The sequence below is a fragment of the Streptomyces sp. NPDC006384 genome, from assembly GCF_042870695.1.
GTDB lineage: Bacteria > Actinomycetota > Actinomycetes > Streptomycetales > Streptomycetaceae > Streptomyces.
Genome location: NZ_JBIAHR010000002.1, coordinates 56,344 through 112,367, shown reverse-complemented (window position 1 = coordinate 112,367; position 56,024 = coordinate 56,344). Strand labels below are relative to the sequence as shown.

Below are 56,024 nucleotides of genomic sequence, written 5' to 3'. Positions count from 1 at the left end.
CGGCCACGTCCTGCTCGTCGAGACGTTCGTCGGCGCCACCGCAGGCTCCGCCGTGCTCGAAGCCGCCGAGGAGCGCAGGGAGCTGACCGGGGGCGGCCTCACCTCCCGCGTGGTGCCGGAGGCGCGGGACATCGTCGGACTGTGCCGCCGCATACGTACGGTGGCCGAGATCGCCGCGCTGCTGAGGATGCCGCTCGGCGTGGTCCGCGTCCTGATCAGCGACCTGGCGGACCAGGGGAAGATCCGTGTGTACGGCACCGGGACCGGCCATGGCACGGGCCGCCCGGACCGCGCTCTGCTCGAAAGGGTGCTCAGTGGACTCCGTCGTCTCTGACGCCGCCGCCCGCGGCGTCTTTCCGCTCGTCGAGACCGACGAGCCCCTGCGGCCCTGGCAGACGGACCCCACCCGCGCGCCCGTGGCCACGAAGATCGTGGTGGCCGGCGGCTTCGGCGTCGGCAAGACCACGCTGGTCACCACCGTCTCGGAGATCACGCCCCTGCGGACCGAGGCGCTGATGACCGAGGCGAGCGCGGAGACCGACGACCTCACCGCCACCCCGGACAAGCTCACCACCACCGTGGCCATGGACTTCGGCCGGCTCACGCTCGACGACGACCTGGTGCTCCACCTGTTCGGCACGCCGGGCCAGGACCGTTTCTGGTTCATGTGGGACGACCTGGTGCGCGGCGCGATCGGCGCTGTCGTCATGGCCGACACCCGCCGCCTGGAGGACTGCTTCCCGGCCCTGGACTACTTCGAGAGCTGCGGACTGCCGTACGTCGTCGCGGTGAACCACTTCGACGGCAGCGAGCTGTTCGAGGCGGAGGACGTGCGGGAGGCGCTGACGGTCCCCGCGCACATACCTGTCATGATCATGGACGCGCGCCGCCGGATCTCGGTCATCGAGACCCTCTTGTCCCTCGTGGGCCACGCGCTCGACGAAACCCCCGAGTAGGAGTAGAAGCCCCGCATGCGGAAGATACTCGTCGTCGGAGCCGGCCAGTCCGGTCTCCAGCTCGCCCTCGGCCTCCAGTCGCACGGGTACGAGGTCACCCTGATGTCCAACCGGACCGCGGACGAGATCCGCACCGGCCGGGTCATGTCGACGCAGTGCATGTTCCACACGGCACTCCAGCACGAGCGCGATCTCCAGCTGAACTTCTGGGAGTCCCAGGCCCCGAAGATCCAGGGACTCGGCGTCTCGGTGGCGGCCCCCGGCTCCTTCGACCCGGGCCCCTCGCAGCGCGCGGTCGACTGGCTGGGCCGGTTCAAGGACGGCTTCGCGCAGTCCGTCGACCAGCGGGTGAAGATGGCAGGCTGGATGGAGACCTTCGCGCAGCGCGGCGGCCAGCTCGTCATCCACGGCGCGGCCGTCGGCGACCTGGACTACTTCTCCCGCGCCTACGACCTCGTCCTCGTCGCGGCCGGCAAGGGCGAACTGGTCCGGATGTTCGGCCGGGACGCCTCCCGCTCCCCGTACAGCACACCGCAGCGCGCCCTCGCCGTCGCCTACGTCCACGGGCTGGACCCGCGCCCGGAGCACCCGGACACGGAGGCTGTCCGCTGCAACCTGGTGCCCGGCGTCGGCGAGATGTTCATCATGCCGACCGTCACCACCTCCGGCCGTGCCGACATCCTGTTCTGGGAGGGCGTGCCCGGCGGCCCGCTGGACGTCTTCAAGGACGTGAAGGACCCCTCGGAGCACCTCTCCCTGACCCTGGAACTCATGGAGAGGTTCCTCCCCTGGGAGTACGCGCGGGCCACCAAGGTCGAACTGACCGACGCCGGCGGCACCCTGGCCGGACGCTACGCCCCCACCGTGCGCAACCCGGTCGGGCGTCTCCCCGGCGGCGGCGCGGTCCTCGGCGTGGCCGACGTGGTCGTCGCCAACGACCCGATCACCGGCCAGGGCTCCAACTCGGCGTCCAAGTGCGCCGCCTCCTACCTCGCCTCGATCCTCGAGCACGGCGACAAGGAGTTCGACGAGGCCTGGATGCGGCAGACCTTCGACCGCTACTGGGAGACGGCCCGGCACGTCACCAAGTGGACGAACACCATGCTCGCCCCGCCGCCGGAGCACGTCCTGAAGCTGATCGGCGCGGGCGGCGCGTTCCAGCCGGTCGCCGACCGTTTCGCCAACGGCTTCGACGACCCGGCCGACTTCGAGAACTTCTTCTACGACCCGGAGAAGACCGAGGCCTACCTGGCGGAGGTCTCCGGCGCGTCCGGCGCCTGAACCGCGCCGTATCCCTCGTCGGACCCGTCCGCCGCCCCGGGGGGGGGGGGGGGGGGGGGGGGGGGGGGGGGGGGGGGGGGCGCCCCGCGCGGGGGGGGGGGGGGGGGGGGGGGGGGGGGGGGGGGGGGGGGGGGGGGGGGGGGGGGGGGCGGGGGGGGGGGGGGGGCGGGGGGGGGGGGGGGGGGGGGGGGGGGGGGGTCCCGCCCCCCCCCCCGCCCCCCCCCCCGGCGCCCCCCCCCCCCCCCCCCCCCGCCGGGGTCGGGCCGTACGGCGCCCAGTACCGGGTTGGCGGCGATCGGCGACACCTTGACCTCGGCGCCCGGCCGCGGTGCCTGCACGACCAGGCCGTCGCCGAGGTACATCGCCACATGGGTGGCCTCGGGGAAGTAGACCACCAGGTCACCGGGGCGCAGCTCGTCCAGCGGGATCCGCTCCAGCCGCGCCCACTGCTCCTGGCTGGTCCGCGGGATCGGCGTCCCGGCCCGCTGCCAGGCCACGGAGGTCAGCCCCGAGCAGTCGTACGCGGCCGGGCCCTCGGCGCCCCACTGGTACGGCTTGCCGAGCTGCTCCACCGCGAAGCGCACCGCCCGGTCGCCCTGCGCGGACGGCTTGCCGTCGTCGTCCAGCGCCCCGGTCCTGAGGAACCGTTCCTGCGCCTCGGCGACGCCCGTCCGCTCCAGGGCGGCCAGCTCGGCCAGCTGCTCGGCGCTGAGCGAGGCGAGCAACTCCTCCACCGCCCGCAGTCGTTCGCGCACCTCGTCCCGCTGCTTCCTCTGCCGCTCGGCGAGGGCGGTCTGCGCGTCGAGGGCCGCGCGCGCCCGGCGGGCCAGGGCGTCGGCCCGCTCCGCGTCACCGGCCAGCCGCCCCACCGTCTCGGCCCGCTCCCGGGCCAGCCGCCCGATCACCCGCCCCTGGTCCAGCGCGTGCTGCGGATCACGGGCCAGCAGCAGCCGCAGATAGGGGGAGAGGTCGCTGGTGCCGCGGTACTGCTGCCGGGCCAGCCGGCCGGCCTCGCCGCGTCCGTCGCGCAGGGACAGCCGGGCCCGCGCCAGTTCGGTCTCCAGCCGCTGCACCTCGGCGCGCTGCCTGGTCAGCTTCTCCTCGGTGCCGTTGTACGCCTCGGTGGCCTTCCCGGCCTCCCGGTACAGCCTCTGAAGGTCCGTCAGCAGCTCGGCCACGGGCCGCTCCCCGGGCGCCGCCGGACCGGGTTCGGCCGTGGCGGGCACGGGCGCGAGGGCGATCGCCGCCGCCGTCGCGGCCGTACAGGCCATACGGAGAAGCCTCGCTGACATGTCGTCACCTCCGGTGCGGCGGCCCCTTCGTCCGCTCCGCACCGTGAGCATCGGGCGGCCGCCCGGGACGCGCGCGCCGAGTGTGCGCGGTTCGGCGCAACCGGGTCACCCGTCCGCGTCGTCCGGCTTGCCTCCCGGCGTGGCGTCGGGCGTGGCACCGGGCGCGGTGTCCGGCTTGGACCACGGCCAGCGCGGGCGGGACCTGGCACGGCCCTCGGGGTCGTACGCGTACTTCCAGCGGGCGAACCCGAGCCTCCCCTCCGAGCGGGGCACCCGCCGGTAGACGAGCACGGTCGGGGGCCCGCCGTCCGGGGCCGGCACGGGGATGCGGTACGTCTTCGGCGGATGCCCGGTCGGCCCCACCAGGACCGGCAGCACCCGTCCGTCCATGGGGCCGCCCTCGAAGGGAGTGTCTTCGCTCTTCACCGCACCAGTGTCAGACATCCCCTGCCAGCGCCCCGGCCAGCGCCGCGGTCTGGGGGTCGCGCCGCGCGGTGACCGCCAGCGCGGCGGCGAACTGTTCGACGAGCCAGTCCCGCAGCTCGTCCAGGGGCGGCTGCTTGCCCTCGTCCAGCCAGATCAGCGAGGCCGCCTCGACCGCGGTGATCCACATCCGCACGGTCATCCGGAGCGGGGGGCCGGGCTCGGCGACGGCCAGGTGGCTCATGATGTGCTCGGCGGCGGCCCGGCGCACACCGTCCACGATGGCCGACGTACGGGAGGTCGCGGCGACGCTGCCGCCGCGCAGCAGGGCGCTGAAGCCGAAGTCGTGCTCGTCCACGAAGGCCAGGTAGCGGTCCAGGGCGCGGGAGAGGCGGGCGAGCAGCGGGCCCTCGCGGGGCTCGTCGAAGCACAGCCGCAGCTCGTCGGCGGCCGAGCGCAGGGCCGCCTCGTACAGCTGCTGCTTGCCGCCGGGGAAGTACCGGTAGACCAGGGGGCGTGAGACGCCGGCCCGCTCCGCCACGTCGTCCAGGGAGACCTCCTGCGGAGGCCGGTGGGCGAAGAGGGCCAGCGCGGCGCCGAGGAGCTGGCCGCGGCGCTCCTCGACGCTGAGCCGACGGTAGGCGGGGGTGGGGGCCTGCGGGGTCATGGACCGCAGCGTAATCGCTCCGCCGGTGGGGCCGGGGGCGTGTGCCGGGGGTGCGAAGGGCGCGGGCCGGGGCGGGTCGCGCGGTCCGGTGTCCACGGGTGCCTCCCCAGGGGCCCCGGCGCCCACCCCGTGCCGCTCCGGGGGAGGCACCGCTGCCCGCAGCTGCGTGCGTGGGGACGGGGTGGCTACGCCAGCAGACCCGAGGACTTCCACAGGCGGCGGCCCACTCCGCGCAGGACACCGATGTCGTCCAGGAAGTCGGTCAGGCGCTTCGCGCCGGTCTGCATGATCTCCTTGCGGTGGCCGCTGGCCCTGACCTGGGCCACGGCCTCCCGCTTGTCCAGGCCGACGTTCGTGTAGACCTCGGGGTTGACGAAGGCGACGGAGAAGACGCGGGCGAACTCGCCGGAGGTGACCCGGGTGAACTCCTGCGACCACTTCGGCGCGGTCACCATCTGGCGGCGCAGCTCCTCACGGGCATAGCGCACGTGGCGGGCCTCCTCCACGACGTGGATGCGCGTGACGCCGCGGATCAGCGGCTGGACCCGCTCGTCCGGGAAGGTCAGCCGCTGCATCCAGTCCAGGACCTCCTCGCCGAGCAGCGTGGCGGTGAAGGATCCGGGCGTGGTGGAGATCGTCTTGAACAGGCGCCCCAGGTGCTGGTGGAGCGGGCTGACCGGGTACCACGGGGTCTCGCCGCGGGATATCAGCCGGGCGAACATCTTGGAGTGCCGGCACTCGTCCTCGATCTCGGTCAGCGCGTAGCGCACGTGGGCGCTCGTCGCGGCCTTGTCGTAGACGTGCCGGACCAGCAGCTGCATGAGGATCAGCTCGAACCAGATGCCGAGCGAGGCGAGCGCGGCGGACTCGTGCCGGGAGAGCAGGATGCGCTGCTCCTCGCTCATCCGCTTCCACAGCGGGGTGTCGTACAGCGACACCAGCTCCGGCGGCCAGAACCACTTGCCGTCCTCGAAGGGCGCGTCCCAGTCCAGTTCCTTGTCCGGGTCGAACGAGTGCTTGGCGGACGAGTCGAGGAGCCGTTCGGCCACCTGCTCCCGGTCCTTGAGCAGACCGAGCGCGTCGCGCAGACCGTCGAGCGCGTCGGCTTCCGTCAGGGTCGTCATGGCTGTCCCACCTCATCGTGTTACCCGCGGTCACTCACTCGTCTTATGAGACTGCCTGTCAGCAAGCTCGTCAATCCCCCGGACGGGACTTGTCGACCGCGGGTAATGGTGGTTGAGGCGTCAGCGGCTGCGTACGGGATCATCCGATGGAGCGCTCCGCCGGGCGTTCGTCCTGGGTGCGCCGACCGCGTCAGCCGGTCTCCGGCACATGGGAGCGATCATGGGCGCCGCACGCGGCTACGGGCTGGACGACGACTACGAGTGGCCCCGTCCGCCGGAGGGTGGCCGGCTGGCGGACGACCTGGACGAGCTTCCCGGCCTGCCTCCGCACACGGAGCTGACCGACGGGAGCCTCGTCCTCGTGAGTCCGCGGACCGACTTCCCTATGCGTACGGTCCGCCTGTTCGACCGGGCCCTCTGCGAGCAGGCCCCGGACGTCGAGGTCTACCGGGAATTCACGGTGACACCCAACGACCGGAACCGGCCCGAGCCCGACGTCCTGGTGGCCCTCACCGTCCCGCCCCCCTGAGCACCGCCTCCATCACCGCCCGGGCGATCGGAGCCGCCAGCCCGCCCCCGCTGATGTCGTCCCGGTCGGCCGCGGACCCCTCCACCACCACCGCCACCGCCACCTTCGGCTCCAGATCCCGCTCGCCCTGCGCCCACGAGATGAACCAGGCGTACGGCGTGCCCGAGTTGCCGACGCCGTGCTGGGCGGTGCCGGTCTTGCCGCCCACGGTGGCGCCCGGGATCGCGGCGTTCGCACCGGTGCCGTTCTCCACCACACCGGCCATCAGCCGCTTCAGCAGCCGGGCCGTCGAGGGCCGCATCGCCTCCCGGGAGGGCCGCGAGCCCGCCGTCGCCACCAGGCCGCCGCCCGCCCGCAAGGTCCGCTCCACCAGGTACGGCGAGCGCACCTGACCGCCGTTGGCCACCGCCGCCGCCACCATCGCCATCTGCAGCGGCGTGGCCCGCGTGTTGAACTGCCCGATCGACGACAGCCCGAGCTGCGCCCGGTCCACCGAGGTGTCGAAGGTGCTCCGCGCCACCGGGAAGGGCACGCGCAGCCCGTCGTCGTTGAAGCCGAACGCCTCGGCCGTGGCCGTCATGCCCGCCACGCCCACGTCCACCCCGAGCTTGGCGAACACCGTGTTGCAGGACCACTCGAAGGCGTCCCGCAGCGAGGCGTCCCGGCAGCCCTCGCCCTCGTTCGTCAGCCTGGTCCGCGTCCCGGGCAGCGTGTAGGGGTCGGGGGAGCGGGTCGGCTCGTCCAGGCCCCGGACCACGCCCGCGTCCAGCGCCGCCGCCGCGGTGACCACCTTGAACGTCGAACCCGGCGGATAGGTCCGGCTCACCGCCCGGTTGAGCATCGGCTTGTCCGGATCGTCGTTCAGCCGCTTCCAGGTGCGGGTGGCGTCCGCGTCGTTCCCGGACAGACGCTGCGGATCGTACGAGGGGGTGGACACCAGGGCCAGGATCCGGCCGGTCGACGGCTCGATCGCGGCCACCGCCCCCTTGCGCCGGCCCAGCCCCTCGAACGCCGCCCGCTGCGCCGCCCCGTCGATCGTCGTCACGACGTCGCCGCCCGGGTTGAGGGCGCCCGTGACGTCGTTCCACAGCGGCAGCGGCGCGAGCACCGGGTCGGCGCCGGACAGCAGACCGTCCTCGGCGCGCTCCAGCAGGCTCGTCCCGTACTCCTGCGAGGCGAAGCCGGTGACCGGGGCGTACATCGGACCGTTCGCGTACGTCCGTTCGAAGCGCAGGTGCTCGCGGGTGTCGCGGGAACCGGTGACCGGTTCGCCGCCGACCAGGATGTCCCCGCGCGGCTGCTGGTAACGGGCGATGTCCGGGCGGCGGTTGGCGGGGTTGCCGGTGTACTCCGGCGCCTCGACGATCTGCACACGGGCGGCGTTCACCACCAGGGCGACCAGCAGCAGCGCGCAGAAGACGGCCGCCCGCCGGATGTGCCGGGTCACCGCGGCCCCTCCCCGCTCACGGCGCCGCCCGCCCCTCGCCCTGACGGCGGGCCGCGTGGCTGACCCGGATCAGCAGCGCCACGATCGCCCAGTTGGTGACGACCGAGGAACCGCCCTGGGCCAGGAACGGCATCGCCATGCCGGTCAGCGGGATCAGCCCCGTCACCCCGCCCGCGATGACGAACACCTGGAGCGCCACGAGCGAGGACAGGCCGACGGCGAGCAGCCGGCCGAAGGGGTCGCGGGCGGCGAGGCCCGCCCGGAAGCCGCGCTCCACCAGCAGCGCGTACAGCAGGAAGATCGCGGTGAGGCCGAGGAAACCCAGCTCCTCCCCGGCGGTGGCGAGGATGAAGTCGGACTTGACGGCGAAACCGATCAGCACGGAGTGCCCGAGGCCGAGGCCCGTGCCGGTCACCCCGCCCGCCGCGAAGGCGAACAGGGACTGGGCCAGCTGGTTGGGCCCGTGCCCGGCCTCGACGGAGGCGAAGGGGTGCAGCCAGTCCTCCACCCTGCTGTGCACGTGCGGCTCCAGCCACCCCACGGCGACCGCGCCCAGCGAGGCCAGCAGCAGCCCGACCGCGATCCAGCCGGTGCGGCCGGTGGCGACGTACAGCAGGACGACGAACAGGCCGAAGAACAGCAGCGAGGTGCCGAGGTCGCGCTCCAGGACCAGGACGCCGACACTGACCAGCCACACGGCGACGATCGGGCCGAGCACCCGCCCGGTCGGCAGCTGCAGCCGCCACACCCGGCGGCCCGCGTACGCCAGGGCGCTGCGGTTGGCGGCCAGGTACGCGGCGAAGAACACGGCGAGGAGCACCTTGGCGAACTCGCCGGGCTGGATGGAGAAGCCCGCGACCCGGATCCAGATGCGGGCGCCGTTCACCGCCGGGAACAGGATCGGCACCGTGAGCAGGAGCAGAGCGGCGGCGACACTGACGTAGGCGTAGCGCTGCAGGGCGCGGTGGTCGCGCAGCAGCAGGACGACGACGATGAACAGGGCGACGCCCAGCGTCGACCACACCAGCTGCGCTGGGGCCGCCCGGTCGCCCGGCGTCTCCAGGTCGAGCCGGTAGATCAGGACCAGGCCGAGGCCGTTGAGCAGCACGCCGATGGGCAGCAGCAGCGGGTCGGCGCAGGGCGCGCGCAGCCGTACCGCCAGATGCGCGAGCACCGCGAGCACCCCGAGCCCGGCACCGTAACCGGCGGCGCCGGGCGGGAGGGCGCCCTGCTGGGCGAGACCGACGTTGCAGTAGCCGGACACCGACAGCAGGACGGCCATGACGATGAGGGCGAGTTCGATGCCGCGACGCCGCGGAAGGCGGGCGGCGGGAGCGGGGGTGTCCGCCTGGGCCACGGTGATTCCGGTTCCGGTTCCGGCCTTGGTCATGTCCGGAACTTACCCACATGGTGTGATGTGCGCGCTGCCGGCATCAGCGCCGGTGCGGCACGGGGCCGAGGGGGCCGGCGCCAAGGGCGCGGCGGGGACGCGGGGTCGGCGACGGCATGGGATACCTCCCGGGTGGCAAAAACGCCGGCGCGGTCGGAGGCGCCGGCACGGCCGGTGGCGACTCACCGACACATTAGGAGCGCCGGGCGGGTGCCGCCCGTCGCACTGCGCCATCGGGGACGGGCCCGCCGGGGCGGTGCCCCCGGAGAGGTCCGCGCCGGCTCAGGGGACCGGCGGTCCGCTCAGGTAGGTGCCGTCGCGGTCGTAGGGCCAGGCGTTGGCGACGCAGCCCTTGAGGCCCTTGATCTGCTGCATCATCGCGGGGGCGGGCCGGCCGGGGCCGGGGCAGGTCTCGTGGCCGTGGCCGATGCGGTGGCCGACCTCGTGGTTGATGATCAGCGCCCGGTAGTCGCCGAGGGGGCCGTCGAACTGGGGGGAGCCGAGCACCCAGCGCTTGAGGTTCACCACGACGTCCTTGCCGACGCTGCAGTTCACCTCGCCCCGGGTGAGCAGGCCGGCGGCGCCGCAGATCTCGTCGACGGTGCCGGGCGTGGCGATCTTCACCACGAAGTCGTACGGGCCCGAGCTCACCAGGCGGAAGGAGTCGGTGCCGCCGCGGGTCCAGCCGCGAGGGTCGGCGAGCACATCGGAGATCTCGGCCGCCGCGGCGGCCGGCCGGATGTCGATGCCCTCCTCGACGAGCACCTTGTACCGCCGGACGCGGCCGCCGGTGCCCACGGCCGTGCCGTCGGCCCGTGCCGTGACGAAGGTGCCGGGACCGGTCGCGGGGACGGCGATGACGGAGGGCGACGGGGAGGACGAGGCCCCGGCGGACGGGGACGCGGAGGGGCCGCCGCTCGCCGGGGCGGACGACGGCCCGCCCGAGGGCGCCGGGGCGGACGGCGGCCCGATGGCCTCCAGCGCATCGTCGACGTCGGCCGCCTGGTCGTCCGTCACCGGGGACCGTGCCTCGCGCCAGTGGGCGACGGCGGCGCCCGCGCCGAGCAGCACGGCCCCGAAGGCGGCACCGGCCAGGGTCATGCGGACGCGGCGCTGCCGCCGGCGCTGCCGCGCGTGCGCGCGGGACCTGCTGCCGGCCCCGTCCGAGGCGGGTTCCGGACGGGGTCGGCGGGGGGTGGATCGGGCCACGACGTGCGTCCTCTCTCCTGGCGGGCGGGGCACGCGGCGCGCGCCTGCGGCACACCGCACACCGGTGTGCTGCCAAGATCAGGACGGCTGGACACACGGATCCGTCGCAGGATTCCGCGTGGGCCTTCTCACACATGCGTTCGGTTCCCGTGGTGCAACCCTTCGGTGCCTCCGGGAGTCCGCGTGTGCCCGTACGTGCGCCGGGGCCGCCCCGCGGAAGGCGGGTGCGGCCCCGGCGCACGTACGGGCGCTGGTCCGGCGTCAGCCGGCGCTGGTGCGGTCCCAGGTGTAGAAGCAACGCGCCATCGCGTCCTTGGGGCCGCGCCAGGTCGCCGGGTCGTACGCCGACACGTACGGCTCGAGCCGCTCGCTGACCAGGCGGAACTCCGGGTGCCCGGACAGCCGGCCGATGGCCGGGGCCGGGTCCTCGTCGCTCTCGATGAGGTGCAGGTACACACCGTCACCGAACTCGAAGAGGCTGCGCCGGTTGACGCCCACCAGGCGGGGCAGCTCGCCCCGGTCGGACTCGGCGAACACCTTCGCGATGTCCGGTGCCGTGCCCGGTTTCATCCGGGCGACGATCAGGGTGTGGTGCATGGGGAGGTGCCCTTCGTCGGTGCCGGTCGGCTCGTCGGTCTCACTCGGCCAGCGCCGAGGCGGTCCGCCGCTCGCCCGCGGCCTGCTCGATCCGGTCCCGGATCAGCGCCATCTGCGTACGGGAGTTGCGGTTGATGTTGTCCGTCATCCAGGCGTCGTCGACGGGCGCGTCCGGCTTCATCGCGAAGTCCTGGATCCAGCGCATCCGCGTGCCCTCCGCGGTCTCGGCGTACTCCCAGACGATGTTCATGTACTGGAAGGGGCCGGTCTCCACCCGGTGGGCGCGGACGGTGCGGGAGACGGGGTCGGCGACGCGCTCGGAGACCCAGCTCCACACCTTGCCGTCCGCGTCCGGGTGCATGGTGAGCCGGAAGACGACCCGGTCGCCGTCGCGCTCGAGGACGTCCACGGAGGCGTACTCGCTGAACAGCCGGGGCCAGTTCTCGATGTCGTTGGTCATGTCCCAGACCAGCTCCATCGGCGCGGCGATGGTGATCTCGTTGTCGGTGTGCCCTGCCATGTCACACTCCCGTCTTCAGTGCGCTGTTGACCAGCGCGAGGAAATCCGCGGGCGTCTTGCAGCGCTCGGCCTGCTCGGGCAGGCCCAGCCCGTACTGCTTCTCCAGCTCGGCGACGATGCCCAGCAGGCCGAGGGAGTCCAGGCCGAAGGTGTCAAAACCGGCGTCGGCCTGCTGCTGGAGGGTGACCGGGTCGACGTGCACACCGGCGGTGCGCTTCATCAGCGCCGACAGTTCCTCGACGGTCACCTGGTACTCCACTTGGTCGGTCATGCGAGGTGCTCCTTCACTCGGATCGGCGAACGCCGGGGACGGCGCCGCTCGGGATGGTGATGGCCCGGGAGGGGAGGGAGGGGGTGGGGTGGGTGCACACCGGGCTCAGCCGCCGGTCGCGGCGTCCGCGCCCCGCCGCAGGACCAGGGCCGAGTTGCAGCCCATGAGCCCCCGGCCGAGGACCAGGACCGTGCGCGGCTCGGCGGGACGGGCCCGCCCCACCACCAGGTCCAGGTCGTGGCAGACGTCGTACACGTGCGGGGTGGGCGGGATCAGCCCGTGCTCCATGGCGAGCACCGCGGTCGCCACGTCCAGCACCGGCGCCGCGCAGTACGCCCGCCCGGTCCCGGTCTTGGGCGCGGTCACCGGCACCCGCCGCGCGTGCGGCCCGAGGGCGTCGGCGAGCGCGAGGGCCTCGGCCCGGTCGGCCTCCGGCACCCCGAGGGCGTCCGCGAAGACCACGTCCACCTCCTCGGGCCGGCAGCCGGCCTCCGCCAGAGCGCCCTCGATCGCCCGCGCCAGCCCGGCCCGCGACTCCTCCCAGCGGGAGGCCCCGGTGAAGGTCGCCGCGTGCCCGGCCACCGTCGCCCGCACGTCGGCCCCGCGCCCGCGCGCCGCGTTCTCCTCCTCCACCAGCAGGACGGCCCCGCCCTCGGCCGGCGCGAAACCGCACGCCGCCTGCGTGAACGGGCGGTAGGCACGCTCCGCTTCGCCGGCCCGGCTCAGCTCGGGGTAGCCCAGCTGGCAGACGATCGAGTACGGGGCGAGCGGTGCCTCCGTCGCCCCGCACACCACCGTGTCGGTCCCGCCGCGCACGGCCAGCGCCGCGTGCGCCAGGGCGTCCAGACCGCCCGCCTCGTCGGCGGCCACGACCCCGCAGGGGCCCTTGAAGTCGTTGCTGATGGAGATCTGGCCCGTGCTGGCCGCGTAGAACCAGGCGATCGACTGGTACGGGCCGACGTACCGCGAACCCTGGCCCCACAGGTTCTGCAGCTCCCGCTGCCCGAACTCGCCGCCGCCCGAGCCGGCCGCGGTGACCACACCGACCGAGTACGGCGACTCGATGTCGGCCTGCCCGAACCGGGCGTCCCGCAGGGCGAGTTGCGCAGCGGCCATCGCGAAGTGCGTGAACCGGTCGGTCTGGACGAGATACCGCTCCTCGATCAGTTCCGACGGGTCGAAGCCGCGCACCTCGCCCGCGACCTTCAGCGGCAGGTTCCCGCAGCCCTCCCGGGTGACGGGCCCGAGACTGTTCGTGCCGTCCGCGACCGCCTTCCAGTGCGCCTCGGCCCCGATGCCGTGCGGGGACACCACACCGAGACCGGTGACGACCGCACGCCGGGACCGTCGTGGTCCGCTCATCGCGGCCCTCCTTCCTTGCCGGAACCAGAACCGGGACCAGAACCGGCCCCCGAGCCCGCCTCGCTGAGCACGACGGCGGACTGGAAGCCGCCGAAGCCGCTGCCCACCGACAGCACGTGCCGCAGCGAACGCTCCCTGGCCTCGCGCGGCACGTAGTCCAGGTCGCACTCGGGGTCGGGGGTCGTGTAGTTGGCCGTGGGCGGCACCACCTGGTGGTGCATCGCCAGCACGCACGCGGCCAGCTCGATCGAGCCGATCGCGCCGAGCGAGTGCCCCACCATGGACTTGATGGAGCTCATCGGCGTCTCGTACGCGTGCGCGCCCAGCGACCGCTTGACGGCCGCGGTCTCGTGCCGGTCGTTCTGCTGGGTGCCCGAGCCGTGCGCGTTGACGTAGTCGACGGCCGTGGGGTCCAGCCGGGCCATGTCCAGCGCGGTGTCGATCGCCCGCGCCATCTCCAGGCCCTCCTTGGTGAGCCCGGTCATGTGGTAGGCGTTGCCGAAGGTGGCGTAGCCGGATATCTCGCAGTACACGTCCGCGCCGCGGGCCCGGGCGTGCTCCAGGTCCTCCAGGACGAGCACCGCCGCGCCCTCGCCCATGACGAAACCGTTGCGGTCCGCGTCGAAGGGCCGCGAGGCGTGCGCCGGGTCGTCGTTGTTCGGCGAGGTCGCCTTGATGGCGTCGAAGCAGGCCATCGTGATCGGCGATATCGGCGAGTCCGCCGCGCCGGCCAGGCACACGTCGACGCGTCCCTCGGCGACGGCGTGATAGGCGTAGCCGACCGCGTCCAGCCCGGAGGTGCAGCCGGTGGACACGGTCTGCACCGGGCCGTGCACGCCGAACTCCTCGGCCACCGCCGACGCGAGCGTGGCCGGGGTGAAGGCCCGCTCCAGGTGCGGCTCGGCCCGCCGGTCGTCCACGTCCCACCGCGCACCGCGCTCGCTGACCAGGACGTAGTCGTGCTCCAGCCGGGTCGTGCCGCCGACCGCGGTGCCCAGCGTGGCACCGGTCCGCCACGGGTCGGTCCGGCCCAGGTCGAGCTCCGCGTCGCGCACCGCCTCGGCGGCGGCGACCAGCGCGAACTGCACGTACCGGTCGCACCGCTGGACCGTGGCGAGGTCCAGCCCGTGCGCGGACGGGTCGAAGTCGCACTCGGCGGCGATCTGCGAGCGCAGCCCGGCCGGGTCGAACAGCGAGATGCGACGCGTCGCCGTACGGCCCTCGGACAGCAGGCTCCAGAACCGGGGCACACCGATACCGCCCGGGGCGACGACGCCTATGCCCGTGACGGCGACCCGACGCCGGGTCATGACACCGCCTCGGCCGCGGCGGCGGGACGTCCTTGCCCGGCGCACCCCTCGTGGCCCTCGAGCGGCAGGGCGTTGCCCGCCGCGTCCTCCGTGTCGACGTGGCCGAGCTCCGGCCGCGGCGCGAGCGGCCCCAGGTGGAAGACGATCCGCGCCTCGACGTCACCGGTGTTGCGGAACCGGTGCCGCATGTTCGGCGGGATCAGCACTCCCTGCCCGACGGAGAGCGCGTGCGGCGCCCCGTCCAGGTCGACCTCGAGCGTGCCGTCGGTGACGTACACGAACTCCTCGGAGTACGGGTGGTAGTGCTCGGCGATGCGGTCGCCGGGCTGCACGATGGCCACGCCCATGAACCCGCTGGTCGATCCGGCGGTGGTGGGGGTGAGAAGGGCGCGGAGGTCTCCGCCGCGGCGCGTGTTGGGCGCGATGTCGCCGAGGGAGACGATGCGTACCTGCTGGTCTGTCATGTCGGTCACTCCGGGAGACGGAAGGCGTTGGGGAGGCCGGCGGACGCGTCCCGGCCGGGGCCGGTGCGCGTACGCCGGATCAGGAGGGGAGCGAACGCCGGTCGGTCAGCGGCGTCATGCGGGCCCGCGCGAGCAGCCTCGACAGCGTGCCGGTGTCGGACAGGGGACCGTCGATACCGACGGCCTCCAGGTCGAGGAGCTGCTCGGCCACCGCGATCCCCGGCGCGTCGGACGAACCGGCCCGGTCGTGCAGACCCAGGACGAACGCGGGCGCCTCGTCCGGGTCCCCGGCCACGTCGACCAGCCGTACGACGAGGTCGTCGCGGTGGAAGACGGTGGCGGCCAGCACCGGACCGTCGGGGGTGTACACGGCGGACGCGTCCTGACGGGCCAGCAGCCGGGCGAGTTCCGGACCCGCGCCCTCCCGGACCGGGTAGAGCAGCGCACACCGCTGCGGGCGCGCCTCGGCCCCGGTCGCGGACGCCACGTGGTGGACGGCCGGCATCGCGGCCAGCGTGAAGAACCGGCGGGCGGACTGCGGGTCGTCCAGGTCCCGGTCCTCCTCCAGGTGCGGGTTGAGGGCCTCCTCGACGGCCCGCACCCCGGGCTGCCGGGCTACGTGGCGCAGCGCGGTCTGCAGATCGCCCCGCACCTCCACGGCCCGCACGATCCGGTTGCCGTGCATGAACAGCGAGGTGCGCAGCAGCCGGGTCGACTCGTCGGCCTGGGCCTCGGGGGAGGCGTAGTTCGACAGCAGCTCGGCGGCCTTGGCCTCGCTGCCGGGCCGCACGGTGAAGGTCAGGGCGTGCCGGACGACATTGCCCCCCACCCGGGGAGCGGCCTGCGGCTCCTCACCGGCCGCCGCGAAGGCGCCGGACCCGTCGGCGGCGGTCTCCCGCAGCACGCTGTAGCGCAGGGAACGGGTGTCGCGGACACAGTCCTGCAAGGGTGCGACGGTGTCCAGGTGCTCGGTGCTGTTGACCCAGGCCAGGAAGGGCGCCGCGCTCTCCCACTCGCTGGTCAGCAGCCACTGGGTGGGGTTCTCCAGGGACTGGCACAGCTGGTCGCTGACATGCCCCGGCACACCGGCGACCCGGTGGCGGATGCGCTCGTACGCCTGGAGGAACTCCTGCTGCATGCCGTCGTGGATGTCCAGCATCAGCACGACCCGCACGCGGGATCCGTCGAACGCGGATATCGAGACGCCGCCCGCCTCCGCGGACACGGCGGATGCCGCGGCGTCCATGGCTGCGGCGTCCGTCGGTCCGGAATCCGACGACACGACGGGAGAGACCGTCATCCGGCCCACCTCTTTCCCGGGAACTTCCTCGGACTGGGGGAGTACGACCGTCGCGGCGCGCCGTGTGAGGCGGGATGCGCCGGTCGCGTAAGCACGATCGTGGGCCGTGCCCCCGAGGACCGCGAACCAGGCGGGTTAAGCGGGTGAAGCCCGAGACGCCGCAGGCACCACGGGGCATGCATGAAGGCCCCGGCCCCTGCACGCCACGGGACCTGCCGCCCGGCATGTCACGGGACCTGCCACTCGACGACGCCCGACCGGGGCCTGACGCGACGGAGGAACGAGCGATGAACGAAAGAGCCGATCGGCCGCAACCCGGGGCCCACCGCGTCCCGGTGCTGATCGTCGGAGGCTCCCTGGTCGGCCTGTCGACCTCGGTGTTCCTGGGCCGGCTCGGCGTCCGGCACACGCTGGTGGAACGGCACGCGGGTACCTCCGTCCACCCCCGGGGACGCGGCAACAACGTCCGCACGATGGAGCTGTTCCGGGTGTCGGGCACCGAGCCGGACATCCGGCGGGCCGCCGCCACGCTGGCCGGCAACCACGGCATCCTCCAGACCCCGACACTGGCCGGCGACGCGGGGGAGTGGCTGTTCAGGCGGATCGACCCGGGCAACGGACTCGCCCGGTACAGCCCCAGCGGGTGGTGCCTGTGCAGCCAGAACGACCTGGAGCCCGAACTCCTCGCCCACGCCCGCGAACTCGGCGGCGACCTGCGCTTCGGCACGGAACTGCTGTCCTTCGACACCGACGCGGACGGCGTCACCGCGACCATCAGGAACCGGGAGACCGGCGATCGTTCCACGGTCCGCGCGGACTACCTGGTGGCCGCCGACGGTCCCCGCAGCCCCGTCCGTGAGCGGCTCGGCATCGGGCAGAGCGGCCCCGGCGACCTCTTCCACAACATCAGCATCACCTTCCGCTCCCGTCGGCTCGCCGACGTCGTGGGCGACCGCCGCTTCATCGTCTGCTACCTCACGGCCCCGGACGCGGACGGCGCCCTGCTCCCGGTGGACAACCGCCTGAACTGGGTCTTCCACGCCCCCTGGCACCCGGAGACCGGCGAAACGGTGGAGGACTTCACCGACGAGCGCTGCGCCGCCCACATCCGCCGCGCCGTCGGCGCCCCGGACCTCGACGTCGAGATCACCGGCAAGGCCCCCTGGCACGCCGCCCAGCGCGTCGCCCGCAGCTACCGCGCCGGCCGCGTCCTGCTCGCCGGCGACTCGGCCCACGAGATGTCCCCCACCGGCGCGTTCGGTTCCAACACCGGCATCCAGGACGCCCACAACCTCGCCTGGAAACTGGCCGCCGTCCTCGGCGGCTGGGCGGGCGACGGCCTGCTGGACACCTACGACGCCGAACGCCGCCCGGTCGCCGAGGCCACCAGCGCCCGCGCCGCCGCCCGCTCCGCCGAGCACAGCCACCCCGGCTTCGCACCGGCCGGCCTCCCGGGCGGCGGCGGCCCGCAGCGCGGCATCCTCAACGTCGCCCTCGGCTACCGCTACCCCCAGGGCGCCGTCGTCGGCGCCGACCCGGCGACGCCGGTGGTCCCGGAGGAGCTCTCGCTGACGGGCGAACCCGGCAGCAGGGCCCCGCACCTGTGGCTGCTCCGCGGCGACGACCGCGTCTCCACGCTCGACCTCTACGAACGTTCCTTCGTCCTGCTCAGCGACGCGACGGAGCCCAGCGGCTGGCACGAGGCGGCGACACTGCTGGGCGAAGAGATGCGGATCCCGCTGATGGCGTACCGGGTGGGCAAGTCCCCGGACGCCGACCTGCTGCCCGAGGACGACGACACCGACTGGGCGAAGGCCCACGGCGTGACCCGCGGCGGGGCCGTCCTGGTCCGCCCCGACGGCTTCGTGGCCTGGCGCGCCCCGGGCCCGGCACCCGACCCCACGGCGATGCTCCGCCAGGTCGTGAGGTCCGTCCTGTCCCTGGCCTGACACCCCGGCCCGCGAGGGCCCGGTTCACGACGCCGCGGAGCCGGCCGTTTCCCCGCCCGGCCGGCTTCGCGCGGGCGCCCCACCGGCCCGGACCGGTGGGGCGGGGACCGGCAGCGAGGCCGGCCCGATGCCCGCGTCCGCCCCGGCATATATTGCGAGGACGACGGACGACGGACGGCCCCGTCCGGGGCCGTCCGCAGGACGAAAAGGGGCATGTTCCGCCACGTGATCAGAGTGCTGGTGGTCGAGGACATGCAGGTCGTCAGGGCCGGCCTGGTGGCCCTCCTGGGAGCGGAGTTCGGCCTGACCGTCGTGGGACAGGCGGCCGACGCCAACGAGGCGCTGGACGTGGCCGCGCGGACGGACCCCGACGTCGCACTGCTGGACATCGACCTTCCGGGCGTCGACGGGGTGTCGCTGGCCCGCGCCCTGGCCGAGCGGACGCCGGACTGCCGGCTGCTGATGCTCACGGCGATGGACCGGCCGGGGCACGTGCGGCGCGCCCTGGACGCCGGGGCGTCGGGCTACCTCCTGAAGAGCGTCTCGCCCCGGGAACTGGCCGAGGCGGTCCGCACGGTCGCCGCGGGCGGACAGGCCGTCGCGCCCGGCCTGCTCGCGGAGGCGGCGGACCGGGCCAGCCCGCTGACGGCCCGGGAGGCCGAGGTGCTGAGGCTGGCCGCGGACGGCGCCGACCCCAGGGCCATCGCGGCGGACCTCTTCCTGAGCGTGGGGACCGTGCGCAACCGCCTGTCCGACGCGGTGGCCAAGCTACATGCGCGAACCCTCGTCGACGCGATCCGCATCGCACGGCACCAGGGGTGGGTGTAGCGCTTCCGGGGCCGGCGCCGGAGCCGGAACCGAGGGGGAGGCCGGAGCGGAGCGCGGCGCCGGTATCACGGGGGAGAGGCACGAGACCGGTGCCAGGGCGGGGGCCGAGGCCGGCACCGGGTCCCGGTCCGTCACCGAACCCCGGTCCGACACCGGGTCCCGGCCCGGCGTCGGGGCCGGGGGTGTCGCCGGGACCGCGGACGGGGCCCCGGCCGTCGCCGGTCCCAGGGGAAGGTCCGCGGTGAGCAGGAAGCGCCGCCCGTCGAGCGACGTCTCGAGCGAGCCGTTCAGCGCGAGGACGCGCAGCCGCAGGTTCCCCAGCCCCCTGCCGGACCCCGGACCGTCCGCGACGAACGCCCCGAACGCCCCCGCACCGGGGCGCAGACCGTCGTTCCCGATCGACAGCCGCACACCCGACGCCTCCCGCGTGACCGCGATGTCGCACCGGGACGCCCTGCTGTGCCGCAGCACATTGCCGACCGCCTCGCGCAGCACCGCGCCCAGGCAGTCGCTCACGGGAGGGGACAGGTCCAGCCGCGGCGGCAGCGTCGTACGCGTCGTGATGCCGGCCCCCGACAGCAGCCGCTGGGCATGGGCCAGCTCGGCGTGCAGCCGGGTGGACACACGGCCCTCGGTGATCCCCGGCACCTCGGCGTGCGTACGCCGCGCCAGTGCCGCGATGTCGCGCAGCGCCTCGTACGCGGGTGTGGAAACCGGTGTCCGGCGCAGCGCGTTCTCGCTCTGCACGGCGATGGACACCAGGGACGCGCCGACCAGGTCGTGCAGGTCCTGGGCGATACGCGCCCGCTCCCGGTGCGCGGCCAGGCGCGTCGCCTGACTGTGCGACGCCTGGAGGCGGGTGACCAGCAGGGCGAGGTGCACCACCGCGTACACGCCGCTGCCCGTGATCAGGGTGGACGCCAGCACGCTCATACCGCTGCGGTGCGCGTGCACGATGCTGACGTTCACCAGGAGAGGCCCGCTCGCCGCCACGGCCAGCGCGATGAGCACCGACGCCGGCCGCGGCACGGTGAGCAGCACGGCGCCCGCCAGGAAACCCAGCAGACTCAGCCACCTGTACTCGAAGACGAGAACCGGCAGATAGGTGAGCAGCGCCTGCACGACCAGCAGCCCCCACCGCCACCGGTACGGCAGACGGTAGGGGGGCGGCGCGTACTGGCCCAGCAGGACGGCCGGCAGCAGGATCAGCAGCACCACGCCGGTGATCAGCGCGCGCCTGCTGAGCGGCTGGGCCAGCACGTCCGCCGCGAGCAGCGCGAAGGAGCCGGCGATCAGGAGGAACAGGGAGAGGAAGGCCACCAGGGTGGCCTGATTCGTCCCCGTCCGACGCCACACGTCATACCCTCCTCGCACACGCTGACCGCGACCACGCCGGTCGCGGACACGATGACGCGATGGGCAGAGACCACCGCACATCCTGGACGGCTCGCCGCCCCCGAAGGTTGTACGCGAAGCCCGTGAGGATCTCACTTCTTTCCCGCCGCCCCGGATGATCTGATCGGGCCGGTGTCCCGTCCGCCGGAGGGACGCCGCCGGACGCACGGCGCCGTGTCACCGTCCCGGCGCGAACAGCCCCGGCCCGGCACCGGCCGCCCACCGCGTCCCGGCCGCGTACCCGCCCCGCCGAGGGCGACCGCCGCGGCACGGCGACGCCGCCCGGTGCCGGAGCCCCACGCCGGAGCCGCCCCGCCTCGCCCGGGACCACCGCGGGCCCGGCCGGTGACGCGCCGCCGCGCCCGCCGCGCACAGCCGGACAGACCGCCGTACCCACGCCGGCCTGTTCCCCCGATGAAGGAAGCAACGGACCAGCATGAGAACTCGGCACATATGGCGGACGACCGCCGTCGTGGCGGCAGCAGTCACCGGGGCGGCGGCCGGCCTCTACGGACTCGCCGACCGGACGGGGGCGGACGGCGCCCCCGGCGCCTCGGCGCACGGTCCGGTGGAACCCGAAGCCCGCACAGCGGAGGTGACGACGACCGACGGCGGCACCCGCGCCGCGCTCGGGCAGCGGACCACCGAGCCCTTCAGCATGCTCGGCCTCACCTGGACCGACCCCTCCGCCAGGATCACCGGCACCATCGAGGCCCGCACCCGCGCCGTGGGAACCGGCCGGTGGTCCCCGTGGCTGCGCCTGGACGGCGACAGCGGCCAGGGCGAGACCACGGCCCGCCGCGGCGGCACCGAACCGGCGTGGACCGGCCCCTCCGACGGCGTCGAGCTGCGCGTCACCGCGGACGGCAGGACGAGCGCCACCCTGCCCGCCGGCCTCCGCCTCGACATGATCGACCCCGGCCGGACCTCCGGCGGCGACGCGATGGAACCGGCCGCCTTCCGGGCCGACCCGACCGAACCCGCCGAGGAGCCGACGTCCCCGACGGAGCCCGCAGCCCCCGTCACCACGCCCGAGACGCCCCCGCCCGCCGACCCGACGGCCGAGCCGTCCACCGGCGGGACGACGACGGAGCCCGCCGCCCCCGAGACCCCGGCCGCCGGCAGCCCGACGCCGGATGTCACGGCCCCGGCGCCGTCCGCGCCCTCCACCGGACCCGCCCCCACCGCCACCACCGCGCCCACGACGTCCGCACCCCCCGCACCGCCGTCCACGGCACCGCGCCCGCCCATCACCTCGCGCGCCGCCTGGGGAGCGGACGAGTCGATCAGCCCCGAGGCACCCGGCTACCTGCCGGGCGGGAAGGTCAAGGCGGTCGTCGTCCACCACACCGCGGAGAGCAACACCTACACCTGCGCCCAGGCCCCGGCGGTCGTCCGCGGCATCTACGCGTACCACGTCAAGCAGCTGGGCTGGAAGGACATCGGCTACAACTTCCTCGTGGACAAGTGCGGCACGGTCTACGAGGGCCGCAAGGGCGGCGTCGACCGCCCCGTGATGGGCGCCCACGCGTACGGCTTCAACGCCGAGACGACCGGCATCTCCGTCCTCGGCACCTACACCGACGTGGCCCCGAGCACCGCCGCCATGTCCTCCGTCGCCCGGATCGCCGCCTGGAAACTCGGCCAGTACGGCGTCGACCCCGCCGGAACCGTCACCCTCACCGCCGGTGACAGCGGCCGCAACTACGCCGGAAAGTCCTGGACGAAGGGCGCGAAACTCACCCTCCCGGCCGTCCACGGCCACCGCGACGGCTACAACACCCAGTGCCCCGGCAACCAGCTCCACAGCAGGCTGGCCACCATCCGCAGCTGGGCCGCGGGCCCGGTGGCGGGCCTGACCGTCAAGTCGCTCACCGGCGTGGGCCGGTCGGGCACGACCTCCTACACCAAGGCCGGCGTCACCGTGAACTGGACGGCCACCACCCCGTCCGCGCTGATCGCCCGGTACGAGCTCCTCGTCGACGGCAGGACCGCCGCCACCACCGCGGGCACCGCCACCTCGGCCAGGGCGAACCTCGCCGTGGGCACGCACCGCGTCCAGATCCGCGCCACCCACGTGTCGGGCCGCACCACCACCTCCGCGGCGTCCACGGTCGTCGCCGAGACGACGGCCCCCACCTTCACCACCCGGCCCGCGCTCGCCCTGAGCACCGGCACGGTGAACACCACGGCCGTCCCCCTGAGGCTGAGCTGGCGGGCGACGGACAACGCCGCCCTGAAGGAGGTCAGGCTCACCACCCCGCGCGCCGCCACCTACGCCCCGACGACCACGAGTGCCGGCCACACCGCCAGGCCCGGCACGGCCACCTCCTGGTCCCTCACCGCCCGCGACCAGGCCGGCAACACCCGCACCGCCTCCGTCACCGGCACCCCGGTCGTCCTCCAGGAGACCTCGGCGGCCAGGACCGGCACCTGGACGACCAAGTCCTCCAGCAGCTACCTGGGCGGCAGGTCGTACTCCAGCTCCTCCCCGAACGCCTCCCTGACCTGGACGTTCACCGGACGCTCGGTGTCCTGGGTGGTGTCCCGCGCGTCGACCTCCGGCCAGGCGTACATCTACGTCGACGGCAAGAAGACGGCGACGGTCGACCTCAGGTCCTCGACGACCAAGTACCGGGACGCGATCTGGACCAAGACCTGGTCGTCCAACGCCAAGCACACGGTCAAGATCGTCGTCGTCGGCACCAAGGGCCGCCCGACCCTGACCACGGACGGCCTCGTCTACCTCAAGTAGCGGCCCGGGAGCGGGCGTCGCGCACCTGTCCGGCTGGCAAGGAGGAACGGAGCGGGCATGACCACGAGCCGATCGGAACGCAGGCGCCGGGCCGGCCGGGAACGGCGCGCCCGCCAGGAGCGGCTGGCCGCCCGGGCGGTCGCGCCCGACCGGCCGCTGGTGTGGCGGGCCGGCCGGGGCGGCCGCATCGCCGGGGCGGCCTGCTACCTCCTGTTCGCCCTGTACATGGCGCATCCGGGCCCGGCGACCCCGGGAGCTCTCTTCTTCGCGGCATGGAGCTCCCTGGTCGCCGCCTGGGTGTGCTGCCGGCTGGCCCTGTGGCGGGTCACCGCCGACCGGGACGGCGTGTACGTCCGCCGCATGTGGTCGACGCGCTTCCTGCGCTGGTCGGTGATCAGCCGCGTGGACCTGCGTCACGACGGCGTGCTCGAGTTCACCGGCCCCGAAAGCCCGCTCCTGACGGGGATGTTCGCGCCCCCGTGGCTGTCCCGCCTCACCGGCCGCTCCGAGTCCGCCGGCGAGGCGGCGGCCGACACCCTGACGGTCATGGCCGCCCACGAACACCTGCGCCCCACCGCGAAGTCCCCGTCCCCCACCCGCACGGGCTTCGCCCTGTGGGCCGTCCCCCTGGGCCTCACCCTGCTCCTGACGACAGCCCTGGGCCACCTCTGACACACACCGGGACCCGGAAATGAGCTGACGGCAGCATGTTGACCCACGAATGCGGCCTGCTCACGTGGCGCGGCTGTCAGCCGGCAGTCAGATCTTGATGACCGCGGCCTGCGTGCCGCACAGCGTTGTGAGGTCGTCAGGGTCGGAGGTGAGGATCGTGACGGGCCCTGGTGAGGCGAGCGCGGTAGCGGTGAGCATGGCGTCGATGGCGTGCTTGTGGCCGTGCAGGCCGGCGTCGGCGAGGAGCGCGACGGCGTGGCGGGCGATGGGCTCCGTGATCGGTTCGATGACGAGTCGGGAGAGCGTCCATTCCAGGGCCGGGCGGTTGATGCGGGGATGGACCACTTCGACGAGGGTGGCCGCCGAGGTGATCACCCGCAGGTCGTCGGCGCGGGCCAGGGCCAGCCAGGCAGTGACCGTACGGTCGCGAAGGACGGCCTTGGCGAGCCCTTCGCTGTCGAGGACGAGGGTGCCGCCCGGGACTGCGGGGGAGCGGGTCACGCTGCGCTCGTCCCGCGCCGGGTCTGCTCGCGGCGAGCCTGGTCGAGCTGATGGCGCAGTGACTGGATCTCGTCGTCCGTGACGGGTCCGTGCTCGGCTTCGGCGACGGTGATGAGTTCGTTGAGATTGTCGCGTTCGATCTGGCGGGCGACGGCGGCGGCCACGTAGGCGGACAGGCCGGAGGGGCCGCTGCGGGCCTTGGCGGCCTCGGCGATGTCACGCGGCATGGTGATCGAGTACTTGCCGGTGGGCTCACTCATGCTACCCATCCTACCCATTATCCTCCCGACCCAGGGCCTTCTGGCCGGCACGGCTGCCGTAGGCGACGTGCTGCGCCCGAGGCACGTACGGCCCATCCAGCCCTACCCGAGCACGGTCAGCAGTGCGAACGGACCCAGTACCACCGGGTCCCTCTCCTCGTTCGGCTCGTACATGGCTCGCGCCCCCATCCGTGTCGCACCCTGGAACCGGGATTCGCCGGCGGTGCGTGAGGGCCCCGGAGGGGCCCGGCACGTGGGAGGGCCGCGTCCGGCCGACGGCGCACACAGCTCGTCGCCCGGTCCGCGGCGGGTGATCCGCTTCCCTGCCGGGGTCGGAGCAGGCCGGGAAGCCGGGCGGCCGGATCAGCGCGCGTACTGGCCGAGAACCGCCCCACGAGGGAGCAGCAGCGGCTGAAGTTCCCGGCGCAGCAGATCGGCGTCCGGCTCGGGCAGCCTCAGCGACGCGCGGCGCATACGGACACTCCAGCTCCTGGGCTCGGGGAAGACCTGGAGATGCGGGACGAGGTCGGCGAGGGCCACCCCTTCATGGCGCGGGGCGAGGCCGTGCACCTGCAGGGTGCAGCCGGAGGTGAAGACCCGATCGCCGAACGCGACCGGGTCCGGGAGCGCCACGACCTCGGAGGTGACCGTTGCCAGACCCATGATCCGTCCGCGGTCGCGCCCCGGGTTCCGAAAGCACCCCCTCGTCGTGTAGAGGAGGATCTCGTCGCCCTTCTCCGGAAGCCCGGTGGTGCGGCGGGCGGGGAAGGCCATCCGCTGGTTCTCCAGCACCCAGGCCAGGGGCTCACGGTCACTGATGATGATCAGGTGCGTGGCCATCAGGCCCCGCCTCGCACCTGCTCGCGCAGGTCCTGGAGACGGACATCGGGGTCGTCCTTGAGGACGTACTTGCCGTAGCCGTTGATGTCGACCCCGGTCTGCGCCTTGAGCGCCGGCGAGGGCTTGGGGAACGCGCGGCCGTCCTCGATCTCGATCCAGCCGTCCGCCGTCACCGTGGCCTCGTGGGTGAGCCCTCGGCGCGGCTGGACGTGGACCAGCTTGTCCCCGGCCTTCAGCAGGCCCGCCTTGATGAGGGGCATCAAGTCCCCGGGGCGGCGCTTCGCCACGGCGCTCGACGAATGCCCGGAACCACCGAGGAGCAACCGCCGCAGCACGTCGTTGGGGGTGTCCACCAAGGGTTCGCACCGGCTCTGCAGAAAGGCGAACACCTCGTCGTCGATCTCGATGGAACGCATTGGCGACACGACTGGACCCCACCCATCTCTAGACACTGAAGCGCCAAAGTTTGCCAGACTGGAAGTTTTGATGCAAGTCTGGGTGCGTTTCGGGCGGAACAGGGAACTTGCGGGAGTCGGCGCTCGTCCTCGATCGGGTGGCCTCGGTCCCGGTCCTTCGGACGTGAGGCCTCTGGCATGCGGGTGTCTCCCGGTGGCACGACTCCGGGGTACCTTCATCGTCCCCACCCGGTCCTCACGCTGCGGTTGAGGAGTGTCAAAATTCCCCCAGCGCAGAACAAGGGGGGGATATGCAGGATCAGCGTGCTGCCATTCTGAGCGAGATTGATGCCGACCGCGGGGTCACCTCGGTGTCGATGGGTTGGCTTCGGGAGCGTTACGACCCGGAGTGGGGACGTCTGAGCGCCAGTCGAGCCGCAGAGATCAGCCGTTGGCTTGTGAAGCAGGAGGTCGCGCACCTCCCGTCGCCGCTGCCCTCGAGAGAGGTGGAGGAGGTGGTGCTCTACAGGCCGTCGTCTCCGGTCGGCGTGTACATCAACGCGGCGCGCTTGGAAGGCCCCTTCAAGCATCGCCCAGCCGCGGCTGCATACTTCCTTCAGGGCATCGCGCAGAGGCTGAGTGGCACTGCGCAGACGGAGACGAAGCGCGACTGACGACGACTGAAGAGCCCTCGGGACGCCTGCCGGGTTCAGAGGGTGAGTCTCAGCGCGTGCGCCGCACTGGCGTCGTCTTGTGTTGTCCGACCTGCCGCAAAACCCACCAAGATCACTACGTCATCATTGCGTGATCATTGGCAGCGGCTGCCTTTGGCGGCATTTGCCTGTGTATAAAAAAGACCTCACCGTCAGCATCTCTGCTGGTGGTGAGGTCTGGGCACACTTGCACAGTGTGCCCCCGGCAGGATTCGAACCTGCGCACACGGCTCCGGAGGCCGTTGCTCTATCCCCTGAGCTACGGGGGCGTGTCGGCCGGGGAGCTGTTGCTCGCGGCGACGGGTAGAACACTACCAGCTCGCCCGGGGTGCTCATGAACGGGTTTTCCCGTCGCGTCGTACACCCACGGCACGCCCGTGTCCGGGCCGGCGGCGGCGCGTGGGTGTCAGCCCGTGAGGGCGTCGTCCCTCGCGCGGGGCGGAAGTGGGGAAAAGCCGGACGCGGTGGCGGGGCCGGACCTACTCTCGAGTTGTGCCTAGGGCGTCTGGCCGAGTTCTTGTTGTGGACGACAACAAGGTCATCCGGCAGCTGATCAGGGTCAATCTCGAGCTGGAGGGCTTCGAGGTGGTGACCGCGGCCGATGGGGTCGAGTGTCTGGAAATCGTCCATCAGGTGCGACCCGACGCCGTCACGCTGGACGTCGTCATGCCGCGGCTGGACGGGCTCCGGACGGCCGCACGGCTGCGTGCGGACTCCCGGACCCGTGGGCTGCCGCTCGCCATCGTCAGCGCCACCACCCGGCACGAGGTCGACGCCGGGGTGGACGCGGGGGTCGACGCCTTTCTGGCCAAGCCCTTCGAGCCGACCGAACTCGTGCGCCTCGTAAGGCAGTTGGTCGAGGGCCGGGGCGCCGGGGGAGCGGGGGCGGCGATGCCCGGAGGCGGAGGCGTGCTCGGGGTGGGCGGGGAGAGCGAGTCGCCCGCCCAGGCGGGGCCGGCCGGGTAGTCCCGGGGAGCGGAGCGGTGCCGTCGGCGGTGCGGCGGGACCGGTGCCGGCGGGGCGTCCGTCCACATCCCGGGACTGTGCGAAACCGGTTCGCCCACCCACCCCCCTCCTCCCCTACGCTTGACCCGTGACCCCCGTAGAGCTCTCCCGCACCGTGCTGCACGCGGTACGTCGTGCCGTCGACGCGGGTGAGTTCGAGGTGGCCGTTCCCGAGCGGGCCGTGGTCGCTCCGCCGGGCCCCGGAGGGTGCGGCGACTACGCCACCGGCATCGCCCTCCAGCTCGCCCGCCCGGCCGGACAGCCCCCCCGCCGCGTCGCCGAGGTGCTGCGGTCGTATCTCGTCGACGCCGACGGCATCGGCGACGTCGTCCTCACCGGCCCCGGGTTCCTCAACATCAGCCTCCACGGCGCCGCCCCCGCCGGCCTCGTCGAGGAGATCCTGCGACGCGGCACCCGGTACGGACACACCGACGGCCCCGACGGCCCCGACAGCAGGCTCGTGCGGCTGCACTGCGCCCACGACCTCCGTGCCGTCGTCGTCGCCGACGCCGCCGCCCGCATCCTGCGCTCCCAGGGCGTCCGCGTCCGCACCGGCTGCACCGCCCCGCCCGACCCCGAGTGGACCGCCACCCTCGGCGTGCGCGTCGACGACACCGGGCCCGCGCCCGCTGCGCCCGCCGTCACCGTGCGGCCCGTCCCCGCCCCCCGCGCCCCCGACCCGCTGCGCCTCGGCCGCGACGCCTGCCGCTGGGCCCTGCTCCACCCCGCCGCCCACGACCGCCCCCGGACCGGCGACGAGCACCTCGTCCAGCGCGAGAGCAACCCCCTCTTCCGGGTGAGGTACGCCCACGCCCGCACCCGCGCCCTCTCCCGCAACGCCGCCGACCTGCGCTTCGCCCCCGCCCCCGGCCCCGTCGCCGAGGACGTCCAGGACATCCTCGCCGCCCTCGGTGACCACCCCCGCGTCCTCGCCGCCGCAGCGCGGCACCACGCGCCCGACCGGCTCGCCCGGCACCTCGTCACCGTCGCCGACGCGGCACTGCCCTTCCTGCCGACCGTGCTCCCCCGCGGGGCGGAGAAACCCTCGGCCGCCCACCGCGCCCGGCTCGCGCTCGCCGAAGCCGCCGGGACGGTGCTGGCCGGCGGCCTGTCCCTCCTCGGTATCGACGCACCCGACCATCTCTGAGAGAGCACCGAAGACGCCATGAGCCGTTCCGCACACCCCGCCGGGCCCCGTCACGCCGACGTCCTCCCCGAGGGGCACTACTCCGCGCCGCCCGCCGACCTCAACGCCCTCGACCCCAAGGTCTGGTCCCGGACCGTCGCGCGCGACGCCGACGGGACCGTCACCGTCGGCGGGATCCCCGTCACGCGGCTCGCCGAGGAGTACGGCACCCCCGCCTACGTCCTCGACGAGGCCGACTTCCGGGCCCGGGCACGGGCCTGGCGCACCGCCTTCGGCGACGACGCCGACGTCTTCTACGCCGGGAAGGCGTTCCTGTCCCGGGCCGTGGTGCGGTGGCTGGACGAGGAGGGGCTGAACCTCGACGTGTGCTCCGGCGGCGAGCTCGCCACCGCGCTCTCCGCCGGGATGCCGGCCGAGCGCATCGCCTTCCACGGCAACAACAAGTCGCCCCAGGAGATCGAGCGGGCAGTGCGGGCCGGGGTCGGGCGGATCGTGCTCGACTCCTTCCAGGAGATCGTCCGCGTCGCCCACATCGCGCGGGAGCTCGGCAGGCGCCAGCGCGTGCAGATCCGGATCACCGTCGGCGTCGAGGCCCACACGCACGAGTTCATCGCCACCGCCCACGAGGACCAGAAGTTCGGCATTCCGCTGGCCGGCGGGCAGGCCGCCGAGGCCGTACGGCGGGCGCTGCAACTGGACGGGCTCGAGCTCATCGGGATCCACTCCCACATCGGGTCGCAGATCTTCGACATGTCCGGCTTCGAGGTCGCCGCGCACCGCGTCGTCGGACTGCTCAAGGACATCCGGGACGAGCACGGCGTCGAGCTGCCCGAGATCGACCTCGGCGGCGGCCTCGGCATCGCGTACACCAGCGACGACGACCCCCGCGAGCCGCACGAGATCGCCAAGGCGCTCACCGAGATCGTGACGCGGGAGTGCGAGGCGGCCCGGCTCGCCACCCCGCGCATCTCCGTCGAGCCCGGGCGGGCCATCGTCGGCCCCACCGCCTTCACGCTCTACGAGGTCGGCACCGTCAAGCCGCTGGAGGGGCTGCGCACCTACGTCTCCGTCGACGGCGGCATGTCGGACAACATCCGCACCGCCCTGTACGACGCCGAGTACAGCGTCGCCCTCGTCTCGCGCGCCTCCGACGCCGGGCCCATGCTCGTCCGGGTCGTCGGCAAGCACTGCGAGAGCGGTGACATCGTGGTGAAGGACGCCTTCCTGCCGAGCGACCTGGCACCGGGCGACCTCATCGCCGTACCCGCCACCGGGGCGTACTGCCGGTCCATGGCCAGCAACTACAACCACGCGCTGCGGCCGCCGGTCGTCGCCGTGCGCGACGGTGAGGCACGTGTCGTCGTGCGGCGCGAGACGGAGGAGGATCTGCTGCGTCTCGACGTCGGATGAGACGTCGAGAGCGGGGCCGGACTCATGCCCGGGGGAAGATCTTCCGCCCGTCACCCCTGCGAAAATGAAATAAATGTCTCAGGATCCGGACGAATCGAAGAAAATCCCGTCCGGTGCATGAGACTGGTCCCACCGTCGAAGGTATGAAGGAAACGAGGTCGGATGATGCGTACGCGTCCGCTGAAGGTGGCGCTGCTGGGCTGTGGAGTGGTCGGCTCAGAGGTGGCGCGCATCATGACGACGCACGCCGACGACCTCGCCGCCCGCATCGGGGCCCCGGTGGAGCTCGCCGGGGTCGCCGTCCGCCGGCCCGACCGGGTGCGTGAGGGCATCGACCCCGCCCTGGTCACCACCGACGCCACCGCCCTGGTCAAACGCGGGGACATCGACGTGGTCGTCGAGGTCATCGGCGGCATCGAGCCCGCCCGGACCCTCATCACCACCGCCTTCGCGCACGGCGCCTCCGTCGTCTCCGCCAACAAGGCCCTCCTCGCCCAGGACGGCGCCGCCCTGCACGCCGCGGCGGAGGAGCACGGCAAGGACCTCTACTACGAGGCCGCCGTCGCCGGCGCCATCCCGCTGATCCGCCCGCTGCGCGAGTCCCTCGCCGGTGACAAGGTCAACCGCGTGCTCGGCATCGTCAACGGCACGACCAACTTCATCCTCGACGCCATGGACACCACCGGCGCCGGGTACCAGGAGGCCCTCGACGAGGCCACCGCCCTCGGTTACGCCGAGGCCGACCCGACCGCCGACGTCGAGGGCTTCGACGCCGCCGCCAAGGCCGCCATCCTCGCCGGGATCGCCTTCCACACGCGGGTGCGCCTCGACGACGTCCACCGCGAGGGCATGACCGAGGTCACCGCCGCCGACTTCGCCTCCGCCAAGGAGATGGGCTGCACCATCAAGCTGCTCGCCATCTGCGAGCGGGCCGCGGACGGCGCGTCGGTCACCGCGCGCGTGCACCCCGCGATGATCCCGCTCAGCCACCCGCTGGCGAGCGTGCGCGGCGCCTACAACGCCGTCTTCGTGGAGTCCGAGGCCGCGGGGCAGCTCATGTTCTACGGGCCCGGCGCCGGCGGCGCGCCGACCGCGTCCGCCGTGCTCGGCGACCTCGTCGCCGTCTGCCGCAACCGGATCGGCGGTGCCACCGGGCCCGGCGAGTCCGCCTATGCCGCACTGCCCGTCTCACCGATGGGCGACGTCGTCACGCGCTACCACATCAGCCTCGACGTCGCCGACAAACCGGGCGTCCTCGCCCAGGTGGCGACCGTGTTCGCCGAGCACGGTGTCTCCATCGACACCGTGCGGCAGTCGGGCAAGGACGGCGAGGCCTCCCTCGTCGTCGTCACCCACCGAGCGTCCGACGCCGCCCTCGGCGGCACCGTCGAGGCGCTGCGCAAGCTCGACACCGTGCGGGGTGTCGCCAGCATCATGCGGGTTGAAGGAGAGTAACGAGCAATGACCCACCAGTGGCGCGGAATCATCGAGGAGTACCGGGACAGGCTGCCCGTCTCCGACAGCACGCCCGTCGTGACGCTCCGCGAGGGCGGCACGCCGCTCGTGCCCGCGCAGGTGCTCTCCGAGCGCACGGGCTGCGAGGTCCACCTCAAGGTGGAGGGCGCGAACCCGACCGGGTCCTTCAAGGACCGCGGCATGACCATGGCCATCAGCAAGGCCAAGGAGGAGGGCGCGCAGGCCGTCATCTGCGCCTCCACCGGCAACACCTCCGCCTCCGCCGCCGCGTACGGCGTGCGGGCCGGGATGGTCTCCGCCGTCCTCGTGCCGCAGGGCAAGATCGCGCTCGGCAAGATGGGCCAGGCCCTCGTGCACGGCGCGAAGATCCTCCAGGTCGACGGCAACTTCGACGACTGCCTCACGCTCGCCCGCGCGCTCAGCGACAACTACCCGGTGGCGCTGGTCAATTCGGTCAACCCGGTGCGCATCGAGGGACAGAAGACCGCCGCCTTCGAGATCGTCGACATGCTCGGCGACGCCCCCGACATCCACGTCCTGCCGGTCGGCAACGCGGGCAACATCACCGCGTACTGGAAGGGCTACAAGGAGTACGCCGCCGACGGCGTCAGCACCAGGAAGCCCCGCATGTGGGGCTTCCAGGCCTCCGGCAGCGCCCCGATCGTGCGCGGCGAGGTCGTCAAGGACCCGTCGACCATCGCCACCGCCATCCGCATCGGCAACCCCGCCTCCTGGGACTTCGCGCTCGCCGCGCGGGACGAGTCGGGCGGCGCCATCGACGAGGTGACGGACCGTGAGATCCTGCGCGCCTACCGGCTGTTGGCCTCCCAGGAGGGCGTCTTCGTCGAGCCCGCGTCCGCCGCGTCGGTGGCCGGTCTGCTGAAGGCCGCAGAGCAGGGCAAGGTCGACCCGGGCCAGCGCATCGTGTGCACCGTCACCGGCAACGGCCTCAAGGACCCGGACTGGGCCGTCGCCGGCGCCCCGCAGCCGGTCACCGTCCCGGTCGACGCCGCCACGGCGGCCGAGCGCCTCGGCCTCGTCTGAGACACCTCGCCCGGGCCCCGGCGGGGCGGCCACGCCGTCCCGCCGGCCGGAAAAGCGCCGATACACCGGCGCGAACGGGCGTAAGCGACGTCCAGCCGGGAAAAAGTCCTTCACGTGGGGGGCACAGGGGGCTTACGACACGCATCGTGCGCCTCCTGTGCGCCCTATGTCGCCGCAGAACCTTCCTTCGATAGGCTGTACCGAACCCGCCCGCCGCATATGCCGCGGTACCGCGCCGTCTCCGCGGTCGGCAAGCGGCAGTGGTGCGGTCGCCCGTCCGGCAGGCAGCGGCGGCCCCGGGGGATCTGTTCGTCACCGAATACCGATCGCACGGCATTCGACAACCACGCAGCTCAAGGAGAGTCATCGAGCGATGGCCGGTCCAGCGTTCCGCGCCGCCGCCGTCCGGGTGCGCGTCCCCGCCACCAGCGCCAATCTCGGCCCGGGCTTCGACGCCCTCGGCCTCGCGCTGGGCTTGTACGACGACGTGGTCGTCCGGGTGGCCGACTCCGGGCTGCACATCGACATCGCGGGTGAGGGCAGCGAGACGCTGCCGCGCGACGAGAAACACCTGCTCGTACGCTCCCTGCGCACCGCCTTCGACCTCCTCGGCGGACAGCCGCGCGGTCTGGAGATCGTCTGCGCCAACCGCATCCCGCACGGCCGCGGCCTCGGCTCCTCCTCCGCCGCCATCTGCGCCGGCATCGTCGCCGCCCGCGCGGTGACCATAGGCGGTGAGACCCGCCTCGACGACGACGCGCTGCTCGACCTCGCCACCGAGATCGAGGGCCACCCCGACAACGTCGCGGCGTGTCTCCTGGGCGGCTTCACCCTGTCCTGGATGGAGTCCGGCGCTGCCCGGGCGATCAGGATGGAGCCCGCCGATTCCATCGTTCCGGTGGTTTTCGTCCCCGGGAAGCCGGTGCTGACGGAGACCGCGCGCGGACTGCTCCCGCGCACCGTCCCGCACGTCGACGCCGCCGCCAACGCCGGCCGCGCCGCCCTGCTCGTCGAGGCCCTGACCAGGCGCCCCGAGCTGCTGCTGCCGGCCACCGAGGACCGCCTCCACCAGGAGTACCGCGCGCCGGCCATGCCGGAGAGCGCCGCGCTGGTGGACAGGCTGCGCGCCGACGGCGTCCCGGCGGTCATCTCCGGCGCCGGACCCACGGTGATGGCACTGGCCGACGCCGGCACGGCCGACAAGGTCGAGGCGCTGGCCGGCACGGACTGGGCCGCCAACCGGCTCGGCCTGGACCAGCAGGGCGCGGTCGTCCTGCCGCTGGCGACCTCCGGCGACAGCTAGACGCGCACGGTCGCCGGATTTCGAGAGGGGGAATGTTTGTTGGATCCGGTAGTGTTAATCTCAAGTCTGCACCCGACCCCACCATGGCGAGGTGCCTCGTGTCCCCGTCCGGGACAGACATTCTTCCGGGAGCCCCCCAAGCCGCATTGTGTGCTGGACGCCGTACGTCGTCAGTACGGCCGACACGGACACTGAGCGGCCCGCCGGGCACGCTCCGGAACCGGCGCGACCACACCGCGTGACACAGACACTGGGTGCCACGGTCAGGGGAAGCGCCATCACCAGATATCTCTTCCGCCGTTTGGGCGGACCACCGCCCCGGCACGGTCCACACAGCAAGGACCGAAGCCGGACAGCACAACCGGTCGCCGAGCCAGACAGGCCGACGTCCGCTCCAGGGAAGGACCCTTCGTGAGCGACACCACCGATCTGATGGGCGCACGTGTCGAGGAGACCGCTGCCGCGCCCGCCACGGACGCCTCCGCGCCTGCCACCGGTGCCGGCTCCCGGCGGCGCCGCGGTACCGGCCTCGAGGGCATGGTGCTGGCCGAGCTGCAGCAGGTCGCGTCCGGCCTCGGCATCAGGGGCACCGCGCGGATGCGCAAGAGCCAGCTGATCGAGGTCATCAAGGAAGCGCAGGCCGCCGGGGGAGCCCCCGCCAAGGCCGCGCCCGCCGCGGACGCCGCCGGCGAGACCAAGCCGAAGCGCCGCGCCACCTCCCGGACCCGTACGGGCGACGAGAGCGCCGCCGCCGACAAGGCCGGCAAGGCCGAGAAGAAGGCGGACAAGGCCACCGACAAGGCCGTCGCCCAGCAGCAGATCGAGATCCCCGGCCAGCCCTCCCCGAAGGTCCCGGCCGCCGAGGCCGGCGCCCCCGCCGACGAGGCGCCCTCCGAGCGCCGCCGCCGCCGTGCCACCGCCGACGCGGGCAGCCCGGCCGCCGCCGCGACCGACACGGTCGTCGCCGACACCAGGACCGAGCAGCGCAACGACTCCTCCGCGCAGCAGACGCAGCAGCCGCAGTCCCAGGGCCAGCACCAGGGCGACGGACGGGGCGACGCCGGTGACGGCGAGGGCCGCCGCCGCGACCGCCGCGAGCGCGGCCGCGACCGTGACCGCGACCGTCGCGGCAAGGGCGACGACCAGCAGCAGAACCAGGGCGGCGGTCAGCGCCAGCAGCAGGGCGGCGGCCGCCAGGACCGTCAGCAGCAGCAGGATGACGACGACTTCGAGGGCGGCCGCCGCGGCCGCCGCGGCCGCTACCGCGACCGCCGGGGCCGTCGCGGGCGCGACGACATCCAGCAGGAGCCGCAGATCAACGAGGACGACGTCCTCATCCCGGTCGCCGGCATCCTCGACATCCTCGACAACTACGCGTTCATCCGGACCTCCGGCTACCTGCCCGGCCCCAACGACGTGTACGTCTCCCTCGCCCAGGTCCGCAAGAACGGCCTGCGCAAGGGCGACCACATCACCGGCGCGGTCCGCCAGCCGAAGGAGGGCGAGCGCCGCGAGAAGTTCAACGCGCTGGTCCGCCTCGACTCCGTCAACGGCATGGCGCCCGAACACGGCCGCGGACGCCCCGAGTTCAACAAGCTGACGCCGCTGTACCCGCAGGACCGCCTCCGCCTGGAGACGGACCCGGGCGTGCTGACGACCCGCATCATCGACCTCGTCTCGCCCATCGGCAAGGGCCAGCGCGGTCTGATCGTGGCCCCGCCGAAGACCGGCAAGACCATGATCATGCAGGCGGTCGCCAACGCGATCACCCACAACAACCCCGAGTGCCACCTGATGGTCGTCCTCGTCGACGAGCGTCCGGAAGAGGTCACCGACATGCAGCGGTCGGTGAAGGGCGAGGTCATCTCCTCGACCTTCGACCGCCCGGCCGAGGACCACACCACGGTCGCCGAGCTGGCCATCGAGCGCGCCAAGCGCCTGGTGGAACTGGGCCACGACGTCGTCGTGCTGCTCGACTCGATCACTCGCCTGGGCCGCGCGTACAACCTCGCCGCCCCGGCCTCCGGCCGCATCCTGTCCGGTGGTGTCGACTCGACCGCCCTGTACCCGCCGAAGCGCTTCTTCGGTGCGGCCCGCAACATCGAGGACGGCGGCTCGCTGACCATCCTCGCCACCGCACTGGTGGACACCGGGTCCCGCATGGACGAGGTGATCTTCGAGGAGTTCAAGGGCACCGGCAACATGGAGCTCAAGCTCGACCGCAAGCTCGCCGACAAGCGCATCTTCCCGGCGGTGGACGTGGACGCGTCCGGCACCCGCAAGGAAGAGATCCTGCTCGGCAGCGACGAGCTCGCCATCACCTGGAAGCTGCGCCGGGTGCTGCACGCGCTCGACTCGCAGCAGGCGATCGAACTGCTCCTCGACAAGATGAAGCAGACCAAGTCGAACGCCGAGTTCCTGATGCAGATCCAGAAGACGACCCCGGCGCCCGGCAACGGCGACTGAGGACCGTCGGCGACGACGCATCGGTGGAAGGGCCGCTCCCGGCGAGGGAGCGGCCCTTCCCGCGTCCGCGCACCCGCGCCGCCCGCCACCCGCGGTCTGCCGCCCGCCGGTCCCGGTGAGAGACGTTCACCACACGCAACGTCACCGGCGCGGACCCCGAAGGGCCCGCAGTCCTGGAGAAAACCGCAGGTGAGCGCCGTGTCCCCGCTCCTTCCGGACACGTTCCGTCACCGTTCTCCCGGCCGGGAGCCACAGACGCCTGTGCCACCCTGTGCCGGGTTTCTCCGCCTCAGCCGCGGAGGGACGATGGTGAGGTGACGGCCGGTACCCGGCCGGACCGCAGCCGACCCTGGACCAGGGGGTACCCGACCGGACCGAGAACCGAGGAGCACATGGCAGCCGAGAGCACGCCGGACCCCGCCATACCCGGCCCCGGACAGTCCCGCGCCGACGGGCCCCGCCGCGGGGGCAGGGGACGCCGCCGCAGGCCCCGCGGCAGACGGCACAAGGCACTGCTCGCCGCGGCCTGGACCACTGCGGGCATCGTCGTCCTCGGCGGCACCGGCGCCGGAGTCCTGTACGTCAAGCTCAACGGCAACCTCACGAGCGTCGACATCGACCAGGTCCTCGGCACCGACCGGCCGAAGAAGGCCGGCAACGGCTCCGAGAACATCCTCGTCCTCGGCTCGGACACCCGCGCCGACGGCAACGGGAAGCTCGGCGGCGGCACCGACGACGGCACCGCCCGCTCCGACACGGCGATGGTCGTGCACGTCCACAAGGGCCACAAGAAGGCCAGCGTCGTCTCCATCCCCCGCGACACCCTCATCGACCGCCCCGAGTGCACCGGCACCGACGGCGAGAAGCACCCCGCCGCCACCGACGTGATGTTCAACTCCGCCTACTCCACCGGCGGCGCCGCCTGCGCCGTGAAGACCGTCGAGTCGCTCAGCGGACTGCGCATGGACCACTACCTCGAGGTCGACTTCAGCGGCTTCCGGCAGCTCGTCGACGACCTCGGCGGCGTGGAGATCACCACCACCGAGGACATCGCGGACCCCGACAGCCACCTCGACCTGAAGGCCGGCACCCACCGGCTCGACGGCGAACAGGCCCTCGGCCTGGTCCGCACCCGGCACGGCGTCGGCGACGGCTCCGACCTCGGCCGCATCCAGCTCCAGCAGGCCTTCGTCAAGGCCCTGGTCCACCAGGTCGAGAACGTCGGCGTCCTCGCCAACCCCAAGAAGCTGTACGACATCGCCGACACCGCCACCAAGACCCTCACCACCGACTCCGGCCTGGGCTCGGTGAACTCCCTGATGTCCTTCGCGGGCGGCCTCAAGGGCATCGACCCCGGCGCCATGCACATGGTCACCATGCCGGTCGTCTACGACCCCGCCGACGGCAACCGCGTCCTCGTCGAGGAGACCAAGGCCCGGCAGGTGTGGACGGCCCTGGGGCAGGACCGGCCGATCCCGGCCGCGGCCCTGGAGGACACCGCCACCGGCGAGGCCGGGGACGTCGTGGACGCCGCGGAATAGATACCCCCGCCCCCCGGTTTGGGGAGTAGGCGCCAGTCCTGGCAGACTGGTACGTCGGCCCCGGTTCACGCCCCCGCATCCCGCGGGAGCGACCCGGCGCCCTCCCGAACCTAGGAGACACCTTGAAGCGCGACATCCACCCCGAGTACGTCGAGACGCAGGTCAGCTGCACCTGCGGCGCGTCGTTCACCACCCGCAGCACCATCGAGTCCGGCACCATCCGGGCCGAGGTCTGCTCCGAGTGCCACCCGTTCTACACGGGCAAGCAGAAGATCCTCGACACCGGTGGCCGTGTGGCCCGCTTCGAGGCCCGCTTCGGCAAGGCCGCCGGCTCCAAGAAGTAGCGAGCCCCCATCGCCGGTCCACGGCCGCGACCCCAGCCGGGGGAGCGCCGGGACCGGCGTTTTTGGTCGCCCGCCTTCCCCTCACCGCAGTAGCAGGAGCCCAAGATGTTCGAGGCCGTCGAGGAACTCGTCGCCGAGCACGCCGACCTGGAGAAGAAGCTCGCCGACCCGTCGGTCCACTCCGACCAGGCCAACGCGCGCAAGCTGAACAAGCGGTACGCCGAGCTCACCCCGATCGTCGCCACGTACCGCTCCTGGAAGCAGACCGGTGACGACATGGAGACCGCGCGCGAACTCGCCGCCGACGACCCGGACTTCGCCGCCGAGGTCAAGGAGCTGGACAAGCAGCGCGAGGAGCTCACCGAGAAGCTCCGCCTCCTGCTCGTCCCGCGCGACCCCAGCGACGACAAGGACGTCATCCTCGAGATCAAGGCCGGTGCGGGCGGCGACGAGTCGGCGCTGTTCGCCGGCGACCTGCTGCGCATGTACCTGCGCTACGCCGAGCGGGTCGGCTGGAAGACCGAGATCATCGACGCCACCGAGTCCGAGCTGGGCGGCTACAAGGACGTCCAGGTCGCCGTGAAGACCAAGGGCGGCCAGGGCGCCACCGAGCCCGGCCAGGGCGTGTGGGCCCGGCTGAAGTACGAGGGCGGCGTGCACCGCGTGCAGCGCGTGCCCGCGACCGAGTCCCAGGGGCGCATCCACACCTCCGCGGCCGGCGTGCTCGTCACGCCCGAGGCCGAGGAGATCGACGTCGAGATCAACCCGAACGACCTGCGCATCGACGTCTACCGGTCCTCCGGCCCCGGCGGCCAGTCCGTCAACACCACCGACTCCGCCGTGCGCATCACGCACATCCCCACCGGGGTCGTCGCCTCCTGCCAGAACGAGAAGAGCCAGCTGCAGAACAAGGAGCAGGCCATGCGTATCCTGCGCTCCAGGCTGCTCGCGGCGGCGCAGGAGGAGGCGGAGAAGGAGGCCGCGGACGCCCGGCGCAGCCAGGTCCGCACCGTCGACCGCTCCGAGAAGATCCGCACGTACAACTACCCGGAGAACCGCATCTCGGACCACCGCGTCGGCTTCAAGGCGTACAACCTGGACCAGGTCCTGGACGGCGACCTCGACGCGGTCATCCAGGCCTGCGTCGACGCGGACTCGGCGGCCAAGCTGGCCGCCGCGTAAGCACCGCCGTACCCACCCGCACCGGACCACAGCTCAGCCCCGGAGGACCAGCGTGCCGCAACATCACGGGGGGCGACCCCCGAACCCCCGCAGTGTGCTGCTCGCGGAGGTGGCCCAGGCCACCCAGCGGCTGGCCGCCGCCGGCGTGCCCTCGCCGCGCACCGACGCCGAGGAGCTCGCCGCGTTCCTGCACGGCGTCAAGCGGGGCCAGCTGCACACCGTGCCGGACGCGGACTTCGACGCCCGGTACTGGGAGGTCGTCGCCCGCCGCGAGGCGCGCGAGCCGCTCCAGCACATCACCGGCCGCGCCTACTTCCGCTACCTGGAGCTCCAGGTCGGCCCCGGCGTCTTCGTGCCCCGCCCCGAGACCGAGTCGGTCGTCGACTGGGCCATAGACGCCGTGCGCGCCATGGACGTCGTCGAGCCGTGCATCGTCGACCTGTGCACCGGCTCGGGCGCCATCGCGCTCGCCCTCGCCCAGGAGGTGCCGCGCTCGCGCGTGCACGCCGTGGAGCTGTCCGAGGACGCCCTGGTGTGGACCCGCAAGAACATGGAGGGGTCCAGGGTCGACCTGCGCCAGGGCGACGCCCTGACCGCCTTCCCGGACCTCGACGGCCAGGTCGACCTGGTCGTCTCCAACCCGCCGTACATCCCGCTCACCGAGTGGGAGCACGTCGCCCCCGAGGCCCGCGACCACGATCCCGAGATGGCCCTGTTCTCCGGCGAGGACGGCCTCGACCTGATCCGCGGCCTGGAACGCACCGCGCACCGCCTGCTGCGCCCCGGCGGGGTCGTCGTCGTCGAGCACGCCGACACCCAGGGCGGCCAGGTGCCGTGGATCTTCACCGAGGAGCGGGGCTGGGCCGACGCGGCCGACCACCCCGACCTCAACAACCGCCCCCGCTTCGCGACCGCCCGCAAGGCGACGCCGTGAGCACCCCGACGACCCCGACCCCGCAGTACGTGTACGAGGAGGCCCGCTAAATGGCTCGGCGATACGACACCAACGACGCGACCGACCGCGCGACCGGTCTGCGCGAGGCCGCGTCCGCCGTCCGCCGTGGCGAGCTCGTGGTGCTGCCCACGGACACGGTGTACGGCATCGGCGCCGACGCCTTCTCCGCGGAGGCCGTCGGCGACCTGCTGGAGGCCAAGGGCCGGGGCCGCAACATGCCCAGCCCCGTCCTGATCGGCTCCCCGAACACCCTGCACGGCCTGGTCACCGACTTCTCCGAGCAGGCCTGGGAGCTGGTCGACGCCTTCTGGCCGGGCGCGCTCACGATCGTCGCCAAGCACCAGCCGTCCCTGCAGTGGGACCTCGGCGAGACCCGCGGCACGGTCGCCGTGCGCATGCCGCTGCACCCCGTCGCCATCGAGCTGCTCACCGAGTTCGGCCCCATGGCCGTCTCCTCCGCCAACCTGACCGGCCACCCCGCGCCGGAGGACTGCGACGCCGCGCAGGCCATGCTCGGCGACTCCGTCTCCGTCTACCTCGACGGCGGCCCGACCCCCGGCAACGTCCCCTCGTCCATCGTCGACGTCACCCGCGAGGTGCCCGTGCTGCTGCGCGCGGGCGCGCTGTCCGCGGAGGAGCTGCGCAAGGTGGTACCCGATCTCGAGGTGGCGAATTGACAGCCCCTGAGACGGGGCGTGGCATAGGCACCGGGGAACGCGCCGCGGAGGTGACGACGACGTTCGGCTTTCCGCGCGACAGCTTCCGCATCCTCCACGTCAGCACCGGAAACGTCTGCCGCTCGCCCATCACCGAGCGGCTGACCCGGCATTTCGTGACGGAGCGGCTGGGCGTCCTCGGCAGGGCCCTCGTCGTGGAGAGCGCGGGCACCTGGGGCCACGAGGGCGCGCCCATGGAGGCGAACGCCGAGACGGTTCTCGCCGAGTTCGGCGCGGACACCTCCGGTTTCACCGGGCGCGAGCTCCTCGACGAGCACGTCATCCGCGCGGACCTCGTCCTGACGGCGACCCGCGACCACCGGGCCCAGGTCATCTCCATGGGCCACTCGGCGGGGCTGCGCACCTTCACCCTCAAGGAGTTCACCCGCCTGGTGAACGCCATCGACCCCGCGACCCTGCCCACCCTGGACGAGGGCGTGGTCACCCGCGCGCGTGCGCTGGTGCGTGCCGCGGCCGCGCTGCGCGGGTGGCTCCTGGCACCGACGGCGGAGGCCGACGAGGTGTACGACCCCTACGGGGCGCCGCTGCCGTTCTTCCGCTCCGTCGGGGACGAGATACACCAGGCGCTGGACCCGGTGGTGACGGCGCTGACGGGCGTGCCCGCGCGCGCCTGACGCGGGGCGGCCCCCGGACACCGGGAGCGGGACGGCCGCCCGCGGCGGTGACTGCCCGGGCGGCCCGGTCCCCCCGGGCCTACATTGGTCGTACATCACCACGGCGAGTGCGCCGAAGGGTCGCGCAGGCGCCCCGGAGGCGGACCGAGCCGGAAACAGCCGCACGCCCGGAGCGCACCATGTCGGTCACCCACGCCCCCGAGGCCGATGCCGGTGTCCTGCTGCGGCAGGACCCCGAGCTGGCCGAGATCCTGCTCGCCGAACGTCACAGGCAGTCGACGACGCTCCAGCTGACCGCCGCCGAGAACTTCGCGTCCCCCGCCGTGCTGGCCGCCCTCGGCTCCCCGCTGGCCAACAAGTACGCCGAGGGCTATCCGGGCGCCCGGCACCACGGCGGCTGCGAGATCGCCGACGCCGCCGAGCGGCTCGCCGTGGAACGCGCCCGGGACCTCTTCGGCGCCGAGCACGCCAACGTGCAGCCCCACTCCGGCTCCTCCGCCGTGCTCGCCGCCTACGCCGCCCTCCTGCGCCCCGGCGACACGGTCCTCGCGCTCGGCCTGCCGTACGGCGGTCACCTCACGCACGGCTCGCCCGCCAACTTCTCCGGCCGCTGGTTCCACTTCGTCGGTTACGGCGTGGACGCGGAGACCGGGCTGACCGACCACGACCAGGTGCGCACCCTGGCCCGCACCCACCGGCCCAAGGCGATCGTGTGCGGTTCCATCGCCTACCCCCGCCACCCCGACTACGCGGCCTTCCGCGAGGTCGCCGACGAGGTCGGCGCCTACCTCATCGCGGACGCCGCCCACCCGATCGGGCTGGTCGCCGGGGGAGCGGCGCCCAGCCCGGTGCCGTACGCCGACATCGTCTGCGCCACCACGCACAAGGTGCTGCGCGGACCGCGCGGCGGCATGATCCTGTGCGGGAGCGAACTGGCCGAGCGGGTCGACCGGGCCGTGTTCCCGTTCACGCAGGGCGGCGCCCAGATGCACACCGTCGCCGCCAAGGCCGTCGCCTTCGGCGAGGCGTCCGCACCGGCGTTCGCCGCGTACGCCCGCCAGGTGGTCGCCAACGCCCGCGCCCTCGCCGCCCACCTGGCCGCCGAGGGCCTCGTCGTCACCACCGGCGGCACCGACACCCACCTGATCACCGCCGACCCGGGCCCGCTCGGCGTCGACGGGCGGACCGCGCGGGGCCGGCTGGCCGCCGCCGGGATCGTGCTGGACTGCTGCGCGCTGCCGCACGCGGACGCCCGTGGCCTGCGCCTGGGCACCGCCGCGCTGACCACGCAGGGGATGACGGAGGGGGAGATGCGCACGGTGGCCGCGCTGCTCGCCGGGGTGCTGCGGGGCGCCACGGCCCCCGCCGCGGCGCGGGAGGCCGTACGGGAGCTGACGGCGGCGTTCCCTCCGTATCCGGGCTGAGGCAGGGTAGACGCACGCGTGTGCACAGCCGCTCGTGCAACCATCGTCGCTACCCGGAAGTCCTCACACATATGCGTCCCTCGCTAGGGTGTGGGGCTGGGACTGGCCAGCGAGACCTGTGGGGAAGCCCGTGCGTGAATACCTGCTGACGCTCTGCATCACGGCCGCGGTGACGTATCTGCTGACAGGGCCGGTACGGAAATTCGCGATCGTGGCGGGCGCGATGCCGGAGATCCGGGCACGCGATGTGCACCGGGAGCCCACTCCGCGCCTCGGCGGGATCGCGATGTTCTTCGGACTGTGCGCGGGTCTGCTGGTCGCCGACCACCTCACCAACCTCCATGAGGTCTTCGAGAAGTCCAACGAACCGCGGGCCCTGCTCTCCGGCGCCGCCCTGATCTGGCTGATCGGCGTCCTGGACGACAAGTTCGAGATCGACGCCCTGATCAAGCTGGGCGGGCAGATGATCGCCGCCGGCGTGATGGTGGTGCAGGGGCTGACGATCCTGTGGATCCCGGTGCCGGGCGTGGGGACGGTGGCGCTGACCCAGTGGCAGGGCACCCTGCTCACCGTCGCGCTGGTGGTCATCACCATCAACGCGGTGAACTTCGTCGACGGCCTGGACGGGCTGGCGGCGGGCATGGTGTGCATCGCCGCGTGCGCGTTCTTCCTGTACGCCTACCGCATCTGGTTCGGCTACAACATCGAGGCCGCGGCCCCCGCGACGCTCTTCGCGGTGGTCCTCATGGGCATGTGCCTCGGCTTCCTGCCGCACAACATGCACCCGGCCCGCATCTTCATGGGCGACTCCGGCTCGATGCTGATCGGCCTCGTCCTGGCGGCCGGCGCGATCTCGGTCACCGGGCAGGTCGACCCCGACGTGATGTCGCTGTTCTCCGGCTCCGAGCGCAACACCGTGCACCAGATGGTGCCGGTCTACATCCCGCTGCTGATGCCGCTGACCATCATCGCCATCCCGGCCGCCGACCTGATCCTCGCCATCGTGCGGCGGACCTGGCGCGGCCAGTCGCCGTTCGCCGCGGACCGGGGGCACCTGCACCACCGGCTGCTGGAGGTCGGCCACTCCCACAGCCGCGCGGTGCTGATCATGTACTTCTGGTCGGCGCTGATCGCCTTCGGCGCGCTCGCCTACTCGGTGAACGCCGCCTCCATGTGGATCGTGCTGAGCGTCGTCCTCCTCAGCGCGATCGGCCTGGTGCTGCTCCTGCTGCCGCGCTTCAGGCCCCGCGCCCCCCGCTGGGCCGAGCGCTTCGTGCCGCCCCGCTACCGGCGCCGCAGGCCGGCCGCGGCCCCGGGGAGCACCGCGCCCGCCGCGGACGCGGCGGAGGACCGGGTGCCGGCCGCCGTGGGCGTCTCGGGCGTCAACGGGGCCACCGCCGTCGGCCCGCGTTCGCGCGCAAGGTAAGAATTCGACTAGAGCATTGCCAAACCATGGGGGAACGATTCACCGCAATATCAGACAGAACGTATCTGTAATTGCACAAACGCGCTTTGTCACTCTCATGTGTGACAGCAAGCACACCCTCAGGTAAAGACCTCATCAAATAGTTTGTGATACCGTTCACGAGAACCCCGGATGGAGCCGAAGGGCCGCAGTGCGACGGCCCATTGGCGCGGGTCCCGCACCCGACCCGGGGGATTACGCTCGTCCATGACGACACCCCCTGCCCCCTGAAAGCGGAGTTGCCGCCATGCCGTCCAACGACGTCCGGATCCTGATCCAGGCTGCCGTACCCACCGCTGTCGTCGGTGCGGTCGCAGCCGCGATCGGCGGCGCCGTCGAAGGCGGCAAGGGAGCGATCGGGGCCGTTGTCGGAGTGGTTCTCGTGATCCTTTTCATGGGAGCGGGGCTGTACGTCCTCCAGTGGACCGCCAAATCGCTGCCGAACCTGTTCCAGGCGATGGCGTTGATGATGTACATGGCGCAGATCGCGCTGATGTTCGTCTTCATCGTGCTCTTCAGGGACACGACGCTGTTCCACCCGAAGGTCTTCGCCCTCGCACTGCTCGCCGGCACTCTCACCTGGGTCGCGGCGCAGGCGCGTGCCCACATGAAGGCCAAGACGCTGTACGTGGAGCCCGAGTCGACGACAGGTGAGAAGAAGGAAACCCCGGGGCGCCCGTCGTGAGACGTAGGGCCGGGATAAAGGCGCATGCGCGACCCTGCTATCGTCCGGTGCCAACTGCGGCATCGCGGGCGCGGGCATCCGAGATGACGCCTGTCGCGACGCGCGGCGAGATGCCCCCCAGCCGCCCCTGTACCCGTAACACCAGATCCGTGCCGAACCGCGGCCCCGTGCCGCGCCGACACCACGAGGTTGCCGAATCCATGCGCCACGCTGAAGGAGCCCGCGGTGAGTGCTGACCCGACGCAGGTGCTCGCCTTCGAGACCGACTGCCACATCTTCGACGGCTGTGGCTTCCCGTCTCCCGGGCTGCACTCGTTCCTGTTCGAGCCCATCTGGGGCGACGGTGACAGCAACGTGTACTTCAACAAGCCGATGCTGCTGGCGCTGCTCGGCTCGGTCATCGTGATCGGCTTCTTCTGGGCGGCCTTCCGCCGGCCCAAGGTCGTCCCCGGCAAGCTCCAGATGGTCGCCGAGACGGGGTACGACTTCGTCCGCCGCGGCATCGTCTACGAGACGATGGGCAAGCGCGAGGGCGAGAAGTACGTCCCCTTCGTCGTCGCCATGTTCTTCTTCGTCTGGATGATGAACCTCTGGTCGATCATCCCGCTCGCCCAGTTCCCGGTGACGTCGATCATCGCCTACCCGGCGGCGCTCGCCCTGCTCGTCTACGTCCTCTGGGTCTCGCTGACCTTCAAGAAGCACGGTTTCGTCGGCGCCCTGAAGAACTTCACCGGCTACGACAAGTCGCTCGGCGCCGCTCTGCCGGTCGTCATGCTGATCGAGGCCTTCTCGAACCTGCTCGTGCGGCCCTTCACCCACGCCGTGCGACTCTTCGCGAACATGTTCGCCGGCCACATCCTGATCGTGCTGTTCACCATCGCCAGCTGGTACCTGCTGAACGGCATCGGGATCGCCTACGCCGGCGTCTCGTTCGTGATGGTCCTGGTGATGACCGCCTTCGAGCTCTTCATCCAGGCCCTGCAGGCGTACGTCTTCGTCCTGCTGACCGTTACCTACATCCAGGGCGCGCTCGCCGAGCACCACTGAGCGTCCCGCACCCGCTCCCAGTCGTCCGGTGGCCCACCCCCACCGGAACCGTGAAGAAAAGGAAGAACTGGCATGTCCCAGACCCTCGCCGCCGTCACCGGCTCGATCGCTTCCATCGGTTACGGCATCGCCGCCTTCGGCCCCGGCATCGGCGTCGGCATCATCTTCGGTAAGGGCACCGAAGCCATCGCCCGCCAGCCCGAGGCCGCCGGCCTGATCCGCGCCAACCAGATCCTCGGCTTCGCCTTCTGTGAGGCGCTCGCCCTGATCGGTCTGGTCATGCCGTTCGTCTACGGCCGGTAATCAGCCGATCCGCGACCGGTTCACTAGACGAAAGGCACTCTGATATGAGCGCACTGCTTCATATCGCGGCCGAGGAGACGCAGAACCCCCTCGTCCCGCCGATTCCCGAGCTCGTCATCGGCCTGCTCGCCTTCGTCATCGTCTTCGGCTTCCTCGCCAAGAAGCTCCTCCCGAACATCAACAAGGTTCTGGAGCAGCGTCGCGAGGCGATCGAGGGCGGTATCGAGAAGGCCGAGGCCGCCCAGACCGAGGCGCAGAGCGTGCTGGAGCAGTACAAGGCTCAGCTCGCCGAGGCCCGGCACGAGGCCGCGCGCCTGCGTCAGGAGGCGCAGGAGCAGGGCGCCGCGCTCATCGCAGAGATGCGCGCGGAGGGCCAGCGGCAGCGTGAGGAGATCATCGCCGCCGGACACGCGCAGGTCGAGGCCGAGCGCAAGGCCGCCGCGTCCGCGCTGCGCCAGGACGTCGGCAAGCTCGCCACCGACCTGGCCGGCAAGCTCGTCGGCGAGTCCCTCGAGGACCACGCCCGGCAGAGCCGTGTCATCGACCGTTTCCTGGACGAGCTCGAGGACAAGGCGACGAAGGCCGAGGCCACGCGATGAACGGAGCGAGCCGCGAGGCCCTGGCCGCCGCACGTGAGCGCCTCGACGCGCTGACGGACTCCACGCCCGTGGACGCGGGCTCGCTCGCCGACGAGCTGGCCGCAGTCACCGCGCTGCTCGACCGCGAGGTGTCGCTGCGCCGGGTCCTCACCGACCCGGCGCAGGCCGGCGAGGCCAAGGCCGAACTGGCCCAGCGACTCCTGGGCACCCAGATCAGCGGCCCCGCCGCCGACCTGGTGTCCGGCATGGTGCGCTCCCGCTGGTCGCAGTCGCGCGACCTGGTGGACGCGCTGGAGGAGCTGGCGAACACCGCCGACCTCACCGCCGCGCAGAAGCGGGGCCGGCTCGACAACGTCGAGGACGAGCTGTTCCGGTTCGGCCGGATCGTCGCCTCGAACAACGAGCTGCGCGCCGCGCTGACCGACCGCTCGGCCACCACCGCGGCCAAGGGCGAGCTGCTGCGCAGCCTGCTCGGCGGCCGGGCGGAGCGGACCACCGAGCGTCTGGTGACGCGTCTGGTGACCGCGCCTCGCGGACGGGGCCTGGAGTCGGGACTCGAGTCCCTGTCCAAGCTCGCCGCCGACCGCCGGGACCGCATGGTCGCCGTCGTCACCTCGGCGGTGCCGCTGAGCGACGCGCAGAAGCAGCGCCTGGGCGCCGCTCTCGCGAAGATCTACGGCCGCGCCATGCACCTCAACCTCGACGTGGACCCCGAGGTCCTCGGCGGGATCCGGGTGCAGGTCGGTGACGAGGTCATCAACGGCTCCCTCGCGGACCGTCTCGAGGACGCCGGCCGCCGCATGGCGGGCTGACGCCCTCGCGCGACAACAGCACAGCAAGCAGTACGTACTTACGACGGCCCTGGTTGGGCCGTGCAGAGGATTCACCTCTTACTGGGGGGAGTCCCGACTCGTGGAATACCCCCCAAGTGAAACTTCGGGCCCAACAAGGAGAGCAGGGAACTCAGATGGCGGAGCTCACGATCCGGCCGGAGGAGATCCGGGACGCACTGGAGAACTTCGTCCAGTCGTACAAGCCGGACGCGGCCTCGCGCGAGGAGGTCGGTACGGTCACCCTTGCCGGCGACGGCATCGCAAAGGTCGAAGGCCTGCCGTCGGCCATGGCCAACGAACTGCTGAAGTTCGAGGACGGAACCCTCGGTCTCGCCCTCAACCTCGAGGAGCGCGAGATCGGTTGCGTCGTCCTCGGTGAGTTCAGCGGTATCGAGGAGGGCCAGCCGGTCACCCGCACCGGCGAGGTCCTGTCCGTCGCCGTCGGCGAGGGCTACCTCGGCCGCGTGGTCGACCCCCTCGGCAACCCGATCGACGGCCTCGGCGAGATCGAGACGACCGGCCGACGCGCCCTCGAGCTGCAGGCCCCCACGGTCATGCAGCGCAAGTCGGTGCACGAGCCGATGGAGACGGGCTACAAGGCCGTCGACGCCATGACCCCGATCGGCCGCGGTCAGCGTCAGCTGATCATCGGCGACCGCCAGACCGGCAAGACCGCTCTGGCCGTCGACACGATCATCAACCAGCGTGACAACTGGCGCACCGGCGACCCGAACAAGCAGGTCCGCTGCATCTACGTCGCCATCGGCCAGAAGGGCTCCACCATCGCGTCGGTCCGCCGCGCGCTGGAGGAGAACGGCGCGCTGGAGTACACGACCATCGTGGCCGCCCCGGCGTCCGACCCGGCCGGCTTCAAGTACCTGGCGCCGTACACCGGCTCGGCCATCGGCCAGCAGTGGATGTACGAGGGCAAGCACGTCCTGATCATCTTCGACGACCTGTCGAAGCAGGCCGACGCCTACCGTGCCGTGTCGCTGCTGCTGCGCCGCCCGCCGGGCCGCGAGGCCTACCCGGGTGACGTCTTCTACCTGCACTCCCGTCTGTTGGAGCGCTGCGCGAAGCTCTCCGACGACATGGGTGCCGGCTCGATGACCGGTCTGCCGATCGTCGAGACCAAGGCCAACGACGTCTCGGCGTTCATCCCGACCAACGTCATCTCCATCACCGACGGCCAGTGCTTCCTGGAGTCCGACCTGTTCAACGCCGGTCAGCGTCCGGCCCTGAACGTCGGTATCTCGGTCTCCCGCGTCGGTGGCTCCGCCCAGCACAAGGCCATGCGGCAGGTCTCCGGCCGCCTCCGCGTCGACCTCGCCCAGTTCCGTGAGCTGGAGGCGTTCGCCGCCTTCGGTTCCGACCTGGACGCCGCGTCGAAGGCGCAGCTGGAGCGCGGTCAGCGCATGGTCGAGCTGCTGAAGCAGGACCAGTACCAGCCGATGGCCACCGAGGACCAGGTCGTCTCCGTCTGGGCCGGCACCACCGGCAAGATGGACGATGTGCCCGTCGCCGACATCCGCCGCTTCGAGAAGGAGCTTCTCGAGTACCTGCACCGCCAGGAGCAGGGCCTCATGACCTCCATCCGCGAGGGCGCCAAGATGTCCGACGACACCCTGCAGGCCATCGCCGAGGCCATCGCGGCGTTCAAGAAGCAGTTCGAGACCTCGGACGGCAAGCTGCTCGGCGAGGACGCCCCGTCCGCCGCCAAGTGACGTAAGGAAGGGACCTGACTCATGGGAGCCCAGCTCCGGGTCTACAAGCGTCGCATCCGATCCGTCACCGCGACCAAGAAGATCACCAAGGCGATGGAGATGATCGCCGCCTCGCGTGTCGTCAAGGCGCAGCGCAAGGTGGCGGCCTCCACGCCGTACGCGCAGGAACTGACCCGCGCGGTCACGGCGGTCGGCACCGGGTCGGACGCGAAGCACCCGCTCACCACGGAGGCGGAGAAGCCGACCCGCGCCGCGGTCCTGCTCCTCACGAGCGACCGCGGTCTGGCCGGCGCCTTCAACTCCAACGCCATCAAGGCGGCGGAGCAGCTGACCGAGCGCCTCGAGCGCGAGGGCCGGCAGGTCGAGACGTACATCGTCGGCCGGCGCGGAGTGGCCCACTACAACTTCCGTGAGCGCAAGGTCGCGGAGTCGTTCACGGGCTTCACCGACGAGCCGACGTACGCGGACGCCAAGAAGGTCGCGGCTCCGCTGATCGAGGCCATCGGGAAGGAGACGGCGGACGGCGGCGTGGACGAGCTCCACATCGTCTACACCGAGTTCGTCTCGATGATGACGCAGACGGCGGTCGGCTCCCGGCTGCTGCCCCTGCGCCTCGAAGAGGTGGCCGAGGAGTCGACGACGAAGGACGAGGTCCTTCCGCTGTACGACTTCGAGCCGTCGGCGGAGGACGTCCTCGACGCCCTGCTGCCTCGTTACGTCGAGAGCCGTATCTACAACGCGCTGCTCCAGTCGGCCGCTTCCAAGCACGCCGCCACGCGGCGCGCGATGAAGTCGGCCACCGACAACGCGGGCGAGCTGATCAACACGCTCTCCCGTCTTGCCAACGCGGCCCGCCAGGCCGAAATCACCCAGGAAATCAGCGAGATCGTCGGTGGCGCGAGCGCCCTGGCCGACGCGACCGCGGGGAGTGACAACTAATGACCACCACTGTTGAGCCGACCGCTGCGTCGGGCGTGGCCACCGGCCGCGTCGCGCGGGTCATCGGCCCGGTCGTCGACGTGGAGTTCCCCGTCGACGCGATGCCGGAGATCTACAACGCCCTCCACGTCGAGGTCGCCGACCCGGCGCAGGCCGGCGAGATCAAGACGCTGACCCTGGAGGTCGCCCAGCACCTGGGTGACGGCCTGGTCCGCACCATCTCCATGCAGCCCACCGACGGCCTGGTCCGCCAGGCCCCGGTGACCGACACCGGCGCGGCCATCTCCGTGCCCGTCGGCGACTTCACCAAGGGCAAGGTGTTCAACACCCTCGGCGAGGTGCTGAACGTCGACGAGAAGTACACCGGTGAGCGCTGGCCGATCCACCGCAAGGCGCCCAACTTCGACGAGCTCGAGTCGAAGACCGAGATGTTCGAGACCGGCGTCAAGGTCATCGACCTGCTGACCCCGTACGTCAAGGGCGGCAAGATCGGTCTGTTCGGCGGCGCCGGCGTCGGCAAGACGGTGCTCATCCAGGAGATGATCTACCGCGTCGCCAACAACCACGACGGTGTGTCGGTGTTCGCCGGCGTCGGTGAGCGCACCCGTGAGGGCAACGACCTCATCGACGAGATGAGCGAGTCGGGCGTCATCGACAAGACCGCGCTGGTCTTCGGCCAGATGGACGAGCCCCCGGGCACCCGTCTGCGCGTGGCCCTGGCCGGTCTGACCATGGCGGAGTACTTCCGCGATGTGCAGAAGCAGGACGTGCTGTTCTTCATCGACAACATCTTCCGCTTCACCCAGGCCGGTTCCGAGGTGTCGACCCTGCTCGGCCGCATGCCCTCCGCGGTGGGCTACCAGCCGAACCTGGCCGACGAGATGGGTCTCCTCCAGGAGCGCATCACCTCGACCCGCGGTCACTCGATCACCTCGATGCAGGCGATCTACGTCCCCGCGGACGACCTGACCGACCCGGCCCCGGCCACCACCTTCGCCCACCTCGACGCGACGACGGTTCTCTCCCGTCCGATCTCCGAGAAGGGCATCTACCCGGCCGTGGACCCGCTGGACTCCACGTCCCGCATCCTCGACCCGCGGTACATCGCGGCGGACCACTACCAGGCCGCGATGCGCGTGAAGAACATCCTGCAGAAGTACAAGGACCTGCAGGACATCATCGCGATCCTCGGTATCGACGAGCTCGGCGAGGAGGACAAGCTCGTCGTCCACCGTGCCCGTCGCGTGGAGCGCTTCCTGTCCCAGAACACCCACGTCGCCAAGCAGTTCACCGGCGTGGACGGTTCGGACGTGCCGCTGGACGAGTCGATCGCCGCGTTCAACGCGATCTGCGACGGCGAGTACGACCACTTCCCGGAGCAGGCGTTCTTCATGTGCGGTGGCATCGAGGACCTGAAGAAGAACGCGAAGGAGCTCGGCGTCTCCTGAGCCCCGTGCTCACCGTGAGCCCCAGGGCTCACACCGGAGGGGGCGGGCACGTCCCGCCCCCTCCGGCACGCCCCTTAGACTTGTAACCAACACCCGGCTCTCCCGCCGGGTGGTGACCCGAGGAGCCACCTTGGCTGCTGAGCTGCACGTCGCGCTGGTCGCGGCCGACCGAGAGGTCTGGTCCGGCGAGGCCACCCTGGTCGTCGCGCGCACCACGTCCGGCGACATCGGCGTCATGCCCGGTCACCAGCCGCTGCTCGGTGTGCTGGAGTCGGGCCCGGTGACCATCCGCACGAGTGACGGTGGGACGGTCGTCGCCGCGGTGCACGGCGGTTTCATCTCGTTCGCCGACGACAAGCTGTCGCTGCTGGCCGAGACCGCCGAGCTGGCGGACGAGATCGATGTCCACGGCGTGGAGCGGGAGCTCGAGCGCGCGAAGGCGGAGGGCGACACCCACGCCGAGCGTCGCGCGAACGTCCGACTGCGCGCGGCGGCGGGACGCTGATTCGCGACGTCGTGCTATAGCGTCGTACTGTGACGTCACTCAGCCGCGGCTGGGACCGGAGCGATCCGGACCCGGCCGCGGCTGAGGCAGATCCGGGTGTTTTTTCCGTTCCGTTACCTAGGAGACGAGGAGGTCGGTGCCGATGGTCCTCGCTCTGACTGTGTGCGGAATTGTCGTCGCCCTGGTGGTGATCGGACTCTTCGTCTTCGGTCTGCGCCGCCGGCTGATCCAGCGTTCTGGCGGCACCTTCGACTGCTCCCTGCGCTGGGACGCCCCCGAGGCGGGCGACACCGGCGGCAAGGGCTGGGCCTACGGTGTGGCCCGCTACAGCGGCGACCGGGTCGAGTGGTACCGCGTCTTCTCGTACTCCCCGCGTCCGCGCCGGGTCCTGGAGCGCGCGTCGATCGAGGTGGCCGGCCGGCGCCTCCCGGAGGGGGAGGAGGAACTGGCGCTGCTCTCCGACGCCGTCGTCCTCGCCTGTCTGCACCGGGGCACCCGGCTCGAACTGGCGATGAGCGAGGACGCGCTGACCGGATTCCTCGCGTGGCTGGAAGCGGCCCCACCTGGACAGAGGGTGAATGTGGCATAGCCGCATTCACCCTCTGTGTGTTGTCGGGCCCGCAGGCCCGTAGGGATTACTTCAGTCCGCTGTCGATGGCGCTCACCAGTTCGCCGTTCGCGGTGTCGCCGCTGAACTCCCAGAAGAAGGCGCCGCCCAGGCCCTGCTTCTCGGCCCAGTCCATCTTCGACTTGATGGTGGCGGGGGTGTCGTAGGACCACCAGTCGGTGCCGCAGTGGGCGTACGCGGTGCCGGCGACGGTGCCGGTGGCCGGGCAGCTGTTCCTGAGGACCTTGTAGTCCTCGATGCCCGCCTCGTACGTGCCGGCCGCCGGGCCGGTCGCGGTGCCGCCCGGGGCCGCCTGCGTGACGCCGGTCCAGCCGCGGCCGTAGAAGCCGATGCCGATCAGCAGCTTGTCCGCGGGCACGCCCGCGGCCTTGAACTTCGCCATCGCGTCGGCGGTGGTGAAGCCCTGCTGCGGGATGCCGTCGTACGAGGTCAGCGGCGAGTGCGGAGCGGTCGGGCCGTTCTTCGCCCAGGCGCCGAAGAAGTCGTACGTCATCACGTTGTACCAGTCGATGTACTTCGCGGCCTCGCCGTAGTCGGCGGCCTCGATCTTGCCGCCGGCGGAGGCGTCGGCGGTGACGGCCGCGGTGACCAGGTCGTCGCCGAACTCGGCGCGCATGGCCTTCATCATGGTGCTGAAGGCGTTCTCGGCGCTGGTGGTGTCGCAGCTCAGACCGCAGGCGTTCGGGTACTCCCAGTCGAGGTCGATGCCGTCGAAGACGTCGGCCCAGCGCGGGTCCTCCACCAGGTCGTGGCAGGACTTCGCGAAGGCGGCCGGGTTCTTCACCGCGTCGGGGAAGCCGCCGGACCAGGTCCAGCCGCCGAAGGACCACAGGACCTTGATGTGCGGGTACTGCGCCTTCAGCTTGCGCAGCTGGTTGAAGTTGCCGCGCAGCGGCTGGTCCCAGGTGTCGGCCTTGCCGTCGACGGACTGGTCGGCGGTGTACGCCTTGTCGTGGTCGGCGTAGGCGTCGCCGATGGTGCACTTGCCGCCCTGGACGTTGCCGAAGGCGTAGTTGATGTGCGTGATCTTCTCGACGGAGCCGGAGGTGACCAGGTTCTTCACGTGGTAGTTGCGCCCGTAGACGCCCCAGTTGGTGAAGTAGCCGAGCTTGACCTCGTCGCCCGGCTGCGGCTGGGGGCCGCCGTCGCCGCCGGTGGTGGTGACCTTCACGGCGCCGCTGACCGGCCCGGTCTGGCCGGCGGTGTCGCGGGCCTGGACGGTGTACGAGTAGTCGGTGCCCTTGGTGAGGCCGGTGTCCGTGTGGGTGGTGCCGGTCACGGTGGCGACCCTGGTGCCGTCGCGCAGGACGTCGTACTCCTTGACGCCCTTGTCGTCGGTCGCGGCCGTCCAGGAGAGCTTCACCGAGGTGTCGGTGATGTCCGAGGCGGTGGGGGTGCCGGGCGCGGAGGGGGCCGTGTCGCCGGGGATCTCCGGGCCGCCGTCGCAGCTGCCGCCGTTGAGCTTGCAGCCGGTGGGGGAGCCGGAGCCGGTCCCGTTGAAGCCGAAGGAGACGGAGGCTCCGGGGGCGAGGGTGCCGTTCCAGCCGACGTTCTTGGCGGTCCAGTGGTTGCCGGAGTTGGTGACCGTGGCGTCCCAGGCGGAGGTGACCTTGGTGCCGGCGGGGAAGTCCCACTCGACGGTCCAGGAGTTGATGGTCGTGGTGCCGGTGTTCTTCACGGTCCATTTGCCGCCGAAGCCCGTGCCCCAGTCCGAGGTCTTGGTGAAGGTGGCCGTGGCTCCCCCACTCTCGGCTGCGCTCGAGCGGGGGGACCCCCATGTGGCAGCCTGGGCGGGGCTCGCCAGTCCGGCCATTCCGGCGAGGGGGAGGGCCAGGACCGCTGCCAGGGCGGCGACTCTGTGTCTGAAGCGCATGCCGCGCCTCCTTATGTGGGGAGGATGTCGTGAGCATGACCGAGCCTCATGCTCGCAGTGCCGCGAGGATAGAAAGGTCTGGACCAGAGGTCAATAGGTCTGGACCAGTGCTCGCGAGGGGCGGCTAGATCCCCAACTCCTGGGCCAGAACGGCCGCTTGCACCCGGCTGCGCAGCCCCAGCTTCCCCAGCAGACGGCTGACGTGCGTCTTCACCGTGGCCTCGGCCATGTCCAGCCGCTCGGCGATCGCGGCGTTGGACAGCCCCTCGCCGAGACAGGACAGCACCTCGCGTTCCCGCCGGGTCAGCTCGTCCAGCACCGCCGGATCGGCGGCCGGCTCCCGTGCCGAGGTCGCCGCGAACTCGGCGATCAGCCGCCGGGTGACGGCCGGGGCGACGATCCCCTCGCCGCCCGCCACCGTGCGCACGGCGGTGATCAGGTCCTTCGCCTCCGCGTTCTTCAGCAGGAACCCGGCGGCGCCCGCCCTGAGCGCCCCGAAGACGTACTCGTCCAGGTCGAAGGTGGTCAGCACGAGCACGTCGGCCAGCTGCTCGCCGACCACCCTCCGGGTCGCCGACACCCCGTCCAGACGGGGCATCTGGACGTCCATCAGCACCAGGTCGGGCCGCAGCTCCCGGGCCAGCTCCACCGCCTGCTCACCGTCCGCGGCCTCACCGACCACCTCGATGTCCGGGGCGCTGCCCAGGATGAGGACCAGTCCGGCGCGGACGGCCGACTGGTCCTCGGCGACGAGGACGCGGATCATGACAGGTCTCCTTCGGTCAGGGGCAGAGCGGCGCGGACGGTCCAGAGCTCGGCGCCCCCGGCGGACTCGGGCCCGGCCTCGAAGGAGCCGTGCAGCAGCGCGACCCGCTCC

55 protein-coding genes, 1 tRNA gene and 1 pseudogene (2 of these 57 only partly in view) are annotated in these 56,024 nt (G+C 72.2%); 34 read left to right on the top strand and 23 right to left on the bottom strand.

Translation table 11 applies throughout. The features are described 5' to 3' along the window. The 3 genes in view from ACFYOJ_RS02570 to ACFYOJ_RS02560 are tightly spaced (at most 15 nt apart) and all read left to right on the top strand, a layout consistent with a single transcriptional unit that may run on beyond the window. Nucleotides 1-334, top strand: partial view of a DUF742 domain-containing protein gene (locus ACFYOJ_RS02570; RefSeq protein ID WP_356550310.1) — the 3' portion only. 116 nt of this gene lie to the left of the window's left edge; 334 of the gene's 450 nt are visible here — the last part of the coding sequence; its start codon lies beyond the left edge, outside the window; it ends in the stop codon at nt 332-334. Next, the gene (locus ACFYOJ_RS02565; RefSeq protein ID WP_356550308.1) at nt 315-956 is read left to right on the top strand and encodes an ATP/GTP-binding protein; all 642 of its coding nucleotides are present in this window, start codon (nt 315-317) and stop codon (nt 954-956) included. Before ACFYOJ_RS02570 ends, ACFYOJ_RS02565 begins: the two co-directional genes overlap by 20 nt. A gap of 15 nt (nt 957-971) precedes the next feature. Further along, a complete protein-coding gene (locus ACFYOJ_RS02560; RefSeq protein WP_356550307.1) occupies nt 972-2,237 on the top strand; it encodes a styrene monooxygenase/indole monooxygenase family protein in 1,266 nt (421 codons plus the stop codon). A 248-nt stretch (nt 2,238-2,485) separates the two neighbouring features. On the opposite strand, the pseudogene ACFYOJ_RS02555 reads toward ACFYOJ_RS02560, so the two are convergent. From ACFYOJ_RS02555 to ACFYOJ_RS02540, 4 genes and pseudogenes are all read right to left on the bottom strand, one after another. After that, nucleotides 2,486-3,529, bottom strand: a pseudogene (locus tag ACFYOJ_RS02555) (NlpC/P60 family protein); the annotation flags it as partial. A gap of 105 nt (nt 3,530-3,634) precedes the next feature. Next, the gene (locus ACFYOJ_RS02550; RefSeq protein WP_356550303.1) at nt 3,635-3,955 is read right to left on the bottom strand and encodes a hypothetical protein; all 321 of its coding nucleotides are present in this window, start codon (nt 3,953-3,955) and stop codon (nt 3,635-3,637) included. Between the two features lie 10 nt (nt 3,956-3,965). Continuing rightward, the gene (locus ACFYOJ_RS02545) at nt 3,966-4,619 is read right to left on the bottom strand and encodes a TetR/AcrR family transcriptional regulator (RefSeq protein ID WP_356550301.1); all 654 of its coding nucleotides are present in this window, start codon (nt 4,617-4,619) and stop codon (nt 3,966-3,968) included. 185 nt (nt 4,620-4,804) lie between these two features. Next, nucleotides 4,805-5,743 carry a diiron oxygenase gene (locus tag ACFYOJ_RS02540; RefSeq protein ID WP_356550299.1) on the bottom strand — a complete coding sequence of 313 codons (939 nt, stop codon included), beginning with the start codon at nt 5,741-5,743 and terminating at the stop codon, nt 4,805-4,807. Nucleotides 5,744-5,963: 220 nt separating this feature from the next. Here ACFYOJ_RS02540 and ACFYOJ_RS02535 point away from each other — a divergent pair, with 220 nt between their 5' ends. Continuing rightward, nucleotides 5,964-6,272, top strand: coding sequence for a hypothetical protein (locus ACFYOJ_RS02535; protein WP_356550297.1), 309 nt, complete (start codon nt 5,964-5,966; stop codon nt 6,270-6,272). Here ACFYOJ_RS02535 and ACFYOJ_RS02530 read toward each other — a convergent pair. The 10 genes from ACFYOJ_RS02530 to ACFYOJ_RS02485 all read right to left on the bottom strand — a co-directional run bounded on the left by ACFYOJ_RS02530 (nt 6,253) and on the right by ACFYOJ_RS02485 (nt 16,142). Next, nucleotides 6,253-7,719, bottom strand: coding sequence for a penicillin-binding transpeptidase domain-containing protein (locus tag ACFYOJ_RS02530; RefSeq protein WP_356550295.1), 1,467 nt, complete (start codon nt 7,717-7,719; stop codon nt 6,253-6,255). The two genes, ACFYOJ_RS02535 and ACFYOJ_RS02530, sit on opposite strands and share 20 nt — an antisense overlap. A 16-nt stretch (nt 7,720-7,735) precedes the next feature. Beyond that, the gene (locus ACFYOJ_RS02525; RefSeq protein WP_356550294.1) at nt 7,736-9,109 is read right to left on the bottom strand and encodes an FtsW/RodA/SpoVE family cell cycle protein; all 1,374 of its coding nucleotides are present in this window, start codon (nt 9,107-9,109) and stop codon (nt 7,736-7,738) included. Between the two features lie 282 nt (nt 9,110-9,391). Beyond that, nucleotides 9,392-10,318 carry a DUF3152 domain-containing protein gene (locus ACFYOJ_RS02520; protein ID WP_356550292.1) on the bottom strand — a complete coding sequence of 309 codons (927 nt, stop codon included), beginning with the start codon at nt 10,316-10,318 and terminating at the stop codon, nt 9,392-9,394. A 261-nt stretch (nt 10,319-10,579) separates the two neighbouring features. Continuing rightward, nucleotides 10,580-10,915, bottom strand: coding sequence for a TcmI family type II polyketide cyclase (locus tag ACFYOJ_RS02515; protein WP_356550290.1), 336 nt, complete (start codon nt 10,913-10,915; stop codon nt 10,580-10,582). A gap of 40 nt (nt 10,916-10,955) precedes the next feature. Further along, nucleotides 10,956-11,435 (bottom strand): SRPBCC family protein, encoded by a 480-nt coding sequence (locus ACFYOJ_RS02510; protein ID WP_356550289.1) that lies wholly within the window; start codon nt 11,433-11,435, stop codon nt 10,956-10,958. Nucleotide 11,436: 1 nt separating this feature from the next. Further along, nucleotides 11,437-11,706, bottom strand: a complete 270-nt coding sequence (locus ACFYOJ_RS02505; protein ID WP_356550287.1) for an acyl carrier protein — start codon at nt 11,704-11,706, stop codon at nt 11,437-11,439. A gap of 105 nt (nt 11,707-11,811) precedes the next feature. After that, nucleotides 11,812-13,068, bottom strand: a complete 1,257-nt coding sequence (locus ACFYOJ_RS02500; protein ID WP_356550285.1) for a ketosynthase chain-length factor — start codon at nt 13,066-13,068, stop codon at nt 11,812-11,814. Beyond that, a complete protein-coding gene (locus tag ACFYOJ_RS02495; RefSeq protein WP_356550284.1) occupies nt 13,065-14,378 on the bottom strand; it encodes a beta-ketoacyl-[acyl-carrier-protein] synthase family protein in 1,314 nt (437 codons plus the stop codon). Before ACFYOJ_RS02495 ends, ACFYOJ_RS02500 begins: the two co-directional genes overlap by 4 nt. After that, on the bottom strand, nt 14,375-14,842 hold the full coding sequence (locus ACFYOJ_RS02490; protein WP_356550283.1) for a cupin domain-containing protein: 468 nt from the start codon (nt 14,840-14,842) through the stop codon (nt 14,375-14,377). Before ACFYOJ_RS02490 ends, ACFYOJ_RS02495 begins: the two co-directional genes overlap by 4 nt. A gap of 79 nt (nt 14,843-14,921) precedes the next feature. Next, the gene (locus ACFYOJ_RS02485; RefSeq protein WP_356550281.1) at nt 14,922-16,142 is read right to left on the bottom strand and encodes a SchA/CurD-like domain-containing protein; all 1,221 of its coding nucleotides are present in this window, start codon (nt 16,140-16,142) and stop codon (nt 14,922-14,924) included. A 287-nt stretch (nt 16,143-16,429) separates the two neighbouring features. Between ACFYOJ_RS02485 and ACFYOJ_RS02480 the strand changes: the two genes are divergently transcribed. Together ACFYOJ_RS02480 and ACFYOJ_RS02475 are read left to right on the top strand one after the other, a co-directional pair. After that, on the top strand, nt 16,430-18,091 hold the full coding sequence (locus tag ACFYOJ_RS02480; protein ID WP_356550279.1) for an FAD-dependent monooxygenase: 1,662 nt from the start codon (nt 16,430-16,432) through the stop codon (nt 18,089-18,091). Nucleotides 18,092-18,304: 213 nt separating this feature from the next. Continuing rightward, nucleotides 18,305-18,919, top strand: coding sequence for a response regulator transcription factor (locus tag ACFYOJ_RS02475; RefSeq protein ID WP_356550278.1), 615 nt, complete (start codon nt 18,305-18,307; stop codon nt 18,917-18,919). On the opposite strand, the gene ACFYOJ_RS02470 is transcribed toward ACFYOJ_RS02475, so the two are convergent. Then, the gene (locus ACFYOJ_RS02470; protein WP_356550276.1) at nt 18,860-20,275 is read right to left on the bottom strand and encodes a histidine kinase; all 1,416 of its coding nucleotides are present in this window, start codon (nt 20,273-20,275) and stop codon (nt 18,860-18,862) included. The two genes, ACFYOJ_RS02475 and ACFYOJ_RS02470, sit on opposite strands and share 60 nt — an antisense overlap. A gap of 475 nt (nt 20,276-20,750) precedes the next feature. On the opposite strand from ACFYOJ_RS02470, the gene ACFYOJ_RS02465 reads away from it, so the two are divergent. After that, nucleotides 20,751-23,069, top strand: a complete 2,319-nt coding sequence (locus tag ACFYOJ_RS02465; protein ID WP_356550274.1) for an N-acetylmuramoyl-L-alanine amidase — start codon at nt 20,751-20,753, stop codon at nt 23,067-23,069. Nucleotides 23,070-23,126: 57 nt separating this feature from the next. After that, a complete protein-coding gene (locus ACFYOJ_RS02460) occupies nt 23,127-23,741 on the top strand; it encodes a PH domain-containing protein (RefSeq protein WP_356550273.1) in 615 nt (204 codons plus the stop codon). Between the two features lie 87 nt (nt 23,742-23,828). Here ACFYOJ_RS02460 and ACFYOJ_RS02455 read toward each other — a convergent pair whose 3' ends face one another. From ACFYOJ_RS02455 to ACFYOJ_RS02440, 4 genes are all read right to left on the bottom strand, one after another. Then, entirely contained in the window at nt 23,829-24,242 is a 414-nt protein-coding gene (locus tag ACFYOJ_RS02455) for a PIN domain-containing protein (RefSeq protein WP_356550271.1), read from the bottom strand. Further along, the gene (locus tag ACFYOJ_RS02450; protein WP_356550269.1) at nt 24,239-24,502 is read right to left on the bottom strand and encodes a CopG family transcriptional regulator; all 264 of its coding nucleotides are present in this window, start codon (nt 24,500-24,502) and stop codon (nt 24,239-24,241) included. The genes ACFYOJ_RS02455 and ACFYOJ_RS02450 overlap by 4 nt, the downstream gene beginning before the upstream one ends. 363 nt (nt 24,503-24,865) lie before the next feature. Beyond that, the gene (locus ACFYOJ_RS02445) at nt 24,866-25,342 is read right to left on the bottom strand and encodes a hypothetical protein (protein ID WP_356550267.1); all 477 of its coding nucleotides are present in this window, start codon (nt 25,340-25,342) and stop codon (nt 24,866-24,868) included. Further along, complete coding sequence (locus ACFYOJ_RS02440) at nt 25,342-25,758, bottom strand: hypothetical protein (RefSeq protein WP_356550265.1); 417 nt, start codon at nt 25,756-25,758, stop codon at nt 25,342-25,344. Before ACFYOJ_RS02440 ends, ACFYOJ_RS02445 begins: the two co-directional genes overlap by 1 nt. A 290-nt stretch (nt 25,759-26,048) precedes the next feature. Between ACFYOJ_RS02440 and ACFYOJ_RS02435 the strand changes: the two genes are divergently transcribed. Continuing rightward, nucleotides 26,049-26,411, top strand: a complete 363-nt coding sequence (locus tag ACFYOJ_RS02435; RefSeq protein ID WP_356550263.1) for a hypothetical protein — start codon at nt 26,049-26,051, stop codon at nt 26,409-26,411. Between the two features lie 236 nt (nt 26,412-26,647). On the opposite strand, the gene ACFYOJ_RS02430 is transcribed toward ACFYOJ_RS02435, so the two are convergent. Beyond that, nucleotides 26,648-26,719, bottom strand: a tRNA-Arg gene (locus ACFYOJ_RS02430). Nucleotides 26,720-26,942: 223 nt separating this feature from the next. Here ACFYOJ_RS02430 and ACFYOJ_RS02425 point away from each other — a divergent pair. From ACFYOJ_RS02425 to ACFYOJ_RS02305, 25 genes are all read left to right on the top strand, one after another. Further along, nucleotides 26,943-27,416, top strand: coding sequence for a response regulator (locus ACFYOJ_RS02425; RefSeq protein WP_356550261.1), 474 nt, complete (start codon nt 26,943-26,945; stop codon nt 27,414-27,416). A 127-nt stretch (nt 27,417-27,543) separates the two neighbouring features. Beyond that, a complete protein-coding gene (nrtL, locus tag ACFYOJ_RS02420; RefSeq protein WP_356550259.1) occupies nt 27,544-28,602 on the top strand; it encodes an ArgS-related anticodon-binding protein NrtL in 1,059 nt (352 codons plus the stop codon). An 18-nt stretch (nt 28,603-28,620) separates the two neighbouring features. Continuing rightward, a complete protein-coding gene (gene lysA, locus ACFYOJ_RS02415) occupies nt 28,621-30,012 on the top strand; it encodes a diaminopimelate decarboxylase (protein ID WP_356550258.1) in 1,392 nt (463 codons plus the stop codon). 162 nt (nt 30,013-30,174) lie between these two features. Further along, on the top strand, nt 30,175-31,467 hold the full coding sequence (locus ACFYOJ_RS02410; RefSeq protein ID WP_356550256.1) for a homoserine dehydrogenase: 1,293 nt from the start codon (nt 30,175-30,177) through the stop codon (nt 31,465-31,467). Between the two features lie 6 nt (nt 31,468-31,473). Then, complete coding sequence (thrC, locus tag ACFYOJ_RS02405) at nt 31,474-32,532, top strand: threonine synthase (RefSeq protein WP_159328455.1); 1,059 nt, start codon at nt 31,474-31,476, stop codon at nt 32,530-32,532. 373 nt (nt 32,533-32,905) lie between these two features. Then, nucleotides 32,906-33,835, top strand: coding sequence for a homoserine kinase (thrB, locus tag ACFYOJ_RS02400; protein WP_356550254.1), 930 nt, complete (start codon nt 32,906-32,908; stop codon nt 33,833-33,835). Nucleotides 33,836-34,246: 411 nt separating this feature from the next. Beyond that, nucleotides 34,247-36,301: a transcription termination factor Rho gene (gene rho / locus ACFYOJ_RS02395; RefSeq protein WP_356550253.1), complete on the top strand. Its 2,055-nt coding sequence runs from the start codon at nt 34,247-34,249 to the stop codon at nt 36,299-36,301. A 392-nt stretch (nt 36,302-36,693) separates the two neighbouring features. Continuing rightward, the gene (locus ACFYOJ_RS02390; protein ID WP_356550251.1) at nt 36,694-37,842 is read left to right on the top strand and encodes an LCP family protein; all 1,149 of its coding nucleotides are present in this window, start codon (nt 36,694-36,696) and stop codon (nt 37,840-37,842) included. Nucleotides 37,843-37,964: 122 nt separating this feature from the next. Then, nucleotides 37,965-38,186: a 50S ribosomal protein L31 gene (gene rpmE / locus ACFYOJ_RS02385; RefSeq protein WP_015657814.1), complete on the top strand. Its 222-nt coding sequence runs from the start codon at nt 37,965-37,967 to the stop codon at nt 38,184-38,186. A gap of 105 nt (nt 38,187-38,291) precedes the next feature. Next, on the top strand, nt 38,292-39,368 hold the full coding sequence (prfA, locus tag ACFYOJ_RS02380) for a peptide chain release factor 1 (protein WP_356550249.1): 1,077 nt from the start codon (nt 38,292-38,294) through the stop codon (nt 39,366-39,368). A 94-nt stretch (nt 39,369-39,462) separates the two neighbouring features. Next, the gene (prmC, locus tag ACFYOJ_RS02375; protein ID WP_356550248.1) at nt 39,463-40,302 is read left to right on the top strand and encodes a peptide chain release factor N(5)-glutamine methyltransferase; all 840 of its coding nucleotides are present in this window, start codon (nt 39,463-39,465) and stop codon (nt 40,300-40,302) included. A 50-nt stretch (nt 40,303-40,352) separates the two neighbouring features. Then, complete coding sequence (locus ACFYOJ_RS02370; RefSeq protein ID WP_356550246.1) at nt 40,353-41,000, top strand: L-threonylcarbamoyladenylate synthase; 648 nt, start codon at nt 40,353-40,355, stop codon at nt 40,998-41,000. Continuing rightward, on the top strand, nt 40,997-41,674 hold the full coding sequence (locus tag ACFYOJ_RS02365; protein WP_356550244.1) for a protein-tyrosine-phosphatase: 678 nt from the start codon (nt 40,997-40,999) through the stop codon (nt 41,672-41,674). Before ACFYOJ_RS02370 ends, ACFYOJ_RS02365 begins: the two co-directional genes overlap by 4 nt. A 179-nt stretch (nt 41,675-41,853) precedes the next feature. Then, entirely contained in the window at nt 41,854-43,098 is a 1,245-nt protein-coding gene (gene glyA, locus ACFYOJ_RS02360; RefSeq protein ID WP_356550242.1) for a serine hydroxymethyltransferase, read from the top strand. 130 nt (nt 43,099-43,228) lie between these two features. Continuing rightward, nucleotides 43,229-44,524: an MraY family glycosyltransferase gene (locus ACFYOJ_RS02355; RefSeq protein WP_356550241.1), complete on the top strand. Its 1,296-nt coding sequence runs from the start codon at nt 43,229-43,231 to the stop codon at nt 44,522-44,524. Nucleotides 44,525-44,810: 286 nt separating this feature from the next. Further along, a complete protein-coding gene (locus ACFYOJ_RS02350; protein WP_356550240.1) occupies nt 44,811-45,248 on the top strand; it encodes a hypothetical protein in 438 nt (145 codons plus the stop codon). A 210-nt stretch (nt 45,249-45,458) separates the two neighbouring features. After that, a complete protein-coding gene (gene atpB, locus ACFYOJ_RS02345) occupies nt 45,459-46,295 on the top strand; it encodes a F0F1 ATP synthase subunit A (protein ID WP_356550807.1) in 837 nt (278 codons plus the stop codon). A 72-nt stretch (nt 46,296-46,367) separates the two neighbouring features. Continuing rightward, a complete protein-coding gene (gene atpE, locus ACFYOJ_RS02340; protein ID WP_191886765.1) occupies nt 46,368-46,598 on the top strand; it encodes an ATP synthase F0 subunit C in 231 nt (76 codons plus the stop codon). Between the two features lie 44 nt (nt 46,599-46,642). Next, nucleotides 46,643-47,197 carry a F0F1 ATP synthase subunit B gene (locus tag ACFYOJ_RS02335; protein ID WP_356550238.1) on the top strand — a complete coding sequence of 185 codons (555 nt, stop codon included), beginning with the start codon at nt 46,643-46,645 and terminating at the stop codon, nt 47,195-47,197. After that, entirely contained in the window at nt 47,194-48,009 is an 816-nt protein-coding gene (locus ACFYOJ_RS02330; RefSeq protein ID WP_356550236.1) for a F0F1 ATP synthase subunit delta, read from the top strand. Before ACFYOJ_RS02335 ends, ACFYOJ_RS02330 begins: the two co-directional genes overlap by 4 nt. Nucleotides 48,010-48,164: 155 nt before the next feature. Further along, nucleotides 48,165-49,754 carry a F0F1 ATP synthase subunit alpha gene (gene atpA / locus ACFYOJ_RS02325; protein WP_356550234.1) on the top strand — a complete coding sequence of 530 codons (1,590 nt, stop codon included), beginning with the start codon at nt 48,165-48,167 and terminating at the stop codon, nt 49,752-49,754. A 21-nt stretch (nt 49,755-49,775) separates the two neighbouring features. Further along, a complete protein-coding gene (locus ACFYOJ_RS02320) occupies nt 49,776-50,693 on the top strand; it encodes a F0F1 ATP synthase subunit gamma (RefSeq protein WP_356550232.1) in 918 nt (305 codons plus the stop codon). After that, a complete protein-coding gene (gene atpD, locus ACFYOJ_RS02315; RefSeq protein WP_356550230.1) occupies nt 50,693-52,141 on the top strand; it encodes a F0F1 ATP synthase subunit beta in 1,449 nt (482 codons plus the stop codon). Before ACFYOJ_RS02320 ends, atpD begins: the two co-directional genes overlap by 1 nt. A 130-nt stretch (nt 52,142-52,271) precedes the next feature. Continuing rightward, nucleotides 52,272-52,646: a F0F1 ATP synthase subunit epsilon gene (locus ACFYOJ_RS02310; RefSeq protein WP_356550229.1), complete on the top strand. Its 375-nt coding sequence runs from the start codon at nt 52,272-52,274 to the stop codon at nt 52,644-52,646. 142 nt (nt 52,647-52,788) lie between these two features. After that, nucleotides 52,789-53,235: a DUF2550 domain-containing protein gene (locus ACFYOJ_RS02305; RefSeq protein ID WP_356550227.1), complete on the top strand. Its 447-nt coding sequence runs from the start codon at nt 52,789-52,791 to the stop codon at nt 53,233-53,235. Nucleotides 53,236-53,281: 46 nt separating this feature from the next. On the opposite strand, the gene ACFYOJ_RS02300 is transcribed toward ACFYOJ_RS02305, so the two are convergent. The 3 genes from ACFYOJ_RS02300 to ACFYOJ_RS02290 all read right to left on the bottom strand — a co-directional run. Next, entirely contained in the window at nt 53,282-55,147 is a 1,866-nt protein-coding gene (locus tag ACFYOJ_RS02300) for a glycoside hydrolase family 18 chitinase (protein WP_356550225.1), read from the bottom strand. Between the two features lie 124 nt (nt 55,148-55,271). Then, nucleotides 55,272-55,913: a response regulator transcription factor gene (locus ACFYOJ_RS02295; RefSeq protein ID WP_356550224.1), complete on the bottom strand. Its 642-nt coding sequence runs from the start codon at nt 55,911-55,913 to the stop codon at nt 55,272-55,274. Continuing rightward, nucleotides 55,910-56,024 carry the end of a histidine kinase gene (locus ACFYOJ_RS02290; RefSeq protein WP_356550223.1) on the bottom strand. The gene runs 1,073 nt beyond the window's last position, so the window shows 115 of its 1,188 coding nt (coding positions 1,074-1,188); its start codon lies off the right edge, out of view; its stop codon occupies nt 55,910-55,912. The genes ACFYOJ_RS02295 and ACFYOJ_RS02290 overlap by 4 nt, the downstream gene beginning before the upstream one ends.

Bases quoted from the DNA above. Each gene is read 5' to 3' on its own strand.
- ACFYOJ_RS02560 (WP_356550307.1), top strand. From the start codon at position 972: ATGCGGAAGATACTCGTCGTCGGAGCCGGCCAGTCCGGTCTCCAGCTC.
- ACFYOJ_RS02545 (WP_356550301.1), bottom strand. From the start codon at position 4,619: ATGACCCCGCAGGCCCCCACCCCCGCCTACCGTCGGCTCAGCGTCGAG.
- ACFYOJ_RS02540 (WP_356550299.1), bottom strand. From the start codon at position 5,743: ATGACGACCCTGACGGAAGCCGACGCGCTCGACGGTCTGCGCGACGCG.
- ACFYOJ_RS02535 (WP_356550297.1), top strand. From the start codon at position 5,964: ATGGGCGCCGCACGCGGCTACGGGCTGGACGACGACTACGAGTGGCCC.
- ACFYOJ_RS02525 (WP_356550294.1), bottom strand. From the start codon at position 9,109: ATGACCAAGGCCGGAACCGGAACCGGAATCACCGTGGCCCAGGCGGAC.
- ACFYOJ_RS02515 (WP_356550290.1), bottom strand. From the start codon at position 10,915: ATGCACCACACCCTGATCGTCGCCCGGATGAAACCGGGCACGGCACCG.
- ACFYOJ_RS02510 (WP_356550289.1), bottom strand. From the start codon at position 11,435: ATGGCAGGGCACACCGACAACGAGATCACCATCGCCGCGCCGATGGAG.
- ACFYOJ_RS02505 (WP_356550287.1), bottom strand. From the start codon at position 11,706: ATGACCGACCAAGTGGAGTACCAGGTGACCGTCGAGGAACTGTCGGCG.
- ACFYOJ_RS02500 (WP_356550285.1), bottom strand. From the start codon at position 13,068: ATGAGCGGACCACGACGGTCCCGGCGTGCGGTCGTCACCGGTCTCGGT.
- ACFYOJ_RS02495 (WP_356550284.1), bottom strand. From the start codon at position 14,378: ATGACCCGGCGTCGGGTCGCCGTCACGGGCATAGGCGTCGTCGCCCCG.
- ACFYOJ_RS02490 (WP_356550283.1), bottom strand. From the start codon at position 14,842: ATGACAGACCAGCAGGTACGCATCGTCTCCCTCGGCGACATCGCGCCC.
- ACFYOJ_RS02485 (WP_356550281.1), bottom strand. From the start codon at position 16,142: ATGACGGTCTCTCCCGTCGTGTCGTCGGATTCCGGACCGACGGACGCC.
- ACFYOJ_RS02480 (WP_356550279.1), top strand. From the start codon at position 16,430: ATGAACGAAAGAGCCGATCGGCCGCAACCCGGGGCCCACCGCGTCCCG.
- ACFYOJ_RS02475 (WP_356550278.1), top strand. From the start codon at position 18,305: ATGTTCCGCCACGTGATCAGAGTGCTGGTGGTCGAGGACATGCAGGTC.
- ACFYOJ_RS02465 (WP_356550274.1), top strand. From the start codon at position 20,751: ATGAGAACTCGGCACATATGGCGGACGACCGCCGTCGTGGCGGCAGCA.
- ACFYOJ_RS02460 (WP_356550273.1), top strand. From the start codon at position 23,127: ATGACCACGAGCCGATCGGAACGCAGGCGCCGGGCCGGCCGGGAACGG.
- ACFYOJ_RS02450 (WP_356550269.1), bottom strand. From the start codon at position 24,502: ATGAGTGAGCCCACCGGCAAGTACTCGATCACCATGCCGCGTGACATC.
- ACFYOJ_RS02445 (WP_356550267.1), bottom strand. From the start codon at position 25,342: ATGGCCACGCACCTGATCATCATCAGTGACCGTGAGCCCCTGGCCTGG.
- ACFYOJ_RS02440 (WP_356550265.1), bottom strand. From the start codon at position 25,758: ATGCGTTCCATCGAGATCGACGACGAGGTGTTCGCCTTTCTGCAGAGC.
- ACFYOJ_RS02435 (WP_356550263.1), top strand. From the start codon at position 26,049: ATGCAGGATCAGCGTGCTGCCATTCTGAGCGAGATTGATGCCGACCGC.
- lysA (WP_356550258.1), top strand. From the start codon at position 28,621: ATGAGCCGTTCCGCACACCCCGCCGGGCCCCGTCACGCCGACGTCCTC.
- ACFYOJ_RS02410 (WP_356550256.1), top strand. From the start codon at position 30,175: ATGATGCGTACGCGTCCGCTGAAGGTGGCGCTGCTGGGCTGTGGAGTG.
- thrC (WP_159328455.1), top strand. From the start codon at position 31,474: ATGACCCACCAGTGGCGCGGAATCATCGAGGAGTACCGGGACAGGCTG.
- thrB (WP_356550254.1), top strand. From the start codon at position 32,906: ATGGCCGGTCCAGCGTTCCGCGCCGCCGCCGTCCGGGTGCGCGTCCCC.
- ACFYOJ_RS02390 (WP_356550251.1), top strand. From the start codon at position 36,694: ATGGCAGCCGAGAGCACGCCGGACCCCGCCATACCCGGCCCCGGACAG.
- prfA (WP_356550249.1), top strand. From the start codon at position 38,292: ATGTTCGAGGCCGTCGAGGAACTCGTCGCCGAGCACGCCGACCTGGAG.
- ACFYOJ_RS02370 (WP_356550246.1), top strand. From the start codon at position 40,353: ATGGCTCGGCGATACGACACCAACGACGCGACCGACCGCGCGACCGGT.
- glyA (WP_356550242.1), top strand. From the start codon at position 41,854: ATGTCGGTCACCCACGCCCCCGAGGCCGATGCCGGTGTCCTGCTGCGG.
- ACFYOJ_RS02350 (WP_356550240.1), top strand. From the start codon at position 44,811: ATGCCGTCCAACGACGTCCGGATCCTGATCCAGGCTGCCGTACCCACC.
- atpE (WP_191886765.1), top strand. From the start codon at position 46,368: ATGTCCCAGACCCTCGCCGCCGTCACCGGCTCGATCGCTTCCATCGGT.
- ACFYOJ_RS02335 (WP_356550238.1), top strand. From the start codon at position 46,643: ATGAGCGCACTGCTTCATATCGCGGCCGAGGAGACGCAGAACCCCCTC.
- ACFYOJ_RS02330 (WP_356550236.1), top strand. From the start codon at position 47,194: ATGAACGGAGCGAGCCGCGAGGCCCTGGCCGCCGCACGTGAGCGCCTC.
- atpA (WP_356550234.1), top strand. From the start codon at position 48,165: ATGGCGGAGCTCACGATCCGGCCGGAGGAGATCCGGGACGCACTGGAG.
- ACFYOJ_RS02320 (WP_356550232.1), top strand. From the start codon at position 49,776: ATGGGAGCCCAGCTCCGGGTCTACAAGCGTCGCATCCGATCCGTCACC.
- atpD (WP_356550230.1), top strand. From the start codon at position 50,693: ATGACCACCACTGTTGAGCCGACCGCTGCGTCGGGCGTGGCCACCGGC.
- ACFYOJ_RS02305 (WP_356550227.1), top strand. From the start codon at position 52,789: ATGGTCCTCGCTCTGACTGTGTGCGGAATTGTCGTCGCCCTGGTGGTG.
- ACFYOJ_RS02300 (WP_356550225.1), bottom strand. From the start codon at position 55,147: ATGCGCTTCAGACACAGAGTCGCCGCCCTGGCAGCGGTCCTGGCCCTC.
- ACFYOJ_RS02295 (WP_356550224.1), bottom strand. From the start codon at position 55,913: ATGATCCGCGTCCTCGTCGCCGAGGACCAGTCGGCCGTCCGCGCCGGA.